The following is a 57,671-nucleotide window of genomic DNA, read 5'->3' on the forward strand; positions in this document are numbered from 1 at the left end:
GGCAATTTCCAGTGAATTAAACAAGTCATTTTGCTGATTTGATTGGCTTCATTGCTTGCACCCCTAACGTTTTGCGGCTTGGCGTAGTGGCGGATTTTACCACAAATGTTCATACGAAGAACACACTTCAAATATAGCAAAAATGTTTCTACGAAGCACGTCACCCGCCATTACGCCAAACCGCTGTGTGCGCCCCGCATGAGCGGTAGCGCACCCGCAAGCTATTCAAAAAGTTTAAAGTGCAAATTAAATTTCAGAAAAGCAAACGGTGGGTGAAAAGTTCCAGAGGATGAAAGTTCCTTAATTGCGGAAGTAACGTTCGAAAATTTAGCAAGTCGCAAGGTGGTTGAGAGTGATCTCAGCACTGAAGGAAGCGAGCCTGCAAAAGTTGGTACTGAAGAACATGAAGTACATAAGAGGCTAATTAAATGGATGAGCAAGCACACCATTGTGAAGTCCAAAGAACACAAGAAATTTTAATTAGTAGATGTAACAGGAATCGACGGAAGGAACACGCTCTTACCGGGGGAGGTCTTCAATGCTACGAGTTAGCGATGAAGAAGTCAGCAGAGGTCATAGTACTTTAAGCAACGAGCTGTGCGAAAAATTGGAAAAACACAGATGGTCTCACAAAAGAAGGAAGGACTGAACGTAAATAGGTTTTCAATTTTGAATGGACTGAAATTTATTTCATAGCCACCGAAAACGAAAGCAGGAAAAGAACAAAATAAACCAAGAATGATTGCACAAGTTGTACATCCTTACAATCTTCAAAAGCACTACAACAAATAGTGAAAAATGGAGGAAGTGCTGGCATGGATAAAATCCCGACAGAAAAGCTGACGGATAAATTCCGTGAGCAAAAACTTTCTTTACTTGAAGAATTGAAAAAGGAGCGTACAAATCAAAACCCATTCTTGGGGTTGAGATTCCAAAGTCAAACGGAAAACACGTTTGTTAGGAATACCAACCACCACAGAGAGACTGCTCCAGCAAGCGGTTTCAAAGTGATAATGCCTTTGTTTGAGAAAGATTTTCACAAAGACAGTTATGGATTTCGTCCAAATAAAAATGCACGTAATGCAGTAGGCAAAGCGTGGCAAAATATCCACGACGGATTTCAGTATATTGTTGATGTAGATTTGAAAAATTTCTTTGATGAAGTTGATCACTGCCTTTACTAAATTTAATTTACCAAAAAGTAAAATGCAGAAGTACACTTGCATTAATCCGCAAGTGGTTAAGAGCGCCTATACAAATCAAGGGCAAACTTTACAAACGCAGAAAAGGAGTTCCACAGGGAAGTCCGCTGAGTCCACTTTTGTCAAACATTTTGCTCCACGAGTTGGACAAAGAACTAAACAAAAGGATTAAAATTTGTAAGATACGCCGACGACTTTAGCATCTTTACCAAAACCGCAACACAAGCAAAATCAGTGAAGAAGGAAGTAGCTCAGTTTTAAAAACAAAACTCCGCCTCACTATCAATGAAGAAAAAGCGGCATCAAAAAACCCGTTCAATTTTCAATGCTTGGATTTCGTTTTGTACCAACTTACATCAAAGGCGACAAAGGTAAATATCAATTGACGGTAGATGAAAAAGCATGGATCCAGACTTAAACAAAACTAAAATCAATCACCCGAAAAACTTCACCACTCACATTTGCAGAACGCATTTCAAAATAAATGAAGTACAACGAGGATGGCTCAATTATTTTCGAGGTACCAGTATTCATGGAAAATTGCGTGACGCTGATTCGTGGTTAAGAAATCGTCTTCGCTATTGCATTTGGCACGATTGGAAAAAACCAGAGCGAAAGAGAAAGAATTTTATTCGTTTAGGAATTGACCACGATCACGCTTACGCGTGGAGCAGAACGAGAAAAGGTGGTTGGGCAGTTGCACAAAGCCCTATCTTGATCACTACAATTACGCTGAAACGCTTAAAACAAAAAGGCTACGATTCTTTGTTGGATGTTTATTTTAATCTAAACCCATCTCTTTACGAACCGCCGTATGCGAGACCCGCTTGTACGGTGGTGTGAGAGCCTAACCCTATTCCCATTTGGGAGTAGGGCGGGCTACTCGATTACCAGCTGGCGTTCTGTCTTCAGTGTCTTGGAAATAAGGTCTGATAAGTGTTTTGCTGGCCGTTTACTGCTTTTGTGTCGGCTGAGGGTTGGCGGGTTTAAAAATTTTAAAAGGGAAGGAAATTTTAAAAAATAATTTTTCGGTCGGGAAAGGTGGAAGCTCTTTTGCAATTTTTGGATTGAGCATTGGCTTGTGTGAATTGCAAATGTGCTTACAACTGTGGGTTGGCTTCTTTGTTGTCATTCCAATAATAGCTGTCTGGATAAGGTCGTCTGCCAAATATTGCAGTTCCAACACGAATAATCGTTGAGCCTTCTTCAATGGCTGTTTCTAAATCGTTACTCATTCCCATTGATAAATCGTAAACAGGTAAGTCTTTTTCTAACATTCGTATCTGAATGTTCTTTAGTAATTGAAAGCACTTGCGAACTTTTCTGTTTCCGCAGAAAAAGTCCGATGGTCATTAAACCTTTAATATTTAGTCTGTCAAGTTGTTTAACTTGTTGAGCAAAAGTCAAAGTATTTTCGGGTGAAACACCAAACTTACTTGCTTCATAAGAGGTGTTAACTTGGATAAAAACATCCAAGGTTCTATTTTCAAATTCCAATCTCTTTTGCAATTTTTCAGCTAATTCAATTCTGTCAATCGATTGTATGCAGTCAGCATATTTTATAACTTCCTTGATTTTGTTGGTTTGAAGATGTCCTATGAAATGGGTTTGGTGTGGAGTATTTTTCAGTTCTTCATATTTATCTTTTAGCTCTTGTATTTTATTCTCTCCAATTAAGGTTTCTCCTGTTTCAATTGCTGTAATAATATTTTGAGCCGAAACAGTTTTAGTTGCTAATAGAAGTTTAATATCATTGAAGTTTCTGCCTGAAAATTCGGCTGCATTTTTTATTCGTAGTTTAATATTGGCTAAATTTTCAACAATTAAACTCATAGCTGCAATTTGTGTTCCGGACAATCTATTCTCAATTCGTTTTCGGCAAGTTGACTTTTCAAAAGTTTGCAGTAGTGAACACCTTTTTCAAGTTGATAGTTAGAGCAAGTAAAACACATTCTTTGAATAGTGATGATGCCTGATTTGTTTAGGTCATAAATCAATTTCAGCAATCCATTAAGCATTATTGTTTTTTGTTCCTGTGTCAGTTTTTCAATGGGTTGTTCTATTGATGAAGCAAATAATGATGCCTTCTTTGCTATTTTTTTTCCTTCGTTTGTGAGTGATAGCGAAAAACTCCTAGTATCAATGGGGTCAGTCTCCTTGGTTACTAATTCTTTTGAAAGCAAAATTTTTACGCTATCGCTTATTGTAGCTTTTGTCATATTGAACTCATCAGCCAAATATCCTACTTTACACTTTTCCAGCGAGTGGAAGTATATGAAAATTAAAATTTGAATTTGTATCGGACTTAATGAGTTTTCTTTGCTTTCATTCCAAAGTAATACTCTGAATGCTTCAGAAATTCGTTCCAAAGCCACAACAATGCGACTTTCAATTTTTTGGTTTTGCTCCGTTAAGTGAAAAGATGATTTCTTCATAATGTCCATTCGGTTTGTGATGACTTTCTTCATTTACAGTTTTCCATTTCAATAATGAAATACCCTTTTTGTTTGATTTCAGCTTCCCATAGGGGTCGCACTGTTTCGATGTGGCAGAATCTACATTCTTTTGATGTTAAGGGTTGACCTTCTTGTCCTTTGGTTTTTAAATATTCTCTACCATAACCGTAAATTATGGTAGTATCTTTAATTTCTTCGGGTGCAATAATGTCGAAAGTGCATTATGCTACCATCTTTTTGTTACATAGGTGTCCCAAACTGCTACTTTCATTTTTATTTCTGTTTTGATGTTTGATTGTGCCATTGTTGTTATTCCTAGTAACAGGACAATGGCAATCAATATGTTTATTTGTTTCATTTTGTTGAGAATAAAAACCTTGTAAAGATAGGATTCCTAACTTTACAAGGCAAAATTAGTTGGCTTATTTTACTAAAGGTTCGAATCCCCAGTGCTTAAAAATTGAATACCCCTTTTGCCTTATATCATTTTCAATCGCTTTAGTAGCTACTTCTATATGACAAAAAGCACATTCATCAGCACTTATGAGGTTAGTGGCACTAATATTTTCAGCTTTTAAAAAGGAATTACCGAACTCGTAAATTTTCTCTAAGTCAGTAAAACTTGATGGAACAAGTATGTCAAATTTAAGTAGCGTTCCATCTTCTTTTTTAAAGACCGTATCGTAAACTGAAATTTCCATTTTCTTGTGTTATTTTACTTTGTATGGTAAGGATAAATTACCACTAGCTACCGAATACACTTTGTAAACGCCAAGCATTGGTTTGTCTCCGCCACCGTGTCCACCATCACCGCCTGTATTTACTTGCATAAAGGCTGCAACACCGTCAAAGGAAAAATCCGTTTTGTTGTTTATTCGATAATCGGGAACAACTACTCTTATTGTATTTCCTTTTGTGATAACCTGAAAGCCGGGGGAATCCATATACATTGGCATTCCAGGGTTAGTTGGAGGTGAAACGACTGTTGTGTCTTTTGGGTCGAATTGTTTTACAGCTAAGCCACCTTCAACTCGCTTGTCTTCTGTTAAGATTACCCAATGCGGATGCCAAACAATTCCGTCATTGGCAAAATTGCGGTCTGAGTTTTCGTCCCAAAGAGGTGTGTCGTCAAAGTCAGGATGTGATGTAAGGGCTAAAGCCACGATTCCGTCAGTATCGCCAAAGCCAACATCAGTTGGCTTCGAGGAAGTTGGGAAAACGTGCCCCAAAACAGGTGCTCCATTGAGTTGACCTACTGGTGTTGGCGTGGTTTTTCCTGCCGTTCCTTTTACGGTAATTTCCCAAATGGTTGCACCAATTTCAGGTGAGTGTTTTACGCTTACTTTTTTGATTTGGAAATCATCATTGTTGTAGTTACCGCATTTGTCGCAAGCAAAGCTTTGAACTGCGAAAAGAGAAAGTCCGAGAAGAAGAAATATTTGTTTCATTTTTTTAAAATTTAATTGTTTGAAATAAAGTCAGAAGCCCCAAATAAAATTAGGACTCCTAACTTGTTGGGTGAAATTTTTTAACCTTTTACATCGGTCATAGATGCACCAAAGTTGATGTGTAACACATTACCGTTTGGTGTTAGCAATGCTGGAACAGATTTTACACCTGCTTTTTCCGCTTCTGCAATTCGGTTACGGTCTTCGCCAATGTGAACGATTTCTACATTAGTTGCTCCAATTAGGTTAACGATGTCGTGCTCTGCACTCACACATACAGGACATCCTGCGTGATAGAAAATTGATTTTGCCATTTTTTATGTATTTTATTGTTGTTTGGCATTATTGCCGCCGCAAATATAGTAAGGAATCCTAACTATACAAATTATTTCTAAGATTTTTTACAGAATATTTTACATCATTGATATTCAACGAGATAAAAATCTTATAAGGGTGGGGGATTGGCTCTTTTGCAAAACTTGGGTTGTGTGTCGGCTTGTGCGGTTTTGCAAATGTGCCGATGTGCGGCTGGCTAAAATTATTTTTTAAAATGTGCGGTGGCAAAAATTTTTAAAACCATTTGGGTCGGGCCAGGAGTGTCGGGAAAAAGGGGGGGGGTTGGGTCAAAGGAGAAGGAAGAATGTCTTCCGTTTTTGGGTCTGTTGGTGGGGAGGGGGTGGTCTTTGGTCTACGCTTCTGGGGGGAACACTTTTGTAAAGGTATTGAATTTATGTCTTTATTGTCTAATGTGTAATAGGAATTTAATGTATTAATTCTTTGTAGTAATATCTTAGATGTTTGGCTTGTTAGCAATGATTCTACCATAAATAGGTTTTAAGCTCCTTAAAATTAGTCTTACTTGAATTACTCCTTATAATGGCATTCTTAGCTGTTATACAATGCTTTTTATGTCTAGTGAATTACAAATTCTATTTTTTTTCCAAGTCCAAATTCAAGCAAGCGGTACAACGTAGACAACTGAATGTCCGACTTACCATTTTCGATTCTTGAAATGAAACTTTTTTTCGCGCCTACTTTTTCTGCAAGTTGTTCCTGTGTCATTTTCGCAAGTCTGCGCTCTTCTTTGATCACCTCACCAATTAAAAAAGCTTTTGCTCTAATTTCAAATTCAGTCCGTTTTTTGGAGCCTCTTTTTCCCCGATACTTCTCTAAGTGTTCTTCAAAAGTCGTTATGTTTTTATTTTTCACCTTTTTCATAGTCCTTTGTCTTTTCGTTAAAGTATGCTTGCATTAATGTAAGAGCTGCGTCAATTTCCTGTTTCGGGTTTTTTTTGGTTTTCTTTTGAAAATTATTGAAAAGCACAACTTATTTTCCCTCATCAAAACAGCAAAATATTCTAAAAATGTTCCCACCTAATTCAATTCGTACTTCATAGAGTCCCTTTGTTCCTTCCATGTGTTTTAGATATTTTTCGGGAATTCTTTCTGTATGCGTTAACACAAACAAAACATAATCAATTTTGTCTCTTATTTTTGATGTCTGTGCATCGAAGAAAGTATGAAAATGATGTTTATAGAAAACGAGCTCTCGAATTTGTTCCATAAATCACTATAACAAAGTTAACTTAAAATGGAACTTGAAACAAATATTGACCAAAGAAATTTTAATGGAAATATGTTGCATAAAGGTTTTGAATGTCATGACACTAATTTTTTTTGGAATTAAAAATCCAGCGGACTCTTAATCTGCTGCACATTGACAAGGGTTACCTGTGTGTAAACCTCCGTTGTTTTGGTACTTGCATGACCTAATAGTGTTTGAATGTAGCGTATATCTGTGCCTGCTTCAAGCAGGTGAGTGGCAAAACTGTGACGCAGCATATGTGGTGTAACGGTTTTCCATATTTTTGCCCTTTTTGCCGCACCAACAATAATTGATCTCACACTACTGGCTGTATATTTTTCACCGCTTATGCCTTCAAATAAGTATTCTTTCGGTCGCCATTCTTTGAAATATGCGCGTAAGTCGTCAAGTAGCGTTGTACTTAAAACCGTGTACCGATCTTTTTTTCCCTTGCCCTGATTTACTCTAATCATCATCCTGGCTGAATCAATGTCTGTAATTTTCATATCGAGCAATTCTTGCCTGCGCAAACCTGCCGAGTAGAGCAGAGATACAATGCATTTATGTTTGATGTTTGCCGTGTGCGCAATAATCTTCTGTACTTCTGATTTGCTGAGTACTTTGGGAAGTTTTTCTACTTTCTCAGGCCGGTCTATCATATAAAAACGGTTAGGCATGCCCATCACATTTTCATAATAGAACTTTATGCTATTGATCATTTGATTGATATAAGTAGATGATTTTCCGCTGCGCACCAACTGATTCATGTAACTCAGTATATCTTCTTCAGAAATTTCCATGAGCGGAATATTCTTAAACTGCTGCATAAAAATACTGAAACAGCAGAGGTATGTTTTTGCTGTATTAAATGAATACATTTTATTCTCTAATTTCTCAACATATTCAATTGGAACCAGCGATGAAATTTCTTCCGACTCATATTTTTTTCGGATTTTTGACATGTCTGCAACTTCAGCTTGTTTGCCGCTAGATTTTTTGGTAAAAAAACCGGAGCCGTTTATCCACGCCTTACCTTTCAGAGATTTGAAAACAAGACCAATGGTTTCTTTACCTGCGGGCAGGTAGAACATCTGAAAAGTATTACTGTAACTGACATTGGGTATAGATTCTAGTACCGGAATGAGTTGTGCTGAACCGTTGAATTTTAATCCTATTTTAGCTTCTCCGTCAACTAAAATATTTTTGAGTGATATGTGTCCGTATGGTGTTGGCTTCATGAGGCAAACGTGCGTTAAAAAAAGACAGAAACAAAAAATAGCCGTATATTTATCCGTATAATGCAACGGGTAGTGGTTGCTACAAAACAAAAAAAGCAGCTAGCTTTAAATCATGTCTTCAACAATGCAAAAAAGAAAATGTATTCAATGTAAAGATTCTTTTGAAGGAAGAATAGATAAAATATTTTGTAGTGATTATTGCAAATCTGCTTTTCATTATGAAAAAAATAAAGCAAAAGAAAAATCACGCTTTAAAATTGTGGATGATCATTTAAAAACCAACAGAAGAATTTTATCAAAATTCAATAAAGCAGGCAAAGCCGTTGTCAGAAAAGAAGATTTAGAAAAGGAAGGATTCAATCCAAATTTTTTCACCAACTACTGGAAAAACCAAAAAGGTGATGTTTACTTATTCTGTTTTGAATTTGGATATTTGAAAAAAACCGAACAAGGTAAATCCAAATACGTGCTTGTAAAATGGCAAGATTATATGAAGAAATAAATCACCGGCAACCGTTCATGTTGATGCAAAAATTCTGACCGCATTTCATCACACAACATCACCCTATGGAAAAGTGAAAAAGTCAGTATCTCACCCACACTTTCTGTGCACCGCTAACCAAGGAGCATCTACCCACAACTGTTGAGCCCTGCGAAACTAGCCTTCATAACAACGTGTGAGCACAGCTCACCAAAGAGTATTCCACACACACCAAGTGAGCACCGCTCACAAAAGTGCCAATTGCAACTTTTGAGCACAGCTCAAAAAAGCCCCCACTCTATGGCATCCCTCTCCTTTGGAGAGGGACCGAGGGTGAGGAAGGAGACATGCATGTTTTACCCACACAAACATAAACCAACGTCACCTCTCCACACTTACCCTCAAGCAAGGGCAAATTTTCTTTCTCACCACCAAGCAGAATTTTATTAGGTACATACCGCTCATTCAGTTCAAGCGTATAGCCCTCATACCCGGGACCGGTAATGGCAATTTGATAATAGGGATATGAAAAATGCATAGCAAGTATTCCCCAGTTTGAGTAGGCTGATCCGTAGGTTTCCATGCCATCATAAACATTCAGTAACATTTGTTTTGCGCGTTGAATATAGGTGTCATTATCAAGTAAGGTACCCAACGCAAAAAGTACACGTGCCATGGTTGAATTGCTTGAAGGAATTACGTTGTCTGACAATTCCATTTTGCGGGCAAACAAATCTTTTGTTTTGTCTGAAGTATAAAAATACATGCCCCCGGTGCTGTCAAAAAAATGTGCGTCAGCATAATGCACTAGGGTCTGTGCATGTTCAATCCAGCGTATATCATACGTACATTCATACAGCTTAATAAATGCTTGTGCGGCAAATGCATAATCATCTAAAAAGCCTTCTATTTTTGTTTCTCCTTTTTGATAGGTGTGAAAAAGCTGACCATCTTTTTTCATTTGTTTTTTTACAATCCAGTTTCCGGTTTCAATAGCCATGTTCAAAAATGTTTTTTCACCAAAACTTTGGTACGCATCAGAAAAGCCAATAACGGCAAGTGCGTTCCAACTGGTAATGCATTTATCATCAAGTCCCGGGCGTACACGTTTATTGCGCGCTTCAAGCAGGCTATTATTTATTGACTGTATTTTATGAGACAATTCTGTTACCGTAATATTTTCTTTTTCTGCAAAGACGCTATCATTTTCTTTGCGGACAAGAATGTAATGACCTTCCCATTTTTCACTTGGCTGCACGGCATAATATCTTGCAGCCAAATCAAAATCATCACCTAAAACAAGTTTCATTTCTTCTTCAGTCCACACGTAATATTTTCCTTCTTCACCTTCACTGTCAGCATCAAGGGCAGCGTAATAGGCGCCGCTTGCATCTTTCATTTCACGCTGCAGCCACTGTATGGTTTGATAAACTACATGTTCATATAAAAGATTTTTTGAACGTTGGTAAGCTTTGGCGTAGAGAGAAATTAATTGTGCATTGTCATACAACATTTTCTCAAAATGCGGCACTTTCCAAAAACTGTCTACTGAGTATCGCGCAAAGCCTCCGCCAATCTGATCATAAATGCCGCCCAAGGCCATTTTTTGCAAAGTCAAATCAACCTGTTGCATCACGGTGTCATCCTCGGTATGCCAGGCATATTGCATTAAAAACTCGTAATTATTTGGCATGGGAAATTTGGGTGCAAAATTGGCACCACCGCGCAGGGTATCAAAGCTGCGTTTCCAGTTTATGATCATTTCATCTGTCTTTTCAGTTGAAATTTCAATGCCGGTTTTTTTCACGCTAATTAATTCTGAAGATATTATTCCTTCAGCAAGATTTTCTGCATACTCAATCATTCTTTTTTTGTCTTGCTGCCAGGTAAAATGAAGATTTTGCAACACTTGTATCCACTGTTCTTTTTGAAAATAGGTACCACCATAAACAGGCCGGCCATCAGGCAAAGTAAAACAGTTCAAAGGCCAACCTCCGCTGCGTGTCATCAATTGTACTGCCGTCATGTACACTTGGTCAACGTCAGGGCGTTCTTCACGGTCAACTTTAATGCATACAAAATATTCATTCATGAGCGAAGCAACCGCAGTATCTTCAAAACTTTCATGCTCCATTACATGACACCAGTGGCATGATGAATAACCAATGCTTACCAGTATCAGTTTATTTTCTGTTTTGGCTTTCTCAAATGCCGCATCACCCCAAGGCAGCCAGTTAACCGGGTTGTGCGCGTGTTGTAAAAGATAGGGACTGGTTTCATGAATCAGGGCGTTGGTGTAGCTGTGTTTTGTGGTGTCGTGCATGATTAATTTTTCTTGTTGGGTTATTATACAAGATGTAAAACAAAGCACAGGCAATAATGTTGTAAGCAAGTTCAAATACTTTGTCATCTCTATTTTCCGTCAGTGTAAGGGTTTGCTTTTTTCTGAGTAAATATAATTAACTTGCCGCTGATTTATTGTTGACTTGTAAATTATAACAGCATAAAAAACCCATATCACATGATAAAAAACACCGCATTAGCATTTCTCTTTTCTACTGCAACGCTTGCTGCATCTGCACAAAATTATTTTCAGCAAGAGGTGAATTATACTATTACCGTTGCGCTGAATGATCAAAACCATACCTTATCTGGTTTTGAAAAATTTGAGTACACAAACAATTCTGGTTTGGCTCTTGATTTTTTATACATTCATATTTGGCCCAATGCCTATCGTGATAATAAAACAGCCTTGGCAAAACAGTTGTACAACATGAATGACATGGGGCTTGAATTTGCAAGTGATGATGACAAAGGATACATTGATTCACTAAACTTTCAGGTTAATGGTGAAGATGTGAAATGGGAGTATGACGCTGAGCATCCTGACATTTGTAAAGTGAATTTAAACGCCGTATTAAAACCGGGTGAAACCATTGTGGTAACAACACCCTTCAAAGTGAAAATTCCTTCAGGTGATATTTCAAGATTGGGACACGTGGGAGAATCATATCAAATTACGCAATGGTATCCTAAACCGGCGGTGTTTGATCAGAATGGTTGGCATCAAATGCCCTATCTTACCCAAGGTGAATTTTACAGTGAGTATGGTAGTTTTGACGTGAGCATTACGGTGCCTGAAAATTATGTGGTGGGTGCAACCGGTGATTTGCGAACTGAATCTGAAATCCGCTTTCTTGACTCATTAGCAAAACGCACGGAAGAAAAATATAAAAACGGAGAATTTAAAGACAGAAAAACTATGACAGGTGGATCAACTGATTTTCCTGAATCATCTGAAAAAATGAAAACCATACGCTTCACGCAAAAAAATGTGCATGATTTTGCCTGGTTTGCTGACAAACGTTTTGAAGTATTAAAAGGTGAAGTAGAATTGCCACACAGCCATCGTAAAGTTACCACGTGGGCCATGTTTGTTACGCATCATCACGCGCTTTGGAAAGACGCGCTGGAGTATTTACATGACGGCACGTATTATTATTCTCTTTGGAATGGTGATTACCCTTACAACAATGTCACTGCTGTTGACGGCACCATTAGCGCGGGCGGGGGAATGGAATATCCAAACATAACCGTGATTGGCAACGCCGGTTCAAAAGAAGAACTTGAAATTGTTATTGTGCATGAAGTTGGTCACAACTGGTTTTATGGCCAGTTAGGTTCTAATGAACGTGACCACGGCTGGATGGATGAAGGATTAAATACCCTCAATGAAATCAGATACATTGAAACTAAATATCCTAAAAATCAACGCTTGTCTGATATGATGATGGGTATGGCTGATAAAGTGCACCTTGAACATTTATCTCATCATGATCTCAATGACATCACGTATTCTATGTCTGCCTGTTATGGCCTTGATCAGCCAATTGAACTTCCTTCGGCTGATTATTCTATGATAAATTATGGCGCCATTGTGTATTCAAAAACCGGTTTGGTATTTACTTATTTGCGTGATTATTTAGGTGATGCAATGTTTGATAGTTGCATGCAGGCTTACTACGCTGAGTGGGAATTTAAACACCCCCAACCTCAAGATTTGAAAAATGCATTTGAAAAAACTTCAGGTAAAGATTTGTCTTGGTTATTCAGTGATATCATACCTACTACCGGACAAATTGATTTTGAGCTGAAAAAAGTAAAAATGGAAAACGGCAATACCGTTGTTACAGTTAAAAATACCGGACAAGTTGACGGACCTGTGCGTGTAGATGCTATCTCAGGCGGAAAAATCAGATCTACCCTGTGGGCTGAACCCGGCTCAAAAAAATCTACCATCACTTTTGAAGGCACCAATTATGATAAAATTTCTATAGACAGTGAACAGCGCATGCCTGAACTGAATCGCAACAATAATACATGGAAAAAGGACGGGCTTTTTCACAAAGTTGAGCCGGTGAAAATGGAATTTTTGGGTGGTGATAATGAGCCTCAGTATTCCATGGCATGGTACACGCCAATTATGGGAGCTAACGTGTATGACAAGTTTATGATTGGTGTTTTATTTCACAATCAAACCTTGCCAAAAAATAAATTTGAATACACTGTTGCACCCATGTTTTCAATAGGTAGAAAAAATTTATCGGGCTTTGCAAATTTCAACTATTCATGGGTGCCTGCAAATAATTTCAAAATGATTACCCTGGGCGTGAACACAAAAACATTTGGTAATGGTTTAGGTGTGCAGCAAGATTCTTTGGCTGATAAAAACTATATGTACTTTACGGTTCAACCGTATCTTGATATGCGCATTGGAAAATCAGCCAAACGTGTTTTTTACAAACAGCGGTTAAAAATTCATGGAACTTATATTAACGAGCAAGGTGATCTTTATCAAAACCAAACCATCAACGGCAGTGTCAACTATTTATTCAGTTATGCAAAACGCATACATAATGTACAGGTAGGTTTGCGTGGTGATTTTTTCAATAACACAACCTCGTATGGCGGTGCTGATTCGTTGAGTTCTATTCTCAATGCGCACGTAGAATTAAAATACAATATCACCTATTGGAAAAAGAAAAAAGAGAAAATTGAAATACGGGTTTATCTTGGAAAAAACCTAATGTACACCGGCGGCTACAATACGCGTTACGGTTTTGCCCTTGGCGGTCAATCAGGCACCATGGATGCAGCCTATGAGTATTATATGATGGGACGAAATGAAGCCAGCGGACTTTGGTCACAACAGCGCATAGACAATCAAGGTGGATTCAGAACAGTATCATGGTTGGGCACAACCAATCAAATGATGTTTACTACCAATATTTTTATTGATCTGCCTTACATTCCGCTTGCCGGTATTTTTGCAGATTTTGGAGTATTTGAAGACAATGCCGGCAACATGGATGAGGTATATGATGTTGGCGTAGGTTTTAGAATGGCTGACCGCTTTGGTATTTATTTCCCAATTTACGAATCAGATAATTTAAAAAACTCTTTTGCTACTGATATAAAATACTATCAGAAAATTCGCTTTGTTTTAAATCTGAATGGCATTAACTCAAGTGAAATTATTCAGTCAGTTTTTTAACCTTGTAGTGAGTTACTGTATTGCCTGAATCTTCAGCCTGATGTGTAAAGTCAGGCTTGGTATGATAATTTCTTGAACTGACATGTGAATAGTGAAAAGTATAATCAAATACCGGAAATGGATCATGCTGCTATTGGCTCTGGTTTACATTTCCATTGAGGCAAATCAACAGGGTGACTTTTCAATTTTCTGGCAAGCTTCACGTGATTATTTTGACGGCAAAAATATTTATACACTTACATATCATGAATGGTATCACTACTATTATTCACAGTTGTTTGCCATACTGCTTTTCCCCTTGGCAATGCTGCCGCTCTACGCAGCTACTTGGATTTGGCTGGCGCTGAATCTTTTTTTTCTATGGCGTATTTTTGCTATTACGCTGCGGCAGTTGCAGGTTGAAAAATGGAATTCAAGATCACGATTTATTTTTCTGAGTTTGATTTTCATATTTAATCTCCGGTTTATTCGTGATAATTTTCATCTTGGGCAAATGACAGTTTTTATGGCATACTGCATGCTTGAATCTTTATCACTCATCTATTATCAGAGACACGTCAAAGGTGCAGCACTGCTTGCCTTAGGCATTAATATCAAACTATTGCCTTTAGTATTTATTCCCTATTTAATTTTCAGAGGATATTTTTTAGCGGCATGTTACACGTGCGTGGCTGTGCTTGCCTATTTTTTAATTCCGCTCACGGCGGTTGAGTACCATCAATATGTGCTTTTGATGCACGACTGGTGGCAACTCATTAACCCAACGCAAACAAAACATACTATTGATACAGATGAGCGCAGCTTTCATGGCTTAAGCACGCTGATACCAACTTTATGCATGGAAACGGTACCTGATACACATGCGCTGCCTTTGCGCAGAAATATGTTTAATCTATCTTCTGAAAAAGTATTTTGGGTGCTTAACCTCATTCGGTTAGCCTTGGTGCTTTCCACCATAGCCGTTACGCGCTTAAAATTTTTCAAACCTGAGAATAATAAATTGAAACGATGGAAAGAGGCTGCCTATATCATGTTGATAATTCCGCTAATTTTTCCGCATCAGCAACACTATGCTTTTTTATTATCCATGCCGGCATTTAGTTACATTCTTTATCTCATCATGATTGAAGGAATAAAAAAATATCGCTGGCAGTTTTGCCTTTTAATCATGGTGTATTTATGCTTCAATCTTAATTTGCTGGTGGGGTCATTTGGAATGTATTACGATCATTATAAAATTGTTACCTACGGAGCCTTGTTGTTGGTGGTTATACTGTTGTTCACAAAGCAACCCTTGGGTAATGCAATTAAATCTCACCGCTTGGTTGAGTGAATAATTTTCATGCGGCACAATCCTTGTTTGGTAAACAGAAATTTGTAACTTTAGAATCTTCCAAAAAAAAAAATCTTATGAAAAAAATATTTACTCTGGTTGCGGTTTCGCTAGCATTGAGTTCTAACGCACAAGTACAAGTTGATGAGCGCAGCGTAAACATTGACGGCTCAAAAAATGGTTTTCTGATCACCATTCCTTACGCAAATGAAAAGCAAGTTGAAAATTCTCTCAAAGAAGAGTTAAAAGACTGGAAAGGAAAATACAGCACCAAAGGATACATTTTTGTTGATGATTGTTCAATCAAAGACATGGGCCCAAATTCATTTGATGTATACGCAATGATTGAAGCAAACGCTGAAGGTGGATGCAATGTGTCTATTGCCATTGATTTGGGAGGTGCTTTTATGAGTTCAGGTGAACACGGACAACAATTCAGTTACATGAAAGACAGGCTGACTAAATTTGGGGTAAAAGCCGCAAAAGCCGCCGTGGATGATGAAATCAAAGCGGCTGAAGAAGTGCTTAAACAAAAACAAAAAGAACTGGCTGACCTGGAATCAGATCAGGCGAAAAAAGAAAAAGAGATTGAAGATTACAAAGCGAAAATTGCTGAAAATGAAAAACTGATTGAAGAGTCAAAGAAAAATCAGGAATCTAAAAAAGCAGAGATCAAAGAGCAAGAAGGGGTAGTTAGCGGAATTCAAGCTAAAAAAGAAGCGATTAAATAGTACTTCGTTTTCAAAATGATACTTTTGTGGCCGGTTGTCAATTGATGACCGGCTTTTTTTATTCAGTCAACATTAAAATATCAGGTTTTCCTTCACTTCATTGTTCTCATTTGGGGTTTTACCGGCATATTGGGCAGTTTGATCAATTTAAACGCCAATGAAATTACTTTTTTCAGAACGGGCATAGCATTTCTTTCTATGCTCATTATGGGATTAATAGTGCGTGAGAAAAAATTTGTTAGCCCAAAGCAAGCCCTGTGGTTATTAGGTACCGGTGTGATTGTGGGATTACATTGGGTCACTTTTTTTCTTGCAATAAAAATCAGTACGGTATCCATTGCCGTGGTGTGTATGTCTGCCGCTACCTTGTTTACCTCTTTTCTTGAACCACTCATTTTTAAGCGGCGTTATTTTTTCAGTGAATTCATTTTAAGTATTGCCGTGTCAGCAGGTGTTATGGTGATTTTTGGTTTTGAAACCTCTTATACACTGGGCATTCTCATTGGTTTATTGTCAGCCTTTTTCTCAGCACTTTTTAATGTGCTTAACGGCCTATATGTAAAAACCATGTCATCACGCATTATTACGCAATATGAAATGCTGGGTGGTTTTTTAACCGCCACCGTTTTCCTGCTTTATAACGGAGAACTCACAAAAGAAACTTTTGCTGTAGCAGGTATTGATTGGGTTTATCTCATTATTCTGGCAACTATTTGTACCACGTTTGCTTTTATGGCAAGTATCTGGGTTATGAAATTTGTAACCCCATTTACCGTGAGTATCAGCGTAAACCTTGAGCCGGTGTATACCATTATTATTGCCTTGATACTAGACTATGTAAACCAAACCAACAAAGAAAAAATGAGTGATGGTTTCTACCTTGGAGGGGCAATTATCATACTGGCTATACTGGTTCACGCATGGATTAAAACAAAAAAAAGCCGCAATAATCTCTTAGCCTAAATTAATTATCAGTATCTTAATGCCCCAATTGCGTAAAAGCAATAGATTTGCAAAAAATTAAAACCAGAAAAACCAATTCCCTTATGACAAAGAAAAAGCTACTTGTACCTTATGATTTTTCTGAGGTTGCCGACAGTGCTTTTGAGCATGCACTGGTAACCGCAAAAGCAGTTGATGCTGAGGTTCACATTCTTCATGTTGTTGCTAAAAAAGAAGCAGTGCGTGAAGTAAAAGAAAAATTGGATAAAGCCATCCAAAAAGCAAAAAGCGTTTCACGTGTTCAAGGCATTGAGGTGGTGGATCATGTGCGTGTTGGAAACATTTTTGATGATATTTCTGACTTCGCTTTAGAGATTGGAGCTGAACTTATTTTTATGGGCACACACGGTGCTCATGGTTGGCAACACATCACCGGAAGCCATGCGTTGAAAGTGGTAACCAATTCGCCTACACCGTTTGTAATTGTTCAAGAAAGTAAAATTGATGTGAAAGGATACAACGATATCGTAGTACCTCTTGATCTTGAAAAAGAAACAAAACAAAAACTCACGCTGGTAGCTAACATGGCTAAATATTTCAACTCGCGCGTGCATGTTATCATTCCTGATGAAACAGATGAGTACTTGAAACACACCATTCGTGCAAACATTGTTTTTGCAAATAAGTATTTTGGTGACCGCGGCATTGAGTGTACTACTACGCTTGCCCCTGCCAGCGGATTTGAAAAAGAAGTGGTAAAACATGCCGTAAAAGTAGGAGGTGATTTAATTGCTATCATGAATACTCAAAAAAACCAACTATTTGGTGCGCTTGGTGCAAATCATGAGCAATATATTATCACCAATGAAGCGTTGATTCCAACATTGATTTTGAATCCAATCAATGCTTCTAATGCATATCAAGCAATCTTTACCTAGTCATTAAACAATTTCAAAAAATTTCTGACGAAGAAATGATATAGAATCCGGCTCAAAACGCCGGATTTTTTTTATTTCAGAAGAGTGAAGTACAAATTAATTTTCATCATGAAAGCAATTTATTTAAAACAACATGCCGGTGCCAAACAGGCTTTTGAATACCGTGAAGCGCCAATGCCAACTTGCGCTGATGATGAGGTGCTGATTGAGGTATCATGCTTTGGACTTAACTATGCTGAAATAATGGCCCGCAATGGTTTGTATGGTGATGCACCGGCCTTGCCTTTTATTCCCGGTTATGAAGTGGCAGGTAAAATTTGTGCTGTCGGCAATGAAATGAATCAACATTTAGTGGGTAAAAATGTAATTGCTTTTACTCGTTTTGGTGGTTATGCACAATACACGCTTACCAAAGCAAACGCTTGCTTAGAAACAGGGACTCATGATGCGGCTGAGTTGTGTTGTTTAGCGGTTCAATATGCCACGGCTTGGTATATGGCCGATTATACTACTCAACTGCGAAAGGGAGATAAAGTATTGATTCACGCCGGGGCAGGCGGGGTTGGCACAGCCCTGATACAACTATGTAAGTTAGCAGGGGCAACAATTTATGCTATTGGCGGCAATCATGAAAAAGAGGAATACATGCGCAATCAGGGGGCTGATTTTGTATTGAATCATCAAACGGCAAACTATGCTGAGGTGTGGAAAGATGAATTGTTTGATGTCATTTTTAATCCCGTGGGCGGAAGCACATTTAAACAAGATAAAAAATTATTGCGCGCCGGCGGACGCTTGATTATGTATGGCGCATCAGAACGTAAAGCCGGTTTCAAATTCTGGAACGGTATAAAATTTTTGCGCAAGATGGGATTTTTATTGCCCATTCTTTTGGTGAGAGACTCTGTTTCATTAATGGGGGTCAACATGATTCGTATTGCAGATCAAAAGCCTGAAGTATTGGCAACTTGTCTTCATGAAGTGTACAAATTATATGAGGCGGGTAAAATTAAACCTCATGTTGGCGCACGCTTTGCATTCACTGAAATTGCTGAGGCGCATACATTCCTTGAAAGCCGAAAATCAATTGGCAAGGTTGTTGTAATGGTGCAGAAGTGAAAAAAATTAAATTATCTTTATTCAGTTAAAATGAAATAGTGTATCGTGCATTTGACACAAAGTCAATTTCTCAATAAATCTCCGAGATAATATTTGTGTAAGATGCTGAAAAAATAATAAAATGATCTCCATGAAAAGAACCTTACTTTTGTTAGCTGCCGGAATTACGTCAACCGTAATGGCACAAAATATCAATGACAACAAAGTGTCATTCACGTACATTCAATTACCAACTAACCCAATTGCATCTCAATACACGCAGTTTGAAATTTCAGTGATCAAATCATTTGAGAAAAGCAATGAAGATAGCTTAATGGCCTACCAGATGAAACTGGACAATGCCAATACCCAATATGACAGTCAACTCAATGTGTGGAAAGAGCAGAAAAAAAATCTTGATCGCAACTATTTGATGCAAATGGCAAATTGGGAGAAGAGTACGAATGCGGGTACGGTAAGTGCTGCGCCTGCTGCGCCTGTATATCCGGCTCAGCCGGTGAAGTTAGATGTTGTTCAACCAAATTTACATGAAGATTTGCCGGTTGATCAGGTAAACAATATGATTACTATTGATGGTTTTAGCAAAGGCAGCGGTGGCGCAAAAGTTACGCTTGACTTTAAAGGTATAGGCGGAATTAAAATTGTAGAAACTAAAAGCGGTAGTGGTACTTCAACCAAATATTCTTACCGCGCTGAATACACCATGCCGGTTGAATTGAAAGTAGAAACCCCTTCTCAGGGAGTTATTCTAAACACGATTATTTTGAATGAAGTACGATCATATCCACTGAAAGATTACGCCAGCAAATATGAATTCCAGTTGTGGTATCTTGACAGTCAAACACAATTTTGGAGTGAATTACAAAAGCACGCACGCAGCGTTGCCTTAGCTGAAATTACTGCCTATCTCAATAATGCTTGCGGATATCCAACCCGTACCTGGAATACTGAAGTGTACTCTGTAAAAAGTCATAAAGATTTCAATTATGATGACCTTACTAATGGATATACCATTGCAAAACAAGGGTACGATTTAATTTATCAAACACGTGATCGCAAGAATGCTCACGGCAAATTAAATGAGGCAATTGGTATTTGGAAACAGGCCTTAACTGAAAGCAACATGAATGATAACAAAGCGCGCATCAATGATAAAATTACTGCCATGTTGTATTACAATATTGCTGAGGCATACATGTGGATGAGCAATTATGATGAAGCTGAGGTAAACATCAACAAGTGCATTGCCACCAATGAAATGAAATTTAAAGGTGAAGCAAAAGAACTTCAAGGACAACTTAACGATCATAAATTGCGTTGGAAAGCCAATTTTTAAGTTAGTTCTTCACCAAGTTCAAGGGGCAGACTGTGACAAAGAGTGCACCTAATTTTCAGGTTAGATTGATCATGCCATGAAAAGATTTTCGTTTTGGTTAGCCTGTGTGGGATGGGTTGTCTTATTTATTTCCTGACTTGTCCCTTTTAGTGCGGTAGATTTAATTTTGCAATAAGCTCCGTCATTTTCTGAGATGGGTTTGCCTTTATAGTTACAGTTTTTTGCGTGATCAGATTCAATATTTCTCCATCAACGATTTTTTTTGACTCGTCTATAAATTTTCTTATTGAGATACCTGTTTTTAGTTCTATGTGTTTTGATATCACTAATGCAATAAAACAAATGAGCATATGAAGTTTGATGGGATCTTCCTTAAAATGAAAAATTGGTCTTGTTTGTAGGTCGTTTTTTGATATTCTGAAGGCTTGTTCAATTTTATAAAGTTCATGGTAGCGCTCTATTATTGTTTTGTCGTCAGCCGTTGATTCTTCAATGTTCGTATAATATCCTTTTATCCCTAGAAGTTTGCGAGTTTTCTCAATTAGAATTTCATTGAGTTCAATTTGCTGATTTTTTGTTTGGGTGAATTTTAATTTTTTAGTTTTTGACGGCTTTGCAATAACTTGTTTTGCTTTGTCTATTTGTTTTTCCATTTCATGCTTATCCTTACGGTATCTGACATCTGAATAACTGCAAATCAAATATCCATTATCGGTTTTAATGCGTATGCTTTTTCCGTTTTCTCTGTTGATATTTTTGTCAATGGTGTCGAGCATAGTTGCGGAGACGTTTGCGAGTCTTGCCCCACGATGTAGTTGATGTTGTTCTGGATTAATTGTTGTACATTTTCTGAACTGATCATTGCAGCATCTGCTACAACGGTGAAGTTTTGTACACCATTTCTTTTAATAAAATCATTAATAACCGGGATGATTGTGTGACCTTCAAAAGTATTACCCGAAAACACTTCATACGACACGGGAAAACCCTCTTTACTCACCATCAGCGCAATGAGTATCTGAGGCTGTTGAGATTTGTTGTCTTTTGAAAAGCCATTCATTCGCAACTCATCTTCTTTAAATGTCTCAAAATAAAGTGTGGTTACATCATAAAACAGAATGTCATAGTTGAATGAGTAATACCTTCTAGCGAAGTCAACAACTTTTTTTTCTACTTTTTTCTTCAAGTTGATGCACTCTGGGGCAATCTTGTAATATGTCTTGCGACTATGGCTGATACCAAAGAACAGTTTGATCAACTCTAAGGAACGAAGTTTGGATGCCGGTTCAAATATTCTAATGGTAACCAAATCATTTAACAACGAGGGAAAATCATTTAGTTTAAGAGTGTCTTGTATCGCTCTAATTTGTTTGTAAAAAAAATGGTATTTGATGCCAACAAAAGTGCTGTGATTAAGATGCAACAATTTGTTGGGATTTTCATCCGGAAAAATTGAAGTTTGCATCGTGGAATTTTTTATCCACTCCTCTGCCATTTTCATTAACTCAACAAATTCATCCGCTGTATGTGCAGAACCCATGTGTTGTATTACTTTCCTCTTGTTATTCTCGTAACGAACTACTTGAACAGCCCTTGCCATAGAGGCCGTTTTTACAACCCTTATTTTCATTCAAAAATCAGCATTAGTGCGGTAAATTTAGCCTTTTTTAAAACACCTCGTTTGATTATGAGGGAGTTAGCTCCGCACTAAATTTGGTGGGGACAAGTCAGGAGTGCACCTAATTTTCAGGTTAGATTGATCATGCCATGAAAAGATTTTCGTTTTGGTTAGCCTGTGTGGGATGGGTTGTCTTATTTATTTCACATGTACTTTCGTTGCTGAAATTTGATGTAACAGCTCATTTTTCATATATCTGGATTTTTGTTTTGCTTTTATTTGTGGTGTGGTGGCCAACCGTAATGGAATTAAAAAGCAGGAGAAAATTCCAACAACATAAAGGATCTTCAACAAGTCTCGGTAACTATTATCATAACCTATTTGATCAAACACCGCGCTGGTTGAGAGTTGTTGCAATTGGTGGATTTTTCTACGCATTTATAAATTTTTTTCTGGCAGGCTACATGCTGCAAGGTTCACCTGAAATCAAAGATGGTTTATTTGTATTGACAGATCATGGAAAGATTATCAGAAATATTTCTGTGCAAGAATTTCATTACTTCAAATCGTATGCAAATCGTATGCAAACAGGACACTTTTTGGTTTTTTATGGAATGGCTGTTGCTATTTTGTATCCCTACCGCATGAGATCTAGATGATACCCTTAATATTCTGTAGGCGCAGGTCGAGACCTGCGCCTACAGAACGATCACTTATTGCAACGCGCCTAGTTTTATTCAATTGCTCATTTTGCGATGATTGCGGAGACTAATTTTTATACAGAGTGTTGTTTTGATGTTCATCATTTTAAGTAGGCCAACGCAGACGATCAAAAATTGTTAAACAGCATCATGAAATTTTATTGGCGCTTGACACATAGGATTTTTTGCAATACATTCACTTGAAAATCTAATCCAAAAGTTTATGAAAAAGATATTTTTTATCACTCTTTGTATTCCTTTTATCGGGTGTACAAATAATCAAATTCATGTTGAGCAAGATCCGGTTGACTCCTTAGAACAAGAAATTACTGAATCAGAATCAGAAGAGATTCATGATAATTTACCCGATGGCTGGTTCAAGTCAGGTGATGAACCCAACAATTTTGAAATGGGTGTAGATTCTGCAGTGTTTAAGTCAGGGAATAATTCAGCCTACATTGAATCAAAGAGAGATATTATTTTAAGTTTTTCTACCATGATGCAAACAAGCTCAGCAAAAAAATATGTGGGTAAACGCATAAAAATGTCAGGATATTTAAAAACAGAAAATGTGAAAAGCTGGGCAGGTATGTGGTTGCGCATTGATCCTGAAGACGGAGGCAAAGCGCTTGGATTTGACAACATGGAAAATCGTTCATTAAAGGGTGATACGGATTGGAGCTTGTGTGAAATTGTTCTTGATGTTCCTGAAAAAAGTTATACACTGAATTATGGTGTTCTGTTAAACGGCAAAGGCAAAGTATGGTTTGATGATCTGAAATTTGAGGAAGTTGATCAAAGTGTTCCAACAACTGAAATAACTTATCTCACTTCAAAAAATGTATTGGATGATGCGCAAAACATGAATTTTGAAGAGTGATTAAAATTGTTCAGGTCATAAAAAAACATTTCATTAATAGCTAGTTCACAACCTGAAATTGAAGCCGAATTTTTCAAGACATGGATGGGTGATCACGAACAGGTTGATGATGTATTGGTAATTGGTGTTCGGGTGTAATTATTTAATTGCTGTCTGATCATTTACCTTGAGATTTGATTTCTTAAATCTCTTTTGAAAAATTAAAAAGTAGATGATGAAATAAATGGAAAATACGACTAAATAAATCATCAGAGCTTTGGTATTGAAAGGTATTCCTCTGTTTAAAAAAGCACCGTAACATAAAAACATTAACCAGATGGCAGCCAAAATACTAAGCGCTGTGTTGAAAGAATGCTTTGCTTTAAGAAAATAAAGACCAGACCATAAGTAGGCTGAGAAGCCGCCTGTTCCAAATATTAAAAGAATATTGCCACCACTCCAGTGCAGCGCTTTAAAAATAAAGTAAAGTACAACCGGAATAAACCAGAGAATGACTACGCGAACTTTAAAATAATTTCGTTCTACTTGTAATTTTGAAGATGTGTCAAGAATTTCCATACTGAGTTAAAAAAGCAAATCACCTCACCAATGAAAAATGTCCGCGAATTTCATACGGCAATCCATCTAACTGGTCAATGTATTTGATGTAATAGGTGTATACACCAATGGGTGCAGGTTTTCCGCTAATAAAACCATCCCATGACGCTGTTTCAGAAGTTGAGTTTAAAACTAATTGCCCCAGCGATCATACACCCAAATTTCATACGCTTCAGTATCATAAACAACCGGTTGCCAACTATCATTTTTTCCGTCACCGTTGGGTGAAAAAGCGTTCGGAACAAATACTGATGTAAACGGAATAATATATATTGTTTGCCAGCTGGTATCAGGACAACCATATTCATTCAGCACAACTTGGTAGGGATAGTGATAACCTGATTCAACATACGAATGCCAAACAGGAGATTCAGTGGATGTATATCCATCTGTAAAATAAAATGTTTGACTCACGCCGTTGGATGATAAATCAGTAAAATAGAAATTGGGATAAAACACAGTTGCTTCAGTTGGGCTCACGCTGAATAATGAAGTTGGACTTGGAAATACTTGTAAATAATCATCCATAAAAATGGACAAGGTATCAACACAACCTGAGGTGGTCCAAATGGTAAGGGTGATGTCATACACACCGGGTTCACTATACAAATGTTCAGGTTCAGCAAGATTTGAAATTGCACTTCCATCACCAAAATCCCATTCGTAATAAATAGTTGTCAATGCAAATGATGTGTCATCAAATTGTGCAAGATATGGTGCGCAGTGTAAACCGGGCGGCAACTGAAAACCAATTTCAGGTTCTGCATAAACCAGCACAGAATCAGTTATGGACTCTTCACACGTTTCATAATAAATAGTAAAACTTACTTGCTGATATCCGTAATCATCATACACCACGTTGAGTACATCTTCAGTTGCTGCGCTAGTAGGTGTAGCGCCTGATCCAAAATCCCATTGAAAGGTTGTGCCTATTGCGGGGTATTGTCCTTGTCCAAAAAAATCAAAACTATTGCCTGTGATGCATTGTGGAGATGGCACTGAAAATTCAGGATAAATATCTTCATACACCGTGAACGATTGTATGGTGGTATCAGAACACGGCGCACCACTTGGATTAACAACCAGCATCACATCATACGTACCAGCTGACGGAAATGTATAAGTTGGTTCAAATTGTGTACTTACATCGGTGGCAATACCGGGTACACCAAAATCCCAAACATAATCAGTGCCGTTAAAACTTGCGTTGTCAAAAGTTATAGTCAGTCCGTCACAAAATGAAGTGAAGCCGGGCATGCTTGTTTGAGGGGTAATATTTGCCTGCAATAAAAAATTACAATTCAATACCTGAAATATAAAATCGCGAATATTGGTGCTGAGTAAAACACCATCACGATATTCTTGCACGCAAACCCCTACAGCAAAAAAACCGGGTACAGGTGGAGTGGCAGTGAGTAAACCGGTTTGAGAATTTATATTAATTGAGCCGCCTCCAAATGGATTCGTTGGATTGATACCGGGCACCCAGGCAATAGGGGTATAAGGTGGAGCCGTTGCCGGAACGGGGCTTGGGCATGTGGCACAATTGGCCGGAAAAAGTGTTGTGCCTCCACCTTGATACGGTGTGCATAGTGAATAGACCAAACTATCCCCGTCCGGGTCAGTTGCTGAATGATCAAATACCAATTCTTCATTTGCGCATAAAAGCAAAGGCGGATAATTATTGAAGCGCGGTGAACTGTTGCATGTAGCTGTTGCAGGTGGCGGTATGTCAATTGTCAGTGTGATTCCTTGTGTGTCCGGATTTGTCAAATTTTGTGTGCCTGCCGTTCTGCAACATTTCTGATAGGATATGGTGTACCCTGATGCTGATGGCGGCAATGTTACCGTTTTGGTATAAATGGCTTGCTCAACGCAAATGCCGGGCGGAATTGAAACGCAGGGATTATTAAAAACTACATCCAACAAAACCGGGGTAGGCATGGGTATAGTGTACTCATATAAGATTGCACCTACTCCGTTGAATACCGTCACGGGTAGGTCTGTATCATAAGGTGTGGTTGAATTGCAATCTCTATAAATTTTAAACGTAATGGTGTAGGTAGTGCCGCCCAAGCAATCATAATAAACTTCACCCCCTACAATATGTGATGCTCTCACATGGTGTAAGTTTAGCAGCAAACATAATATGACAAGCCATTTATTCAGATAGCTCAAATTTAATAAATCCATTAAGAGCAACGCGTACTCTCCTTGATCATAACGTCATGAAGCCTGCAATGGTGGGCTGTTCTGTTGTCAAATCTTTTGAATATGGTGTACTTATCTAATATTATTTTAATGATAATTCTTGATTCAAATCATTTTTATTTCTTACCTTCAACAATAGCTTTGCACCCCTGCAAATTGCAGATAATCAATTCAAAGTAGCTGTGAGTAAGTCTAATTCATATCAAACAGTCAGTAAGCAAGGATTGCAAAAAATGGATATTACACCTGAAGAAAAGATTGTTTTACTAGAAAAAAGAATTGCTGAATTAGAAAAAAATCATGCGCTTGATGAAGAGGACAGCATGAAATATCGTTCTCTTTTTGAAATGTCAGATGATGCTCTTTTGGTAATTGAAAATAACACCTTTGTTGATTGTAATGAGGCTGTTGTGAAAATGCTTGGCTATAAAACCAGAGAAGAATTGTTGAACACTCACCCTTCAGAACTTTCGCCTGAAAAACAACCTGACGGCAGATTCTCGTATGAAAAAGCGCAGGAAATGATTGATTTAGCAATAAAAAACGGCAGTCATCATTTTGAGTGGATACATACCAGAGCCAATGGTGAAAATTTTCCGGTTGAAGTTTGGTTGTCAAAAGTTGAATACAAAGACAAAGTACTCATCAATACCATTTGGCGAGATTTAACTCAGAAGAAAAAAGCGGAGCAAACCATTTTGAAAAATATTGAAGAGAAGGAAATTCTGCTTAAAGAAATACATCACCGGGTAAAAAACAATTTGCAAATCATTATCTCTTTACTCAATTTGCAAGCAAACAGTACGAATGACAGCAAGGTGCGCACGCTTCTTTATCAAAGTAAATCACGCATTGAAGCTATGTGTAAAGTACACCAGATGTTGTATGGTTCAAGTAATTTATCAAGCATCAATTACGCAGATTATCTGAAAGAATTGCTGCGCGAATTATTTATCAATACCGTGCATGATACCAAATCAATTTCTTTAGAAATTAAATCTGAAAATCTTTTTCTAAATATCAATACAGCCATTCCGCTTGGTTTGATGATCAATGAATTTGTTACCAATTCGCTCAAATACGCTTTTCCTGATCAGAAGGGAAAAATTGTCATTGAATTTTCTCCATTGGCAAGCAAACGATATTTGCTCAATTATGCAGATAACGGAGTGGGGTATCCAGCTGAAAAAAATTTCGACAATACATCAACCTTGGGCTTTCAATTAATATCAAGTCTTACTGAACAACTCAACGGAAAACTGGAAAGAGATTTAACCGTTAAAGGAACCCGTTATAGCCTTGAGTTTGATTTACTCTAAATTAGAAATATTTCGTTCCTGAAGTGCATGGCACTTATCTCACCAAACTAAAATGACCTCGTATTTCATCAGGTAATCCGGTGTCGTGATCAACGTATTTGATGTAATAGGTATACACACCTACAGGTGATGCTTTTCCATTCATGGTGCCATCCCAGCTTGCGTTTTCATCAGTGCTGTTTAAAATGAGTTGTCCCCACCGATCATAGACCCAAATTTCATAAAACTCAGTATCATAAATCACCGGTTGCCATACATCATTTCGTCCGTCACCATTTGGCGTAAATGCGTTTGGAACAAAGATGGTAGTGAATGGTATCACGTATAAACTCTGCCAACTGGTATCAGGACAACCATACTGATTAATGACAACCTGATAAGGATAATGCCAACCTGATTCTACAAATGAATGCCAGACAAAACGTTCTGATGTCATTTCACCATCGGTAAAATAATAATAGTGTTGTTGGCTGTCTTGTGATTGATCTGAAAAATAAAAATGCGGATTAAACACGGTGGCTTCGGTTGGGCTAACCGTAAATTGTGAAACCGGACTTGGAAAAACTTCTATTAAACCGGGCTGAAAAAGTGTGAGTGTATCAATGCATCCCGCATCTGTCCATATAGTAAGCGTCACGTCATAAACACCGGGTGTAGGATACAAATGCGTAGGATTTTGAAGTGGAGATAAATCTGATCCATCGCCAAAATTCCACTGATAATAAATTTGCGTATGAGCGAATGATGTGTCAATAAATTCAGCAAGATAAGGCGCACACATCAACTCATCTTCAATATAAAATCCAATCTCAGGTTCAGCGTAAACAAATACAGAATCAGTGTAAGAAATTTCGCACACATCATAAAAAACAGTGTACGTAACAGGGCGATATCCATACTCTGTAAAAATCACGTTGCTGACATCTTCAGTGAATGCCGAATCAGGATTTGTAGTTAATCCAAATTCCCATAAAAAACTAGTACCAGCAGCCGGATACAAGCCTTGCCCGTTGAAATTAAAATTATTGGTAGTAATGCATTGTGGAGAAGGCGGTACAAAGGAGGCCGTGATTTCTTCATTAATAATAAATGTTTCTACACTGGTGTCAGTGCATGGCCATCCTGGATTTACAACAAGCATCACGTTGTATGTTCCCGGTCCGGGAAAGGTATAACTTGGTTCAAATGCTGTACTGATATCCGTTGTAATACCGGGTACACCAAAATTCCATGAATAGTTTGTTCCTCCATAACTATTGTTTTCAAAATCAATGGTGAGACCTTGGCAGTACGACACAAATGTTGACATATCTACTTGCGGCACTACTTCAGCTTCCATGCTGATATCACAGTTCATTACTTTGAAAAGAAAATCGCGCACGGTGGTTGAGAGCAATACACCATTCCGATATTCTTTTGCCGCTACGCCAACCACGTATAAGCCCGGTACGGTTGGGGTGGCAACAAGTAATCCGGTAATAGGATTAAGCGAAATAGGCGCAGCGCCAAATGGTGCGGTTTGAGAATAACCTCCCGCCCATTGTACCGGCGTATACGGAGGCGCAGATGCAGGATTTGGTGCAGGCGCCAAACTGGTGCCTCCTTGCCATGGTTGAATTAATTCATACGCAATGGAATCACCATCAGGATCAGTTGCTGAATGATCAAATACTAATTCCTGATCAGCACAAAAAAGTAAGGGAGGATAATTATTGAAACGTGGTGAACTATTACAAATAGCATCAGCCGGTGGAGGGATTCGGATAGTTAGCGTGAGGCCTTGATCTTCGGGTGTTAAAAGATTAGTTACCGCCGGCCCGCGGCAACAACGTTGATAAGATAACACGTATCCATTAGAAGAAGGAGGCAATGTAACGACCGTTGTATAAATTGCTTCTTCAACACAAATACCTGAAGGAATATTTACGCAAGGGTTGCTAAAAACAACCGGTAAAACTGAACTGCCCGGAAAATTAATGTTGAATTGTGTGAGTTGTGTTGCGCTTCCGTTAAAAACGGTAACAGGTAGTGGGTCATCATACGCTGCGCCGGTTGAAGCACAATCACGATAAATCTTAAGCGTGACGCGGTATTGTGTGCCTCCAAGACAGTCGTAATACATTTCTCCACCTACAATGTGTGAAGCTTCAGCATAAATGGCAAATGCTGCTAAGAATATGAGTAAGAGGTTTTTCAACACCGCAGTAAAAGTAACGATTTTATAGCCGCTTTGTTTTCAAAGACGTGTTAAACGGTTGTTTTGTTGATTGAACTGCAAAAACTTTGCCGAAATCAACCGGTGTGTGCAGTTCAATTTATACTCTAAAACCAAATACTGAAATATCATCCAGTTGTTCCAGGTCTCCTTTCCATTGATCAAGATATTCAAGCAGCTTGTTTTCTTGTTCTACAATATCAAGCATTGACACGGAAAGCAGCATCTCTTTCAATACTTTTGATTTTAATTTTTTGCCCTTTGGTCCGCCAAATTGATCAGCATATCCATCGGTAAAAAGATAGATGACATCCGTTTTTTGCAATTCAAGTTTTTTCAAACTAAAGGGTTTTGCATCTTTATAATTTCCTACCGGTTGCTTGTCTGGCTCTAGTTCAATCAACTTACCGCCACGAACAATGCAAACGGCGTTGTTTGCACCGGCATAGTGCAAGGTAGTATTTGTTTCAGATCGCTTTATGGCAATCAGTGAAATGTCCATTCCGTCATTAACTTGTGAACTGTTCTGCTGAAAAGTTTCCAAAACAATTTCACGTGTTTTATCTAGAATTTTTTCGGGTGATGAAAGGGAGAATTCTCTCACCGCGCGATTCAATGCATTGTAGCAAACTACGCTCACCATGGCACCTGGCACACCATGTCCGGTACAGTCAGCTGATGCAAAGAATATCATTTTGTCTACCTCATGAATCCAATAAAAGTCTCCGGCTACTACATCTTTTGGTTTATAGAGAATGAAATTGTCAGGCAGTAATTTATCAATGGTTGATTTTGGAGGCAGAATAGCTTCTTGAATGCGTTTGGCGTAGTTGATGCTGTCGCGAATTTCTTTATGCGTTTCTTCAAGCAGTATATGTTGCTTTTCAATTTTTTCTTTTCGCATTTCTGCCTCAATTCTCTGCTCTTCAATGATGGTATTTTGCAATTGTAGTTCTTGATTTTTTTCATCAAGCTCTGCTGTGCGCTCCTTCACTTTTTGTTCTAATAATGCTTGCTTTTTTAGAAGTTGTTTAGTTCTTGTTTGAATAATAAATCTAAACACAACAAGCAGTATTAGCAGCATAATCAATCTTGCCCACCAAGTATGATACCATGGAGGCAAAATTTCAAATTCATATTTCAAAATATCACTTTCAGTGTTTGATTCTCCAATGGTTTTAACTTCAAAAGTGTATTTTCCATAAGATAGATTCCTATATTCTGCCCAATTCTCTTCTGAAGGGTTTGACCATGTTTCGTCTAGCCCAACCAAACGATAGGCAAATTGAGTTTTATCTGTATACCACCCATGGGTACTGAATATAAATGTAAGATGATTGATATCGCTTGGCAACACAAGTCTTGTTGGAATGTTTTCAAAAGCCACCGGCAGACTTATGTCTTCTCTGAAATTTGATAAACCCGGAAGCAAACTATCATAATCTACATTGTCTAAATGATTGTAGTCAATAAAATTCCCATTGAGTTTGATGGTTTCAATTCTTACGTCAGGTTTTTGTGGGGTTAAATCAAATGTTGTCAAATTTTTCATGATAACCCCTTTACCCGTTCCCAGCCAAATTCTATTATCAGAGTCTACGAGCACGCTGCGCGGAATAAAATCAGTGCTCAACAAACCATCAAAATGGTTGAAAATTTTCATTATATAATTATTAGGGTTGAAAATTTCGTCCGGTGTATTTTCTTTTTTCTGCAAGAATAAAATTCCATCTGCCGTCATAATCCAAATATTTTTATCATGATCTTCAGTCATTGATACAGCATTTATATCGGGCAATAAATTATTGTTTTGAAAAGATGAAATTGTGCGATTGTTTACCAATGAAATCCCTTTATTAGTCAACACCCAAATGGTTCCGTTGTGATCCGCATATAATGCGTTTACATGGTCAGATGCCAGGCCTTCGTTGGTTGTTAGGTGGGTAAAATATTCGCCGTCAAAAACGGTTATTCCTTCACCATCAGTAGCAATCCAAAGATTTTGTTTTTGATCAACAATGAGGTCGGTGATAATAAAATTCATGAGTCCGCTTGCTGCATTATAAACAGTGAACTGACCTTTGTTATTCATTTTTGAAAGGCCAACATTCCAAGCGCCAAACCACATTTCACCTGACTCTAGTTGTGCAATAGCCGTAATGTTGTGATCATGCATTCCCTGATGATTTGCAATATGTTTGAGGGAGTCACCTTTCAACCTGTACACGGCACCATTTAATTGAGAAAACCACAGGGCAGAATCATTGGTTTCTATAATTTCATAGATAGTTCCGCCAAAAGGCAATACAGCATCGTTGACAAAAAGTCTGTTCACTGAGGTGTCATTAAAAAACACAACCCCGCTTTCACTAGCCATGGCAATTAAACCAGAATTGGTTTCAATCATGGCGTGTACAACATTATCAGGTAATCCGGCAGATTTATCAAAGTATTGAAATGAGTTAGGATTATAGCGAGCAATGCCACCACCTGCTGTGCCAATCCAAATATTGCCGGCGGGGTCTTCATGAATTGAAGTAGCACTTTTTGAAGGTAATCCATCATCTTCATTCATCATGCGAATGGCGGTGCCATTCCACATGGCAATTCCTGAACCTGAGGCAAACCAAATATTTTTCATGCTGTCTTCATAGATGTTTCCTGTTGGTATACCGGGCGCGCCTCGTTCTATATTGTTCATCACGTATACTGAATCATCATCAATCCAAACAAAAGTATTCCAGTTACCCATCCACATTCGGTTTTGTGAATCACGTGTTATGCTGAGCAAGTAACCATCATTAAAACCGAATTTATTTCCATGGTGTTTGAGATATTTACCGTCAAAAATGAAAAGTCCCCAGCCGTTAGTTGCAATCCAAATATTTCCTTTTTCATCAGATTCTACATCGGTAACTCGTAATTCAGGTAGGCCATGCTCTTTGCTAAGCACGGCAAGTGAATCACCGTTTATTTTTACAACGCCTCCGCCCCAAATGGCTGCCCAAATATTTCCGCTTTTATCTTCAGTAAAACCTCCAATATAATTTGCCGGCAAACCACTTTCACGGGTATAAATTTCTAAGGTTGTACCGTTATATTTTGCCAGTCCGCCATATTGCGTTCCTATCCATAAATTTCCTTTTGAATCTTCAAATAGGGATGTCACTTTATTATCAGGTAGGCCTGAATTCGCATCATAATGCACTAGTGTAGTGCCATCATATCTAGACAAACCTCTTTCTGAACCAATCCAGAGAAATCCTTTTTTATCAAAGAGTAAACTGTATACATAACCTGAAGCCAAACCTGCTTCAGGGTTTAGATATTGCAAATCAAATCTTGCATTTTCTTTATGTCTTAATGATCCGGTATTAATACTGGCAGTATTTTTTAGGGTAACTCTATGCGGTTGAACTGCAATAAATTCAAAAGGCAGTAAAGTGTCTTCACCTGTTGCAATTACTCGCATGCTGTCAAAATATAATGGATAGACATCTACTTGAGGTGCGTAAGCCGATTCATGGCGTGGTATTTCAGCAATAGAGTAGGTGGCATCTCCAAAATGGGTCTTATCCAAATTATATAGATTGGTGTCTCTTAATCTGCCCTCAATTTTGAACGCAGTACCCGTATAAACAGTATCATCTGTTTTACTTATGAAGTAAGAAGTGTCTTCTTGGTTGTTATTCGTTGATTGATTTTCAGATATACCAACGTTATCTGAACAGCTTACAATAAACAGCGCTGCCAGCAGTATAAGAATACTACTAATGGATAGTCCTTTCATTTTGGGACTACTAAGATAAAAATCAAAATGATGCTCTAATCAAATTGATTAAAAAAGTTTGGATGAACAGAATTAAAATTGAATCGTAGAGGCTTTAAAAATGGCTTATCTTCCCATACCCACCGCAGTATAAACCGGACCGGTGCCAAGTTTTAAGATTGATTGAATCAAGGTGAAGTAGATAGTCTCTGCCTCGTCTGCAGTTTTCCATGGATAGCAACGTGCGTATGGCGTATCAAAGCCTTGAGCGCTGATTTCAAAAAGTGCGTAGAGTGATGAGAAATAATTGGCTTTTGATTCTTCTTCTTCACTGAGGTTGTCTTTTAATTTACGATAGAAAACGAGTTGCGCACGGGTTTCTTTTCCTGATGAAATTATTTTATTCATATTCTCATCTGAATCTTCAAATGCATCAGCCGGAGCATTGATATAGTTTGAAACTAGCAAATAGATAGGTTCATCATGCGTGATGTACATGGTATCAGTGCTGTATTGCATTCTCCAACCTTCAGGTAATGATGTTTGCAGTTTAAGTAATAGACTGTCTGATTTGGGGCGTGTGGTTGTTGCTGAAATCAAGATCAACGTAAATCCAACAAATAGCAGACTATATAAAGCAGTTTTCATAAAAGATGTTTTTATAAATGTACAAATTTTATTGTGGACAAGAATTTTTTTCGTTTTAAGTGAATGATCTATATGCCATCAATAGCTGGCATTGATATAAAATACCGGTTTCATTGAAATGCTTTCTTTTTTCAAATACAAAGGTTACCTTTAATAAACATTGACATATACATGTAAAAGCGTGTTGTATGACAGATCAGGAAATCATATCAGAAATCAGGCTCGGCAAACGGGAGGCAGCAATTAAAGTGCTGTATAAAGAATTTCCCAAAATCAAAGCCAACATTTGTTCAAGTGGAGGTGATGCTGAAATTGCCCGTGAAATTTTTCATGATAGTTTGGTTTTGCTGATTGAAAAAGTGGGTAAACAAGAATTTGAACTCACATCAAAATTGTCAACTTACCTGTTTGGTATCAACCGGTTTTTATGGAAAAATGAAGCGCGCCGCCGAAACAAAAATCCTGAATTAGAATGGAAAGACACCCTCATTTTATCTGCTGAAGATATTGGATATAGTGAAGAGAAAGAAGAAAAAATAAAATTGCTTGAAAAAGTGTTGACACAAATTACAGATAAATGCAGAAAGATTTTTGAACTATTTTATTTTAAAAAAGAAGACATGAATACCATTGCACGTGAATTAGATTTTACCAGCGTGAACTCTGCAAAAACACAGAAGTATAAATGCATGGAACGAGCTATTGAATTAGCAAGACAAATGACAGGAAAAGAACTTCAAACAACGGCAGTAAAATGAGAGCAGATTTAAGTACCATGGAAAATATTGATCGCTATTTGCAGGGACAAATGAGCGGATCAGAATTGCAGCAATTTGAATCTGCAATGCAGCATGACGCGGCACTCAGTCGTATGGTCACTGACCAAAAACTCTTTGTTGAAACAGTGAATCGTCGTGCGTTGCTGGCTGAAATTAATATGGTGGCCGGAGGTGGCGGCGGTGCTTGGTATACCAAACCATATTTTACTGTTGGTGGTGCTATTGTTGGCGCCGGCATTTTAACGGCGGTGCTTTATGCCTCTCTGTCAAATAACGAATCAGATACCAATTTAATCACTGATCAAAATTCTGTACAAACCACACAGCTTACACCCGAAGAGGAAGAGCTTATCAGTAAAGATGAGGCATATTTCTATTCTGATTCTATGGCTTCACTTGAAGCTGATGATATTCAAGCGCCTGAAAACAACTCATCTCACCGCAGAATGAATGCTGAAAACACTGTTTTTAATTCAGATGATAATGTTGTGTCAACAAGTTTGAATACGATTGAAACTGAGCGTGAAAATTCTTCTAATAAACTTGAAACGGATAATAGCACGGAATTAGAAGAGGGAGAATTTTATGCGCCATCAAAAATCAAACATGCGGCATTTGCAGAAGGTGATCATGCCATGCAGAATTTCATCATTGAAAATATGAGATTCCCGGGAACCGCAAAAGAGAAAAAAATAAGTGGTAATGTGAAGGTTAAATTTTTAGTTTCTGAAGGAGGTGAATGCACCAATATTGAAGCAAATTGTTTTCATCTGACTGATGAGAATGATAAGCCACTTAATATAACCCAAGTACTGTTTAATCAAAAAGTAGCTAACCTGTTTGAACGTGAAGCCGCACGCATCGTGCGCATTATGCCCGCGTGGATGCCGGCAACAGATTCTTTTGGCAACCCGGTAACTGAAGAGGTAGAACTCTATTTCAAATTTTCATTGAAGGAAGGGAATCTAGTCTACAAACCTGAGTTGGGTATAACGAGTGATTCGTTACAGTTGAAGTAATGAAACCTTTATTATGTATAGATGTGAGGAAGCTTTTTAAACTCAATGATTGAAATGAGAATGCAAATTTTTTCTGCTGGTTATACAAAAAATGAAGTATAGGAAATTAATATGTCACCTAGGCAATCTTCAACTTAGCCATTTTAGAACGACCAAAACGTGACTCAGCGTATTCAAGGGTAACACGTAAATCTTTCATGGCCTTATTTGACGGGAATTCAAACATGGCATCATTGAGAATGGCTTCACAAATAGAGCGCAGACCACGTGCACCAAGTTTGTATTCAAGTGCTTTTTGAACAATGAAATCTAATACATCAGAGTCAAATTTCAAATCAATATTATCAATTGCAAAAAGATGTACGTATTGTTTGATGAGTGCATTTTTTGGTTCGGTTAAAATGCGGCGTAAGGCTTTTTCATCTAACGGATCAAGGTATGATACCACCGGCATACGACCAATAAGTTCAGGTATTAAACCAAAATCTTTCAAGTCTGATGGTATGATATATTGTAAAAGATTTTCAGTATCAATGCGCACTTCATCTTTAGAGGCAAAACCAATTATGTTGCGGTTTACTCTGCGGGCAATTATTTTTTCAATACCATCAAATGCTCCTCCGGCAATGAAGAGAATATTAGATGTATTTACTTTAATCATTTTTTGTTCAGGATGCTTGCGTCCGCCTTGCGGTGGTACATTCACTTCACTGCCTTCAAGTAATTTCAATAAGGCTTGCTGCACCCCTTCACCTGACACATCACGTGTGATAGATGGGTTATCTGATTTGCGCGCAATTTTATCTATCTCATCAATGAAAACTATCCCACGTTCTGCCGCCTCCACATTAAAATCTGCGGCTTGTAATAATCTTGACAAAATACTTTCAACATCTTCGCCCACGTAACCGGCTTCAGTAAGCACTGTGGCATCTGCAATACAAAAAGGAACATTGAGTGACTTGGCAATTGTTTTTGCCAATAAAGTTTTACCGGTTCCGGTGCGACCAACCAAAATCACATTAGATTTTTCAATTTCAACATCCCCTTGTTTGGCTTTATATGTTACCCGTTTGTAGTGATTGTAAACAGCAACAGATAAAACACGTTTGGCATCCTCTTGCCCAATGACATATTCATCTAAATGTTCTTTGATTTGCGCAGGTTTCAATAATTTAAAATCTGCTTTTACATCTGATTTTTTTTCATGTCGCATTTGCTCAGACACAATATTATGAGCCTGATCAATACAACTCTCACAGATATGACCGGTAACGCCGGCAATCAGAATGTTGACTTCACTTTTTGGTCGTCCGCAAAACGAACATGAAATGCCTCCGCTTTTTCCCATGATTTTATTTGCTCAATACTTCATCTACCATGCCGTAGTCTTTGGCTTCTTGTGCTATCATCCAATAATCACGATCTGAATCTTTCCAAACCTGATCATAATCTTTGCCTGAATGTTTGGCAATGATTTCATACAATTCAACTTTCAGTTTTTGAATTTCACGCGCGGTAATTTCAATGTCTGATGCTTGTCCTTGCGCACCACCAAGTGGTTGGTGAATCATAACGCGAGAATGTGGAAGGGCTGATCTCTTTCCTTTTGCTCCGGCGCACAATAATACGGCACCCATGGATGCTGCCATACCTGTACAAATAGTTGCCACATCCGGTGAAATGTATTGCATGGTATCATATATACCCAACCCTGCATAAACACCGCCGCCCGGTGAGTTGAGGTAAATTTGAATATCTTTTTTAGGGTCAACTGACTCAAGAAATAATAACTGAGCCGTAATAATATTTGCTACTTGATCATCAATTCCGGTGCCCAGAAAAATGATACGATCCATCATTAAACGTGAGAAAACGTCCATTTGCGCAACGTTTAACTGACGCTCTTCTATGATGTAGGGTGTCATAGATGAGGTGATGTAATGATTGAGTGTTGTACTGCTGATTCCGTGATGTTTTACAGCGTATTTGTTGAATTCTTCTTTGCCAAACATGTTTTGTGGTTCTTTTAGTTTAGGTGATAAAGGTAATAATAAATGAGGGAAATATACCAGACTGACTTTGTATGGTCTGTTTATTAAGTATTCCGGCTTTTTCTGTGTAATTTCATTATGTATGTCAGGTTATAGAACGAATGAGATGGAAAAAAATTTTAATCCCCCTCTTCTCCTTTTTTATCTGAAGCATGCTTGCCCTCAATCACAATCACAAATTCTCCTTTTATTGGATGCGAGGTAAAATGCGCAATTAATTCTGTTGATGTGCCTCTGACAATTTCTTCAAATTTTTTTGATAGTTCACGGCACACGGCAATTTGTCTGGTAGAGGCAAAGAATAGTTTAAATTGTTCCAGGGCTTTAATCAATCGATGAGGCGATTCATATAAAACAACGGTGCGGTTTTCTTCGGCAATTTTTTTTATGCGTGTTTCGCGTCCTTTTTTTTGTGGTAAAAATCCTTCATACACAAATTTTTCACACGGAAAACCTGACGAAACCAATGCGGGCACAAAGGCGGTTGGACCCGGTAAACACTCCACTAAAATTTCATGTTGAATGCATGCGCGAATGAGTAAAAATCCCGGATCAGAAATACCGGGTGTGCCGGCATCTGAAATCAGCGCATAATGTTTACCGTTTTGAATTTCTTCTACTATTCGCTCAACAATTTTGTGCTCATTGTTCAAATGATAAGCAATGAGTTTGTTTGATATTTCATAGCGTTGAAATAATACCGAGCTTGTTCTGGTATCTTCAGCCAAAACCGCATCCGCCTCTTTCAAAATTCGAATTGCTCTGAAGGTCATGTCCTCCAAATTTCCAATTGGCGTTGGAACTACCGTAAGTTTACCCTGTGCTTGATTTGTCATGCCGCAGCTAAGGTAAGCAGATTTATTTCGTCAGGTTACAGTGTGGTAATTGAGAAGAAACTTTTATTTGATATAATCTCTTTTGTTGCGCATCGCTGTTTACGTTTATTCAGCCTCTGACCGCTGCGGCTTGAGTTTCATATTTACATGCCTTATCAATTAAAAATCATTTCATTACATTTATGGTATGACATGGAAAGGACTTTGGGATAAGATTACTTTCATAGGTATTGATGACAGAGATGAATTCAAATACCGTGAAGTGGTATTGATGAATAAACTCATTTTTATTTCAACGATTTTAATGACCGGTATGATTCCGGTTGAAGTTATCATTAATGGGTGGGACTTGGTTTGGCTTGAAGGCGTAATCATTTTGTTATGTCTGTCTGCGCTTTATTTCAATTATAGAAAGATGTTCACCTTTGCCAAGTTCTACTTTTTTATTGTTGCATCTTCTGTTATTTTTATGCTCGGACTTGCCATTGGTAAAGGCTCATCTAACGAACTCTTTTTTATTCCTACATTTATTTTTCCCGCAATGCTTTTTCATGACAGACGAATTATTATAGCGATGTCTGTTGTTGCGTTTACTTTGTTTGTGCTTGAGATCTATCTCCTTGACATTGTTCCGCCGGCCTTTATTGTAAAGGATGAGGTAAAAAATACAATTCGCTATATTTTTATTGGAATTGTGTTCACAATCATCTTTTTTGAAGTATACTATTTTAAAAAAATCAATTACAAATACCAAGGTATACTTGCTGAAAAAAATGCAGAAATTGAACATAAGAAAAAAGAAATTATTGATTCAATTACGTATGCAAAACGTATTCAGGAAGCTATTTTATTACCGCCTGATTTGGTTAAAAATCACCTGTCAGATTCTTTTATTCTATTCAAACCAAAAGATATTGTGGCGGGAGATTTTTATTGGGTAACAGAATTGATGAGTGAAAAAAAATCAGAACAAAAAAAGTCAGAAAAAATAATCATTGCCGCTGTTGCTGATTGCACGGGTCACGGTGTGCCCGGAGCCATGGTGAGCGTAGTTTGCCATAACGCACTCAATGCGGCAGTGGGTGAATATCATCTTACAGAACCCGCCGCTATTTTAGATAAAACCAGAGAACTTGTAACTGCACAGTTTTCAAAAAGCAGCACAGATGTAAAAGATGGAATGGATATATCGCTAATCACAATAAAAAACATTGATGAGAAAATTTTTGTTCAATATGCCGGGGCTAATAATCCGCTTTGGTATATTCCAAAAAAATCACGAATATTAGAAGAGATCAAATCGGACAAACAACCGGTTGGAAAATCTGCAGTGAGCAAACCGTTTACATCACATTCACTTACACTTGAAAAAGGTGACCTCATCTACATCTTCTCAGATGGATTTGCAGATCAGTTTGGTGGAGTGCGTGGCAAAAAATATAAATATCAGCCGTTGAAAGAATTGCTTGAGAAAAATCAATCTCTGGCCATGGCGGCACAACAACAAAGCATTGAGATAGAGTTTGAAAACTGGAAAAGAGATCTTGAACAAGTGGATGATGTTTGTATTCTAGGTATTCGCCTCTAATTTATTTGCGGATCAAACTTTTTTAATTCACTTGTTTGTACCATGGCATATTTATTATCTTTAACCAAATAGAAAATTTATGGAAGTAACATACGAGCAACTGAAACCCCTCATTGTAAGTCAAGAATTTGAAGGGCAAATGGTGAAGTTAAAATTTAAAGCGCCAAATCAAGAGCAGCCAATTGAATCAATGGCTTACGTATCATTAAGTCAAGAGGAGATGATGAAGGAGATGAATAAGCAAATAGCAAAATCAATGGCTACCGGCATGGCTGTTAACACGGCCACTGGTCTGTTAGGAAGCGCACTTGGAGGTGTAGGGGGAATGGTAGTGAATGAAGCGGGTTCAATTGCTTCAAGTCAGGCATCATCAGCAGCATTCAATACAGATAAACTCATGAAAGCTGAAATGACAGACGAACGCGTACAAACTGCCATTGTGCAAGCTTTCAATGCGCTAAAACCGTATTATAAATTTGAAAACGGCGTGTGGGAATTTATTCCGCCAAAGGCATCTTGATTCATTAAATCAAAATTCATAACCTCTTTTCTCACGGGTATAGCTACCTTTGCATCTTTTTTATATTCTACTATGAAAATAGCAAAACACAGTGTGGTGACTATGCACTACACATTAAAAAATCAAGAAGGACAAATTCTTGACTCATCAGAAGGGCGTCAACCACTTGTTTATCTTCACGGCGTTGGCGGCTTGATTCCGGGTCTTGAATCTGAACTGAATGAAAAAACTCAGGGAGATAAAGTAAAAGCTATTATTGCCCCTGCTGATGCTTACGGTGAAGTGCGTAACGAATTGTATTACGTAGTTTCAAAAAGCGGTTTTCAAGGTGATGAAGATTTGTTTGAAGGCATGCAAGTACAATTAGATACTGAACAAGGTCCAGCTATTGGTATTGTAGAAAAAATTGCAGGCGAAGAAGTAACACTAAACCTGAATCACCCACTTGCCGGTGTAACACTTTATTTTGATGTTGAGGTAATGGGTGTGCGTGAAGCCAGCCAAGAAGAAATTTCACACGGCCATGTTCATGGTGAAGGTGGGCATCATCATTAATAGTTTTAAAAAAAGTCTTTGGTTGAGGTGATGGCTGTGATAATTATGTAAGTGGTGTCAGAGTCTACCAGTGTTTTCAAATCCCAATTTGTGGTGTGGTGGTGGTGGTAGTGGTGTCGCGATTAATCGCGACACCACAGTTTTCCCTGTAGGCCACCACAGTTTCCTCAATAGGCCACCACAGTTTTCCTCAATAGGAAAGCCACCACAGTTTCCTCAATAGGCCACCACAGTTTCCTCAATAGGACAGACACCACAGTTTTCCCAATAGGAAAGACACCACAGTTTCCTCAATAGGAAAGCCACCACAGTTTCCTCAATAGGACAGACACCACAGTTTCCTCAATAGGAAAGACAACACAGCAACAACACAAAGTTTTGCCACTAAAAATTGTACTGAGATTTTCAACTTCTAAAATTTTTTCAAAAATTGGATAGATATAATTTTTGGCACGGTATTTTCACTTAGCCTATTTGAATTAGACTAATTGATTCATGGATTTTGGGTAAAAGCCGCTCTGAAACGTCAGGGCGGCTTTTTAAATTAGCCCCCATGAAGTATGGCATTACCTGCACTATTGTGTCAGCAGATTTTTCATGCGTGAAATTGGCATTACCATTTTAATCACGAAGAACTAACGATGTCAATCAAATAAATTCCAATTGGTTTAGCACAGTTTTTTAAAAAATACTTAACGTGTAGTGCAAGATGTTGCAACAGAAAATTTCTTTTTTTAATCACCTCATAAACAAGGGTAATTTCTATCAAAAGTCAGTTGACTTCAAATCAAAAATCATTTGCAATTGCCCATAAATACCGAGAAGCAAATGCCGAGGCCAAAAACCTGTTTCACATCATATTTCAATCTTCCAATAAACTATTCACTGCTTGTTTACTGTCATTCTGCACCGTTTGACATGCAGATACCTTTGACACAAATAAACAAATAAACCGAAGCTGTTGTGTGTGAGAGAATCAAGTTTTTTGACAGACAACCAGCCGGGAACTTAAAAACAAAAGCAATGAAAAGTAGAAGTAAATGGCTGATCCCAATTATGGGAATGCTGGTACTCACCGCATGCGGGGGGTCCGAAAACAAAAAAGAAGGAGAACAAAAAGAAGAAGCAGTTGAAGAAAAAATTTATACTGATTCAACAGGAAAAATTAAACTTACCCAGTCAGAGATGGATGAAGCGTCTGAAATCTTTTTCCAAACCTGTGCTGGTTGTCATGGCACTCAGCGGATGGGTGCTACTGGTCCGGCTTTGTTGCCTGGAAACAGAACAAGCCAGTTAGGAACAGAAGGATTGAAAAGTTTTATTACCTATGGTACTCCGGGTGGTATGCCTGATTGGGGAAAACAAGGTATATTATCTGAAGAACAAATTGATTTGCTTGCAAGATTCCTTCAAATTGAGCCGCCGCCAATTCCTGAATTTACTATGGAAGACATGAAGGCAAACTGGAAAGTACACGTGCCGGTTGATCAACGTCCAACTGAACCTCAGCACGAAAGAAACTGGCAAAATTTCTTTGGTGTAATTCTGCGTGATGCCGGTCAGGTTGCAATTATTGATGGTGATACGAAAGAGAAAATTTCTATTATTGAAACTGGCTACGCTGTACACATTCTTAGATCATCTGCTTCAGGAAGATATTTCTACTCTATTGGTCGTGACGGTAAAGTAACCTTGATTGATACTTGGACAGAAGTTCCAACCATGGTAGCTGAAGGCAAGGTGGCGTATGATGCTCGTTCAATTGAAGTATCAAAGTACAAAGGTGAAAAAGGTGATTTCATTGACAAATATGTTGTAGTTGGTGGTTATACCCCTTCACATTATGTTGTGATGGATGCCTTAACTCTTGAGCCTTTAAAAATTGTTTCAACTCAGGGTCCTGCATGTGATGGTGATAAAGAATTTGTTGAAGAAGCGCGTGTTGCTGCAATTGTTGCTTCTCACCATGATCCTATTTGGGTTATCAACGTGAAAGAAACCGGTATGGTTATGTTGGTTGACTATTCTGACTTGAACAACATTGAAAAAAATACTATTACAATTCCTACTGCAAGATTTTTGCATGATGGCGGATGGGATCATACTCAACGCTATTTCCTTGTTGCCGCAAATGCAAGTAATAAAATTGTTTGTATTGATGTAAATGAGAAAAAACTGGCTGCAATAATTGATGTTGGAACTAAGCCTCACCCTGGTCGTGGTGCAAACATTAAAAACAGTAAATACGGCAACATGTGGGTGTCGGGTCATATTGGTGAAAACAGAATTTCTTTTATTGCTACTGATCCAGGTCCAAATCAATTCAAAGAAGTTCATCACATGGAGTTGCCGGGTAGTGGCGGCGGAAACCTTTTTGTGAAGACTCACCCTAAGTCTAAACACCTTTGGGCTGACCGCGCCATGAGTAATGATGAAGGATTACAGAAAGAAATTTTTGTAATTGATGTCAATACGCTTGAGGTTATTAAAACAATCACTATTCCTGATGAATATAAAGGCCGTGCTGTTCACTTTGAATATGATAAGGCGGGTAAAGAAGTATGGGTTTCAGTTTGGGGCGCAATGGATAAACCAGAAGAAAACGCTATTCTGATTTATGATGACAAAACCATGGAATTAAAACAAGCTATCACAGGTGACTGGGTAGTTACTCCAACAGGTAAATTCAACGTATACAACACAACGTATGATGTCTATTAATTAGCACAAAATCCGGGGTGTATTAGCTACACTCCGGATTATTTTTTTTCTTTGAAACATGCCCAATAATCTTACATCCTGAACAAAAAAATTCAATTATATGGGAACTCTAAAAAACATCGTGGCTTCAATGTTTATTTTCATTGGTGCTACAGTATATGGCAACCCTGATTCTATATCAATGGATGCCCTTTACAGCAAACAAGTATTTTATCAATTTGAAAACGGCGTTGTTTTAAATGCAGACAACGAGAACTGGAACATTGCGTTTTCAGTAAAAAATACAGGCGCAGCCGGAAGTGCAATTTTGCTCAATGAAGCTAACTCACGTCTTTGGGCTGTGCCTCATGACACAAGTTTTTGGACAAGTTTTGATACAACCGGATATTCATCCTGGGATGAATTGCTTAACTCTGACACATCATGGACCAATGGTGCTTTCAATACCTACCGAGGCGCTGATGGTATGTTTGATATGGGTTGGGGAATTTTGGATCCATTGAACAATTATTGGACATTTGGTGATTCACTTTATTTGATAAAACTAGGTAGCGGATCATTTAAAAAATTATGGATAGAAAGTTTAAAAACCGGCGTGTGGAAATTCAAATACGCCAATTTGGATGGTTCTGCTGAAACTGAATTAGAAATCACAAAGGCTGATTATCCAAACAGAAATTTTATTTATTGCAGTTTAGAAACCGGTACCATTGTAGATCGTGAACCTGATGCATCAACGTGGGATATCACATTTATTAAACATCGTGATGAAGTGAGTACCGGAGTTTTTACAAGCGTCACAAGCGTTTTCAGCAATGTCGGTTTATGGACATCAAAAAGTCATGAACTGGATTATTCTGCAGCAATCAGCGCATACAATCCTGAACCATATAGTCAAAATGTAATCAACATTGGCAGAGAATGGAAGTATTACAGTGGAGGCGTATGGACAGTTTATGACAGCATTGCATATTATGCTTGGTCATTGGATTCATCCGCATTGTACAGAATTGTTTTCACACATTTTGAAGGTATGTCAACGGGCAAGGTGAAGTTTGAAATTACAAAAATTGGTACGGCAGGCTATGATGTTGTGAGCACTCCAATCAACTTTTCGGTTTATCCAAATCCTGCATCGGCAAGTATAAATATTCTTCTACCTGATGGGGGTGAATATGATTTTTATCTGTACAACCTTGCCGGTGTCTTGGTGCAAAATGGAAAACTGGTTGATCAATTAACAAGATGGGATCTTGAGTTTTTGCCCAACGGAATTTATTTGTTGAAACTTGAAAATAACGTTGGCTCAGCAACCATAAAAATACTAGTTGATAATTAAGCCATGCGCTTACTCTTGTGCATATTGACTTTTTTTTCTTGCTCTTTCCTCTTTGAATTTAATTCATCAGGTCAGCAAACCAATATGCGCATTTTTGTTTCATCTGAAGACAAACAACCCATACCGGGCGCTAGAGTTTTATTGATAAACCCAATCTTGCAGGATACTACCAGAACACTAACAGATATAAACGGATCAGCTGGAGTTGACATAAGGGTTGATTCGCTTTTTTGTTGCATCACTGCATATGCTTTTGCTGATACATGTTTCTGGTTAAATGATCTTGACTCAATGCTTGTTACGCTCTATTATCTTGATCAAGAATTGTCAACCGTGGTAGTCAGTGCTCAATATGAACCGGGTGCCAAAACTAATTCAATGCACTCAATAGCCGTGGTAAGTCATGAGCAATTACAATCACAATCATTGCTTAACGCACAAGATGTTTTAAATAGTCAGGTTAATTTTCAAACTAATAATGGACACACCAATGAAACTGCTCTTACAATAAATGGTTTATCAGGCGCACATGTGAAAATCATGTTAGATGGTGTACCACTAGAGGGAAGGATTAACGGAAATATTGACTTGTCTCAAATTAACCTGGCAGATGTTGAACGAGTTGAAATAATTGAAGGTCCGGTTTCTGTTGTGTATGGCTCAAATGCATTGGGTGGTATTGTAAATATCATTAGCCGCAAATCAACGTCAAAACCAGTAGAGGGATTTGCGCAAGGGTATTACGAATCTGCCGGAAAATATAATTTCAACGGAGGCTTATCTGTCAGTAAAAAAAATTCTGTCTATCGGGTTTCATTGGGTAGAAATTTTTTTGATGGGTATGCTGAAAATGATTCTCTGAGAAGTTTTTTGTGGCAACCGCGTGAACAATACTTTGCTAGATTTACTTACAGGCAAAGGCTGAATAATTTTAATTTGTCTTTTTCAGCTGATGGTTTTCATGAATTGATGGTAAGCAAAGGAGACCTCAGACCTCCATATTATACAACAGCAATTGATACCTATTACAAAACCAACCGAATTGCAACAAGTGTGCTCTTCAATGGAAAACCAACAAGCAATACTTGGTTGGATATTACGTTGGGGCATTCGTATTTTAACCGCTGCCGGAATATTTATTTCAAAGATTTAACCACATTGGATAAATGGCTAACTGATGGTGAAAGTGATCAGGATACCACGACACATCAAACGTATATGATGCGATCATTCTTCAGTCACCGGTTGAAAAATGAAAAACTATCATGGCTGGCGGGCACTGAGTGGGTGTACAACACCATTCATTCTGTCAGAATTTTGAACCGAATTCAATGGTCGGCTGATTTTGCAATTTTTGCTAGTTTGAAATATTCTCCTTTCAAAACTTTTACTTTGCAACCCGGTGTTAGATACTCATACAATGCATGCTACAAAACTCCGGTTTTACCTTCGTTAATAGCAAAAATTTCGTTTAAAAAGTTTTCAATTACTGCAAGTTATGCAAGAGGATTCAGAACGCCAGATTTGAAAGAGAGGTTTCTAGAATTTCATTACAATTCAAGCATAAATATTTATGGTAACAATGAATTGGTGCCTGAAAATTCACATCACTTCTTGCTTGAACTGTCACAAAAATTCAGTCAAAAAAGTGCCAACCAAAAAATCAGACTTACTTTATTTCACAACACAGTGATGGATATTATTGATGTGGTTCAGTTGAATGCAGATGAGTGGAAATATGACAACGCGGGTTTGTTTGTTGCTCGCGGTAGCACCATAAATTTTTCAGGTAACGTGCAGTCCTTTTTGTTTGACGCTGGATATACTTTGCTGGCATCTAGATTTGGAAATGCCTATACTGAAGGACACTACGCGCCTTTTGCATTATCACAAAATTGCCTGATAACGCTTGGATATGAAATCAAAAAAATGCAATTTGCTGCACATGTTTCATGGAAGTATACGGGTCGTGTTTCCAGTAATTATTATGATGAGAATATGCAAATTCAGCAATCATTTATTGGCGATTACCAACTATTGAATTTAACATTGACGAAAAAATTCTTGGGTCAAAAAATTCTGGTAAGTGCCGGATGTAAAAACATCACCAATACCACAACAGCTGATGTGAAAGGCAGCGTTTTTGGTTATTCGGTTTCTGAAGAGTCAGGCAATGTTGCAGTGATGTGGGGAAGATCATATTTTGTTTCAATATTGTTGAAATTATGAAAGCACCAGTTCCAGTGATTATACTATGTTATCTTTTTTTACATGCCTGTATGAAAGAAGATAAACCTATTCCTTCACCACAACCGGGCAATATAGAATCAGTGATGATTGAAATTGGATATCCGTATTTAAATCAGGTATATTTTAGTTGTGAGAATAATGAAATTGTTTCTACTAATACAAAGTTTGATTGGGACCTAGGTTTTGAGTGTGGACCCAATGGGTTCCATATTATTGTGAATACTGCCAGAGGAACTTTGGTTGCAAATGCCGGCGAACTTGCTTTTGAAGATGTACAGTCTTCAGCCGGACTTGAATGGACGTGGGACCGCTCTTCAGGTGATATGGATTCAACCGCATTTGGTGAATGGCTCAATAGTGGTGGTGATTCACGCAAAGAAATTTTTATTGTTGACAGGCAATCAGATAGTGAAGGGAATAATTTGCCGATGAAAAAAATTAGGATTGATTCAGTAAGCCAATCGAGTTATTATATCACGTATGCAAATCTTGACAACAGTCAACTATTTTCAAAAGAGATTCCAAAAGATAATAGCAGAAATTTTATTTCATTCTCTTTTGATAATGAAGGTGAAGTCAAAACAATTGAACCCCCTTCAACCGATTGGGATTTGTGTTTTACTAATTACCAACATTATTTTTCAAACCTTCCGCTTCCCTTTGTAATTACGGGTGTCTTGTCTAATAGAAAATCCGGCATTGTGTGCGCTGACATTCCGTTTAATGGGTTTGAGCAAGCTGTGTTAGCAGACACTGCACTGTATGTATTTACAAATCGGGCTGATGAAATTGGGTATGATTGGAAAATTAGAAACGACCTGGATAATTCATACACCATTGACGAAAACAAATTTTTTATGCTCAAAAACCAGCAAGGAGTTTTTTACAAAATCAGGTTTACTGATTTTTATGATCAGCAAGGGAATAAAGGGTACCCAACTTTCTTGATTCAAAAAATGTGAATATTCACAGGCTGCTATATTATTCTCCCGGCTGCATGCGCATAAAAGATTTCTGTCATATAGCCTCATGACAAATTCACGTATAATTTTAATTGACCCGAAATAATTTTGTTTTTGTGGATCAGTTGAATAAAATATTTTCTGTAGAAAAAACGAAAGCAGGTGTAGTGCTGAACATCGCTAATCGTGAAGGTGAAATAATTTCATTACCTGTAGGCAATCAAATTGAACGGTTTTTGCCCGGACAATTTATTTTTCATGAACAAAATACTGCAGACGGTTTGTATTTTATTTTAGAAGGATATGTAAAAGTTTTTAAAAACGACACATACAAAGATCAGATAGTACGCTTGTCTAAATCTGGTGACATTTTGGGGCATCGGGGAATTGGTAAGAAAAAATTTCCGGTTTCGGCAATGGCGTTAACTGAAACTACTGTAGTTTTTATTGAGATGAAATCTTTCTTTGATTTGCTTTATAGTCAAGCGGCATTTGCGGTGTCACTGCTCTCATGGTTTGCTGAAGAGTTAGATTTTGAAGAGAATAAACTCCGTGATTTTTCAAATTATTCGGTGTTTGAAAAAGGCAAAAAGGCTTTGTTACTGGTTGCCCATTATTTTGGTTTGGATGAGCATAATCACATTCGTCACATTGATAAATTGACTAGAAAAGACCTTGGAGATTTGGTAGGCTTAACGGCAAATCAAATATCAAAAGTGCTTAAAGGATTATCAATTGACAACATTATTCATTTAGAAGACGGAAAAGTGAAGGTGTTGAAAGCGGATAAATTGCAGCTATGATTTATTTCTTTAATACGGTTGGTATTTTAAAATAATCTGAGTCATGTACCGCCGCATTTTTCAAGGCTTCTTGTTGTGTTATAGTAACAACATCTGCATCTTCACGCAAAACATTTTCAGTTTCAGTCATGAAAATTAGCGGTTCAACTCCACCGGTTTCAACTTGTGATAGTTGATCAACAAAGGCAATTATTTTGGTCAGATCTTGTTTGATGCGATCTTTCTGTGTGCCGTTAAATTCCAAGCGGGCAAGGTGTGCAAGATGATCAATGAGGGTGTCTGTTATTTCCATTGTCAATGATTTTTATATGCCTGCCGGTTATACTTGAGCAGGGGAGTGTTGATTGTTTCAAATGTACGATGACGCAAATTTACTAAATCTTTTTTGGTCATTCCTTTGGTATCTATTTCATCATGTATAATTACACGTGCAAAACCCGGACGTGCTAACCCTGTCAACACGGGGTCAGTATAAAATAGTTTCCAATTATCTATAATGGTAATGGGTAAAATAGGCACTTGGGCATCAATGGCTAATTTGAATGAGCCACTTTTGAAATGATCAAGTTTTGGCGCATCAACCGGAATTTTACCTTCAGGAAAAATGACTATTGACCAGCCTTTATTCAGTTCTTGACGCGCACGCAAAATTGATTTCATGGCTGAAAATCTTTTCTCACGATTTACTGCAATATCTACTTTTCTGAAGAATATACTTAAGATAGGCCAACGCAGTAATTCTGATTTGCCCATAAAAAGAAAACGAGTGTGCGGCAAAATACGGTACATTAAAATGATATCAAGATAAGAACTGTGATTAGGACAGATGACGTACGGCCCCTTTAGTTTTGGTTTGGTAAGCCGCCGGATATAAATAAAATCTAAAAATAAAATAATGGCTGATACAAGGGTTTTAAGTTTGAACACACGTCCATTATTTTTTTCATTCAATAATAAAATCCAGAAGACAGGATAAAATAATGTGAGCACCACAAAAAATACCGTGGCAAAATAAATTCTGTACGCAACGATAAATGGGGTTAGCAGTATTCTCATCAGGTCAAAATTAACGAAAAAACACGCGCTCTAACTTTCATGGCTCATGTTTGCTTAATTTTGGTGCCAACAAGAAAATCATTATGGCACGTATTTTAACAGGCGTACAAAGCACCGGAGTTCCGCACCTGGGCAATATTCTAGGCGCAATTAAGCCGGCAATTGCCATGTCACAGAATGCCGGCAGTGAGTCGTTTTTATTCATTGCAGATTTGCATTCTCTTACTCAAATTAAGTCAGCTGACACCTTGCGTGAAAACACCTATGCAACGGCTGCGGCGTGGTTAGCATGTGGCTTAGAAACCAATAAAACTATTTTTTACAGACAAAGTGATGTGCCTGAAACGGCTGAGCTTGCTTGGTATTTATGCTGTTTCTTTCCGTTTACACGGTTAGAGCTGGCGCATTCATTCAAAGATAAAGCTGATCGTTTGCAAGATGTGAATGGTGGTTTGTTTACCTACCCCATGTTAATGGCGGCCGATATTTTATTGTATGATGCAGAATTTGTACCGGTTGGTAAAGATCAGTTGCAACATCTGGAAATGACCCGTGATGTGGCTGCAAGATTTAATCATGTAATGGGTGAAACATTTGTATTACCTAAAGAGCAGCTTCAATCTGAAACTATGCTGATTCCGGGCACTGACGGTGAAAAAATGTCTAAGTCAAAGGGCAACATCCTTGATATATTTTTACCAGAAAAGGAATTGAAAAAACAAGTGAATTCAATTGTGACTGATAGTCTTGAATTGGCTGATCCAAAAAACCCAGATACATGCAACGCGTTTAAAATTTACAGTCTTTTTGCAAGTAAGGATGAGGTTGAACAAATGCGTAAAAATTACTCTGCCGGCGGCTGGGGTTATGGCCATACTAAAAAAGCCATCTTGGATAAAATTCTGAATGATTTTGCTGATGAGCGAAAAAAGTTTGAGTACTACATGAATCACCGCAGCGAACTTGATCAGGTATTGGCGTCTGGTGCTAACAAAGCAAGAAATGTTGCAAAACAAGTGCTGAATCGCGTGAGAGAAAAGTTAGGTTATTTGCCTAATCATGCATAATGAAACAATATTTTTGAGAGAATTTTTGAGGCAGAATTTTTATAATCAAGAAAATTCACCCTGCTTCAACTTGTTTATAAGCACCATCATTTATTTCTGAAATCAAAAAAAATTAGCTAAACAAACGATTTACGATTTGAGAATGACGCCTTGTGCAAAACTAATTTTGAGCGTGTTAGTCTTTTTAGTACCTTTGTCCCAAATCCCTCAAAATCAATCCCTATGAACAAGTCTATCTATTCTATTGCCTTACTCTATGTTGTGATTTCTTGCGGCGGCTCTGGTGAAGAAAATATCACGCCACCAACTGATACAACCAAAACAACACAAGATGTGGTGGATGAACCTGAAATTGTAAATTCATTTGTACTTGAAACCGGTACGGTAGGCATTTTTCATATTGGAGCACCTATATCTGAATTGCCTGAAGTATTGAATAGCCGTGTTGGAAAAGTTAATACCTCAGTTAACGGAAAGGCAGTGGAACATGATGCATTCATTATTTTTAACAGCATGGAAGATGTTGCCGAACTTATTTTAATTGACGACTCCACCAAAACAGACGAAGAACGAAACATAGTTGAAATGAAAGTAATTGCTGACTATTATGAAACTGCTGAAGGAATAAAAGTTGGAAGTTTAGTGACAGAATTTGGTGAAAAATATACGGATGCCGGATACAGGTATTCATCAACATCGGGTGAAATTATTGCAGAAACAACAGCTTTGGCGGGTGTTGAATTCATCATTGATCCTGCCGGATGCACAAAAAAAATTGGAAAAACTGATCTCACGCTGACAGCATCAAATTTTAATGAAACAGCTTCTATCAAATATATTCGTGTTAAGTAAAAAATATCATGCTATGATTGAGTGTCCGGTTAGTAGCCGGACATTTTTTTTTGTGCTGTAACTTATTTATGCAGCAGCCCGTCACACAGTCAGAAACCAATCAACGGTTGTTCAAGCACGCAAATGTTAATGCGCATTTCAGCAACCGAGGTATAAAAATCTGACCTATGAAAACTAAACTATTGATTATCTTTTTTTCACTCTCCTTAATTTGTGAAAACAACGCAAAGGCAAATCATTTACCTCATCATGTATCACGCGCCATTCACACCTGGATATCTGAAAATGTGCAGTATCCGCAGCAAGCCATAAATACGCAAGATGAAGGCACGGTTTATGTTGCTTTTGAAATTGATCAACATGGTGCACTTGTAAATGTACATATTGAAGAAGGTGTTTCGGTTGCACTCAATGAGGCTGCCATGAAATTGGTATTAACTCTACCGCTGCATGAATTGGTACCGGGTGAAACAAATTGTGCCGGAAGCTATGTGATTCCTATTAAATTTGAAATTATTTAAAATTATTTTGTGGCGCCTGTAACTATTTATTCAGGAGGGGCGTCACACAAACGAAATGACTGCAAAAGAATATAACAGCGCTGTTGATCAATATGCCGATAATATATATCGGTTTGTGTTGAAGCACATCAAAAATTCAGATGTAGCAAAAGACATAGTGCAGGAAACTTTTGCAAAAGTTTGGATAAAACGTGATGATATCAGTTTTGAAAAAATCAAATCATACCTTTTTACCACAGCACATCACACCTTAATTGATGTCTTGCGAAAGGAAAAATATCAAACCGGAGTTGAAGCAATTGATAAAATTGAATCCTCTTCTCCGCACCGGAATAGTGATTTGCAAACCATATTGCACAGCGCACTTGATCAGTTGCCTGAAATTCAGCGCACGGTCATTCTGCTAAGGGATTATGAAGGATATGATTATGCTGAAATTGGTGAAATAACTAATTTAAATGAAAGTCAGGTGAAGGTCTATATTTTCAGAGCCCGCACCAAGTTAAAAGAAATATTAGTGAGTGTAGAAACTGTTTTGGAGTAGAGGTAAACTAATAAGTGAGATTAAACAAATGGAAAAAATAAACCGACATAATTACGAAGCCTATCTGCTAGATTATCTTGAAGGAAATCTAGGAACTGAAGAGCAACATGACCTGTTGGTTTTCCTCGCTGAAAATCCTGATTTGAAAGAAGCAATTGATTTTGATTTACCCAGTATCACCCTTTCACCTGATAAAGATGTTTTTGAAAACAAGGCGGATTTAAAAATGCATGATGAAAGTACTCTCTCACTAAACACAGTGGAGTATTGGATGATTGACGCAGTTGAAGGAAATCTTAGTACGGATAAGCAACAAGAATTGGATGAGTTTATTCGCAAACATCAATTGGAAAAAACTTTTACAACATATCAGGCAACTTTACTGAAGGCTGATTTGAATGTTGTATTTGCAGATAAAAAAAGTTTGAAGGTTGCTACCGGTATTATTATTCCGCTCTATGCCAGAATTGCGTCTGTTGCGGCTATAGGCTTAGTTTTGCTTACGCTGGGTTACAATCTTTTGTCTGATGATACAACGGGAAATTCTGTTAATCCGGGTGGAGAAATGTCTGCAAAATCTTTTCAGAATAATAAGCTGAATTTTACGGAAAATGAAATAGAAAAACGAACTAATCTGACACAGCAATCTACTGAAAAATCCAACCAGACTAAAAGAAGAAAAAACAAAACACCGGATATTAATAATCAAATTGTTGAACAGAATATTGAACAATCAGACACCGGTAATACTAAACTGAATATAGAAACCAATCACCCAGAAAACAATTTTGCTAATCAAGATAATCAGCAAGATGAAAAAGAAAATCCAGAGGAAAAATTAGATATCATTGATGTTGCGCAGGCAGGTACCGTAACTAATAAGTATGTGATTGAAGAGCCATTTAAAGTAGTTACCAATGCGGCAAGCAATTTCACCAACCGTGATATCAACTTTACCCGTGAGAAAAATACTGAAACAAATGAATACGTTTCTTATGGTGTAAAAATTGGAAATTTTGAATTTGAAAGAAAAAAAACAAAGTAGCTGTAACTTTTGAATAAGACAGTCGTCACACAAACAAGAAGCGATAACAATGCAATAACCCGGTAGCTAACGGGTACACCAAGGCCAGGTGATTTTGCAAAGCAAGCGCAACTTAAAACACACAAAAAGTTTAAAAACAAAACTCAATTAAAAGAGAAAACTAGTAATACAGGTGCTAGTCACCAACAGAAAAAAAATAAGAATATGAAAAAGATACTTAGCATAGTTGCAATTATAGTCGGACTGACTTCAGTTGCGCAAACCGCCGGAGATACAACTCGATTTAAAGTGGGCACCATGGAATTTATCATCATTGATAATGACACCATTCCTGTTGAAGATTATGAATACGGTTCTGAAGAATGGAAAGAGATGGACGAAGATGACAAACCGGATCTCACCTATTGGTCAGGTTTTGATTTAGGTGTAAATGTGTTGATGAACGATAATTTTAAATCTGATTTCAGTGCTGAACATTTGAATTGTGATCCTGCTCAATCATTCTCATATAGTTTTAATTTTTTAGAGCAGCGCATTCGTATTGTGAAAGATTATTTTGGAATTGTAACCGGTATAGGGTTTACAAATAGCCGATATGGTTTTGACAATGATCATCTGCGACTTGCCTCTAATGCTGATTCAACCTGGGGCATGTATGATTCAACCCTCACAACAGGATTCACCAAAAACCAATTGCGTGTGAATTATTTCAACGTGCCGGTTTTGTTTCAAATCAATACCTCAAAATTTGAAGACAAGAATTTTCATATTGCATTTGGTGCCATTGGAGGTATTCGCATGAGCTCAAAAGTGAAATATGTGTATGATGTTTTTGGCGGCGAAAATGATCACAAAGAAAAAGGAAGATACAACTTGAACCCTTTCCAGTTGTGTGCTACAGCGCGCTTAGGTTTCCGTGATTTTGGATTGTTTGTGAACTACAACTTACTCTCGCTATACGAAAATGGAAAATCACCCAATGCCTATCCACTGACATTTGGAGCATCACTCCATTTTTAAATAATACTGAGTTGAAAAACTCACATCGCGCTACTTTTTACCGACACTGGATTTAGTAAATTTTCATAGCATGAGTAAGCCAAAAAAAATCCGGCCTGTCAAAATACAATAGCAAAAAAGTAGATTTTTCATGGAGCGACATTCCCCCGGTTCAAACGTGAATTAGGGGGAATGTTTTTTTGTACAATCGTAAAAAAAACGGTCAACGTATTTCAGGTATCATCTTAGGTTTTAGGGATTAGGACATAGGTGTTAGGGAGAAAGTACGAATTAAGTATTATCACTATTTCCAACCCCTAAGTCCTAACCCCTAACCCCTAAAACCTAAGTCCTACTCACACCCTTCTGTTAGCCAACAAAGGCGGCGGTTCACCGTTGAAGGGATTCCAGCGACCTATTGTTTTAGCTTCCATACCGGCAGCTTTCATGATGGCGCGGTCACCGTATTTAATTCTGATTTTATCCATGGCCTGATACAGGTTGATAATTTCTGTGTCTTCAAATAAATTAATTTGATGTCCGCCTTCAACCAAATGACTGAACCGAACACCTATCAACCTAACAAGCAAACGACGATTGTATAATTTGCGGAATAATTCCAGCGCAACCGGTATGATATGATGATCTGATGCGCTGTACGGAATTTGTTTCTGCAGTGTGTATGTCTGAAAATCTGAATAACGTAATTTAATGGTTACGCAAGCCGTTAGTTTGTTGCCGCGGCGCAATTGAAAAACCAGGTTCTCAGCCATAGCGGTGATGATGCTTTCCAGTTTGCGCACATCAATGGTGTCTTTGTCAAAGGTACGCTCAGTTGAAATTGATTTGCGTTCATGATATTGCACTACGGGCGTGTTGTCAATTCCGTTTGCTTTTTTCCACATCAGAATGCCGTTTTTACCAAACACTTTTTCCATCACTTCTACCGGCATTTCCTGAATGGTGATAATTTTTTTTACGCCCAGATTACACAATGCACGGTAAGTCACATCGCCAATCATTGGAATTTTTTTGACCGATAAAGGAGCCAGAAAATTTTTTTCAGAACCCGCACCTACAAAAATTTTGTTGTTGGGTTTGGCTTCACCCGTGGCAATTTTTGAAACAGTTTTATTGACTGATAATCCAAATGAAATAGGCAAACCGGTTTCACGTATAATGCGCTCACGCAGTTCAGCAGAATATTTATACGTTCCAAAAAATTTATCCATGCCGGTGAGATCAGCATAAAATTCATCTACTGAAGATTTTTCATACACCGGTACCGCTTCTTTGATAATATCCGTAACCATGTTTGAATATTTGCTGTACACGCCTGAATTTCCCCGCAGCACAATAGCCTCAGGACAAAGCTGTCTGGCCATACGCATGGGCATGGCAGAATGAATACCAAACTTACGTGCCTCATAACTGCATGATGCCACCACACCGCGGTCTGATGTGCCGCCAATCAACACCGGTTTTCCATTGAGCCTGCTGTCAATCAACCGCTCGCATGAAACAAAAAAGGTGTCTAAGTCAAGATGAATAATGGTTCTCATTAGGGTTTAGGGTAAAAGATGCGTAGGTGTCTACTGTAAATTGTCAGCATAATGTGGACTTATTTAGTTAAAATATGAGATTCTTTTCACGGATATGTAATTTTAAACAGCACGAAATCAAATTGTTTTCTTAGTACTTAATAATTTCAAAAACCAACGGTTTAATCATAATCAACGTACTAGGTATATGCGGTTTTTCTTTGTCTTCATTCTTTTGTTCACTCTGTTGGCCAAATTAAATGCACAGGAAGATAAATTAAGAAGAAATGTTCTTTCTA

Annotated in this window: 49 protein-coding genes and 4 pseudogenes (1 of these 53 running past the window's edge); 30 read left to right on the plus strand and 23 right to left on the minus strand. The window is 37.8% G+C overall.

Annotated features, from left to right (window positions below; genetic code table 11):
• Nucleotides 1-342 precede the first annotated feature (342 nt).
• Together IPH66_11345 and ltrA are read left to right on the plus strand one after the other, a co-directional pair.
• Nucleotides 343-480 (plus strand): hypothetical protein, encoded by a 138-nt coding sequence (locus tag IPH66_11345; protein ID MBK7129945.1) that lies wholly within the window; start codon nucleotides 343-345, stop codon nucleotides 478-480.
• 335 nt (nucleotides 481-815) lie between these two features.
• Nucleotides 816-2,045 (plus strand): annotated as a pseudogene (ltrA, locus tag IPH66_11350) (group II intron reverse transcriptase/maturase).
• A 257-nt stretch (nucleotides 2,046-2,302) separates the two neighbouring features.
• Here ltrA and IPH66_11355 read toward each other — a convergent pair.
• The 9 genes and pseudogenes from IPH66_11355 to IPH66_11395 form a co-directional block, all read right to left on the minus strand.
• Nucleotides 2,303-3,035: pseudogene (locus tag IPH66_11355) on the minus strand (YggS family pyridoxal phosphate-dependent enzyme).
• Complete coding sequence (locus IPH66_11360) at nucleotides 3,032-3,637, minus strand: winged helix-turn-helix transcriptional regulator (protein ID MBK7129946.1); 606 nt, start codon at nucleotides 3,635-3,637, stop codon at nucleotides 3,032-3,034. Before IPH66_11360 ends, IPH66_11355 begins: the two are co-directional and overlap by 4 nt.
• Before the next feature lie 29 nt (nucleotides 3,638-3,666).
• Nucleotides 3,667-3,929: pseudogene (locus tag IPH66_11365) on the minus strand (DUF2024 family protein).
• A 151-nt stretch (nucleotides 3,930-4,080) separates the two neighbouring features.
• Nucleotides 4,081-4,359: a DUF2024 family protein gene (locus IPH66_11370; protein ID MBK7129947.1), complete on the minus strand. Its 279-nt coding sequence runs from the start codon at nucleotides 4,357-4,359 to the stop codon at nucleotides 4,081-4,083.
• Between the two features lie 9 nt (nucleotides 4,360-4,368).
• The gene (locus IPH66_11375) at nucleotides 4,369-5,106 is read right to left on the minus strand and encodes a hypothetical protein (GenBank protein ID MBK7129948.1); all 738 of its coding nucleotides are present in this window, start codon (nucleotides 5,104-5,106) and stop codon (nucleotides 4,369-4,371) included.
• An 80-nt stretch (nucleotides 5,107-5,186) separates the two neighbouring features.
• A complete protein-coding gene (locus IPH66_11380) occupies nucleotides 5,187-5,420 on the minus strand; it encodes a thioredoxin family protein (GenBank protein ID MBK7129949.1) in 234 nt (77 codons plus the stop codon).
• Nucleotides 5,421-6,018: 598 nt separating this feature from the next.
• Nucleotides 6,019-6,324: a helix-turn-helix transcriptional regulator gene (locus IPH66_11385; protein MBK7129950.1), complete on the minus strand. Its 306-nt coding sequence runs from the start codon at nucleotides 6,322-6,324 to the stop codon at nucleotides 6,019-6,021.
• A pseudogene (locus IPH66_11390) lies at nucleotides 6,305-6,670 on the minus strand (type II toxin-antitoxin system RelE/ParE family toxin). Before IPH66_11390 ends, IPH66_11385 begins: the two are co-directional and overlap by 20 nt.
• Nucleotides 6,671-6,789: 119 nt before the next feature.
• Complete coding sequence (locus IPH66_11395) at nucleotides 6,790-7,929, minus strand: tyrosine-type recombinase/integrase (protein MBK7129951.1); 1,140 nt, start codon at nucleotides 7,927-7,929, stop codon at nucleotides 6,790-6,792.
• Nucleotides 7,930-8,041: 112 nt separating this feature from the next.
• On the opposite strand from IPH66_11395, the gene IPH66_11400 reads away from it, so the two are divergent.
• Nucleotides 8,042-8,431, plus strand: coding sequence for a hypothetical protein (locus tag IPH66_11400; GenBank protein MBK7129952.1), 390 nt, complete (start codon nucleotides 8,042-8,044; stop codon nucleotides 8,429-8,431).
• A gap of 277 nt (nucleotides 8,432-8,708) precedes the next feature.
• Here the strand turns inward: IPH66_11400 and IPH66_11405 are convergent, their stop codons facing one another.
• On the minus strand, nucleotides 8,709-10,733 hold the full coding sequence (locus IPH66_11405; protein ID MBK7129953.1) for a thioredoxin domain-containing protein: 2,025 nt from the start codon (nucleotides 10,731-10,733) through the stop codon (nucleotides 8,709-8,711).
• 198 nt (nucleotides 10,734-10,931) lie between these two features.
• On the opposite strand from IPH66_11405, the gene IPH66_11410 reads away from it, so the two are divergent.
• From IPH66_11410 to IPH66_11440, 7 genes are all read left to right on the plus strand, one after another.
• Entirely contained in the window at nucleotides 10,932-13,964 is a 3,033-nt protein-coding gene (locus tag IPH66_11410) for a M1 family metallopeptidase (protein MBK7129954.1), read from the plus strand.
• 124 nt (nucleotides 13,965-14,088) lie between these two features.
• Nucleotides 14,089-15,297, plus strand: coding sequence for a DUF2029 domain-containing protein (locus tag IPH66_11415; GenBank protein MBK7129955.1), 1,209 nt, complete (start codon nucleotides 14,089-14,091; stop codon nucleotides 15,295-15,297).
• A gap of 77 nt (nucleotides 15,298-15,374) precedes the next feature.
• Nucleotides 15,375-16,028: a hypothetical protein gene (locus IPH66_11420; protein MBK7129956.1), complete on the plus strand. Its 654-nt coding sequence runs from the start codon at nucleotides 15,375-15,377 to the stop codon at nucleotides 16,026-16,028.
• A 129-nt stretch (nucleotides 16,029-16,157) separates the two neighbouring features.
• Nucleotides 16,158-16,991, plus strand: a complete 834-nt coding sequence (locus IPH66_11425) for a DMT family transporter (protein ID MBK7129957.1) — start codon at nucleotides 16,158-16,160, stop codon at nucleotides 16,989-16,991.
• Between the two features lie 83 nt (nucleotides 16,992-17,074).
• Entirely contained in the window at nucleotides 17,075-17,908 is an 834-nt protein-coding gene (locus tag IPH66_11430) for a universal stress protein (protein MBK7129958.1), read from the plus strand.
• A gap of 108 nt (nucleotides 17,909-18,016) precedes the next feature.
• On the plus strand, nucleotides 18,017-19,027 hold the full coding sequence (locus IPH66_11435; protein MBK7129959.1) for a zinc-binding dehydrogenase: 1,011 nt from the start codon (nucleotides 18,017-18,019) through the stop codon (nucleotides 19,025-19,027).
• Between the two features lie 130 nt (nucleotides 19,028-19,157).
• The gene (locus tag IPH66_11440) at nucleotides 19,158-20,363 is read left to right on the plus strand and encodes a tetratricopeptide repeat protein (protein MBK7129960.1); all 1,206 of its coding nucleotides are present in this window, start codon (nucleotides 19,158-19,160) and stop codon (nucleotides 20,361-20,363) included.
• Nucleotides 20,364-20,509: 146 nt separating this feature from the next.
• Here IPH66_11440 and IPH66_11445 read toward each other — a convergent pair whose 3' ends face one another.
• Together IPH66_11445 and IPH66_11450 are read right to left on the minus strand one after the other, a co-directional pair.
• Nucleotides 20,510-21,139 carry a transposase gene (locus IPH66_11445; protein ID MBK7129961.1) on the minus strand — a complete coding sequence of 210 codons (630 nt, stop codon included), beginning with the start codon at nucleotides 21,137-21,139 and terminating at the stop codon, nucleotides 20,510-20,512.
• Complete coding sequence (locus tag IPH66_11450; protein MBK7129962.1) at nucleotides 21,061-21,963, minus strand: IS1634 family transposase; 903 nt, start codon at nucleotides 21,961-21,963, stop codon at nucleotides 21,061-21,063. Before IPH66_11450 ends, IPH66_11445 begins: the two co-directional genes overlap by 79 nt.
• A gap of 167 nt (nucleotides 21,964-22,130) precedes the next feature.
• Between IPH66_11450 and IPH66_11455 the strand changes: the two genes are divergently transcribed.
• Complete coding sequence (locus tag IPH66_11455) at nucleotides 22,131-22,640, plus strand: hypothetical protein (protein MBK7129963.1); 510 nt, start codon at nucleotides 22,131-22,133, stop codon at nucleotides 22,638-22,640.
• A gap of 265 nt (nucleotides 22,641-22,905) precedes the next feature.
• On the plus strand, nucleotides 22,906-23,562 hold the full coding sequence (locus IPH66_11460; GenBank protein MBK7129964.1) for a hypothetical protein: 657 nt from the start codon (nucleotides 22,906-22,908) through the stop codon (nucleotides 23,560-23,562).
• Nucleotides 23,563-23,700: 138 nt separating this feature from the next.
• Here IPH66_11460 and IPH66_11465 read toward each other — a convergent pair whose 3' ends face one another.
• Together IPH66_11465 and IPH66_11470 are read right to left on the minus strand one after the other, a co-directional pair.
• Nucleotides 23,701-24,120, minus strand: coding sequence for a hypothetical protein (locus IPH66_11465; protein ID MBK7129965.1), 420 nt, complete (start codon nucleotides 24,118-24,120; stop codon nucleotides 23,701-23,703).
• A gap of 171 nt (nucleotides 24,121-24,291) precedes the next feature.
• Nucleotides 24,292-26,280 carry a PKD domain-containing protein gene (locus tag IPH66_11470; GenBank protein MBK7129966.1) on the minus strand — a complete coding sequence of 663 codons (1,989 nt, stop codon included), beginning with the start codon at nucleotides 26,278-26,280 and terminating at the stop codon, nucleotides 24,292-24,294.
• 272 nt (nucleotides 26,281-26,552) lie between these two features.
• Here IPH66_11470 and IPH66_11475 point away from each other — a divergent pair, with 272 nt between their 5' ends.
• On the plus strand, nucleotides 26,553-27,689 hold the full coding sequence (locus tag IPH66_11475) for a PAS domain S-box protein (protein ID MBK7129967.1): 1,137 nt from the start codon (nucleotides 26,553-26,555) through the stop codon (nucleotides 27,687-27,689).
• A 34-nt stretch (nucleotides 27,690-27,723) separates the two neighbouring features.
• Here IPH66_11475 and IPH66_11480 read toward each other — a convergent pair whose 3' ends face one another.
• The 3 genes from IPH66_11480 to IPH66_11490 all read right to left on the minus strand — a co-directional run bounded on the left by IPH66_11480 (nucleotide 27,724) and on the right by IPH66_11490 (nucleotide 34,321).
• Nucleotides 27,724-29,889, minus strand: a complete 2,166-nt coding sequence (locus IPH66_11480) for a gliding motility-associated C-terminal domain-containing protein (GenBank protein ID MBK7129968.1) — start codon at nucleotides 29,887-29,889, stop codon at nucleotides 27,724-27,726.
• Nucleotides 29,890-30,004: 115 nt separating this feature from the next.
• Nucleotides 30,005-33,694: a SpoIIE family protein phosphatase gene (locus IPH66_11485; GenBank protein MBK7129969.1), complete on the minus strand. Its 3,690-nt coding sequence runs from the start codon at nucleotides 33,692-33,694 to the stop codon at nucleotides 30,005-30,007.
• Nucleotides 33,695-33,799: 105 nt separating this feature from the next.
• Entirely contained in the window at nucleotides 33,800-34,321 is a 522-nt protein-coding gene (locus IPH66_11490) for a hypothetical protein (GenBank protein MBK7129970.1), read from the minus strand.
• A gap of 188 nt (nucleotides 34,322-34,509) precedes the next feature.
• Here IPH66_11490 and IPH66_11495 point away from each other — a divergent pair, with 188 nt between their 5' ends.
• Both IPH66_11495 and IPH66_11500 read left to right on the plus strand, forming a co-directional pair.
• A complete protein-coding gene (locus tag IPH66_11495; GenBank protein MBK7129971.1) occupies nucleotides 34,510-35,079 on the plus strand; it encodes a sigma-70 family RNA polymerase sigma factor in 570 nt (189 codons plus the stop codon).
• Nucleotides 35,076-36,119 (plus strand): hypothetical protein, encoded by a 1,044-nt coding sequence (locus IPH66_11500; protein MBK7129972.1) that lies wholly within the window; start codon nucleotides 35,076-35,078, stop codon nucleotides 36,117-36,119. The genes IPH66_11495 and IPH66_11500 overlap by 4 nt, the downstream gene beginning before the upstream one ends.
• Before the next feature lie 118 nt (nucleotides 36,120-36,237).
• Here the strand turns inward: IPH66_11500 and clpX are convergent, their stop codons facing one another.
• The 3 genes from clpX to rsmI form a co-directional block, all read right to left on the minus strand.
• Nucleotides 36,238-37,470, minus strand: a complete 1,233-nt coding sequence (gene clpX / locus IPH66_11505; GenBank protein MBK7129973.1) for an ATP-dependent Clp protease ATP-binding subunit ClpX — start codon at nucleotides 37,468-37,470, stop codon at nucleotides 36,238-36,240.
• Nucleotides 37,471-37,474: 4 nt separating this feature from the next.
• Nucleotides 37,475-38,134, minus strand: a complete 660-nt coding sequence (gene clpP, locus IPH66_11510; GenBank protein MBK7129974.1) for an ATP-dependent Clp endopeptidase proteolytic subunit ClpP — start codon at nucleotides 38,132-38,134, stop codon at nucleotides 37,475-37,477.
• A gap of 158 nt (nucleotides 38,135-38,292) precedes the next feature.
• A complete protein-coding gene (gene rsmI, locus IPH66_11515; GenBank protein MBK7129975.1) occupies nucleotides 38,293-39,009 on the minus strand; it encodes a 16S rRNA (cytidine(1402)-2'-O)-methyltransferase in 717 nt (238 codons plus the stop codon).
• Between the two features lie 187 nt (nucleotides 39,010-39,196).
• Here rsmI and IPH66_11520 point away from each other — a divergent pair, with 187 nt between their 5' ends.
• The 8 genes from IPH66_11520 (at nucleotide 39,197) to IPH66_11555 (ending at nucleotide 49,747) form a co-directional block, all read left to right on the plus strand.
• The gene (locus IPH66_11520; protein MBK7129976.1) at nucleotides 39,197-40,597 is read left to right on the plus strand and encodes a SpoIIE family protein phosphatase; all 1,401 of its coding nucleotides are present in this window, start codon (nucleotides 39,197-39,199) and stop codon (nucleotides 40,595-40,597) included.
• Nucleotides 40,598-40,676: 79 nt separating this feature from the next.
• Complete coding sequence (locus IPH66_11525) at nucleotides 40,677-41,117, plus strand: hypothetical protein (protein ID MBK7129977.1); 441 nt, start codon at nucleotides 40,677-40,679, stop codon at nucleotides 41,115-41,117.
• A gap of 72 nt (nucleotides 41,118-41,189) precedes the next feature.
• Nucleotides 41,190-41,672 carry a peptidylprolyl isomerase gene (locus IPH66_11530; GenBank protein ID MBK7129978.1) on the plus strand — a complete coding sequence of 161 codons (483 nt, stop codon included), beginning with the start codon at nucleotides 41,190-41,192 and terminating at the stop codon, nucleotides 41,670-41,672.
• Nucleotides 41,673-42,695: 1,023 nt separating this feature from the next.
• A complete protein-coding gene (locus IPH66_11535; GenBank protein ID MBK7129979.1) occupies nucleotides 42,696-44,393 on the plus strand; it encodes a c-type cytochrome in 1,698 nt (565 codons plus the stop codon).
• Nucleotides 44,394-44,493: 100 nt separating this feature from the next.
• Nucleotides 44,494-45,732 carry a T9SS type A sorting domain-containing protein gene (locus tag IPH66_11540; GenBank protein MBK7129980.1) on the plus strand — a complete coding sequence of 413 codons (1,239 nt, stop codon included), beginning with the start codon at nucleotides 44,494-44,496 and terminating at the stop codon, nucleotides 45,730-45,732.
• An 84-nt stretch (nucleotides 45,733-45,816) separates the two neighbouring features.
• The gene (locus IPH66_11545; GenBank protein ID MBK7129981.1) at nucleotides 45,817-47,961 is read left to right on the plus strand and encodes a TonB-dependent receptor; all 2,145 of its coding nucleotides are present in this window, start codon (nucleotides 45,817-45,819) and stop codon (nucleotides 47,959-47,961) included.
• Nucleotides 47,958-48,944: an HmuY family protein gene (locus IPH66_11550; protein MBK7129982.1), complete on the plus strand. Its 987-nt coding sequence runs from the start codon at nucleotides 47,958-47,960 to the stop codon at nucleotides 48,942-48,944. The genes IPH66_11545 and IPH66_11550 overlap by 4 nt, the downstream gene beginning before the upstream one ends.
• Nucleotides 48,945-49,060: 116 nt before the next feature.
• Nucleotides 49,061-49,747 (plus strand): Crp/Fnr family transcriptional regulator, encoded by a 687-nt coding sequence (locus tag IPH66_11555; protein ID MBK7129983.1) that lies wholly within the window; start codon nucleotides 49,061-49,063, stop codon nucleotides 49,745-49,747.
• 1 nt (nucleotide 49,748) lies between these two features.
• Here IPH66_11555 and gatC read toward each other — a convergent pair whose 3' ends face one another.
• Together gatC and IPH66_11565 are read right to left on the minus strand one after the other, a co-directional pair.
• Nucleotides 49,749-50,039, minus strand: coding sequence for an Asp-tRNA(Asn)/Glu-tRNA(Gln) amidotransferase subunit GatC (gene gatC, locus IPH66_11560; protein MBK7129984.1), 291 nt, complete (start codon nucleotides 50,037-50,039; stop codon nucleotides 49,749-49,751).
• Between the two features lie 2 nt (nucleotides 50,040-50,041).
• Nucleotides 50,042-50,803: a 1-acyl-sn-glycerol-3-phosphate acyltransferase gene (locus IPH66_11565; protein ID MBK7129985.1), complete on the minus strand. Its 762-nt coding sequence runs from the start codon at nucleotides 50,801-50,803 to the stop codon at nucleotides 50,042-50,044.
• Nucleotides 50,804-50,886: 83 nt separating this feature from the next.
• Between IPH66_11565 and trpS the strand changes: the two genes are divergently transcribed.
• From trpS to IPH66_11595, 6 genes are all read left to right on the plus strand, one after another.
• Entirely contained in the window at nucleotides 50,887-51,870 is a 984-nt protein-coding gene (trpS, locus tag IPH66_11570; GenBank protein ID MBK7129986.1) for a tryptophan--tRNA ligase, read from the plus strand.
• Between the two features lie 222 nt (nucleotides 51,871-52,092).
• The gene (locus IPH66_11575) at nucleotides 52,093-52,722 is read left to right on the plus strand and encodes a hypothetical protein (GenBank protein MBK7129987.1); all 630 of its coding nucleotides are present in this window, start codon (nucleotides 52,093-52,095) and stop codon (nucleotides 52,720-52,722) included.
• A 167-nt stretch (nucleotides 52,723-52,889) separates the two neighbouring features.
• Nucleotides 52,890-53,243, plus strand: coding sequence for a TonB family protein (locus tag IPH66_11580; GenBank protein ID MBK7129988.1), 354 nt, complete (start codon nucleotides 52,890-52,892; stop codon nucleotides 53,241-53,243).
• Between the two features lie 55 nt (nucleotides 53,244-53,298).
• Nucleotides 53,299-53,787, plus strand: a complete 489-nt coding sequence (locus IPH66_11585) for an RNA polymerase sigma factor (GenBank protein ID MBK7129989.1) — start codon at nucleotides 53,299-53,301, stop codon at nucleotides 53,785-53,787.
• 28 nt (nucleotides 53,788-53,815) lie between these two features.
• Nucleotides 53,816-54,832: a hypothetical protein gene (locus tag IPH66_11590; GenBank protein ID MBK7129990.1), complete on the plus strand. Its 1,017-nt coding sequence runs from the start codon at nucleotides 53,816-53,818 to the stop codon at nucleotides 54,830-54,832.
• 204 nt (nucleotides 54,833-55,036) lie between these two features.
• Complete coding sequence (locus IPH66_11595; protein ID MBK7129991.1) at nucleotides 55,037-55,852, plus strand: outer membrane beta-barrel protein; 816 nt, start codon at nucleotides 55,037-55,039, stop codon at nucleotides 55,850-55,852.
• A gap of 335 nt (nucleotides 55,853-56,187) precedes the next feature.
• Here IPH66_11595 and dinB read toward each other — a convergent pair whose 3' ends face one another.
• On the minus strand, nucleotides 56,188-57,393 hold the full coding sequence (dinB, locus tag IPH66_11600) for a DNA polymerase IV (protein ID MBK7129992.1): 1,206 nt from the start codon (nucleotides 57,391-57,393) through the stop codon (nucleotides 56,188-56,190).
• Between the two features lie 187 nt (nucleotides 57,394-57,580).
• Here dinB and IPH66_11605 point away from each other — a divergent pair, with 187 nt between their 5' ends.
• Nucleotides 57,581-57,671: the start of a hypothetical protein gene (locus IPH66_11605; protein MBK7129993.1), read on the plus strand. 398 nt of this gene lie beyond the right edge of the window; the window shows 91 of its 489 coding nt (coding positions 1-91); it begins with the start codon at nucleotides 57,581-57,583; its stop codon lies off the right edge, out of view.

It is taken from the genome of Crocinitomicaceae bacterium, assembly GCA_016708105.1.
Classification (GTDB): domain Bacteria; phylum Bacteroidota; class Bacteroidia; order Flavobacteriales_D; family Crocinitomicaceae; genus JADJGJ01.

Coding starts and splice junctions, on each gene's coding strand:
- IPH66_11360 (MBK7129946.1), bottom strand. CDS start 3,637: ATGAAGAAATCATCTTTTCACTTAACGGAGCAAAACCAAAAAATTGAA.
- IPH66_11370 (MBK7129947.1), bottom strand. CDS start 4,359: ATGGAAATTTCAGTTTACGATACGGTCTTTAAAAAAGAAGATGGAACG.
- IPH66_11375 (MBK7129948.1), bottom strand. CDS start 5,106: ATGAAACAAATATTTCTTCTTCTCGGACTTTCTCTTTTCGCAGTTCAA.
- IPH66_11380 (MBK7129949.1), bottom strand. CDS start 5,420: ATGGCAAAATCAATTTTCTATCACGCAGGATGTCCTGTATGTGTGAGT.
- IPH66_11385 (MBK7129950.1), bottom strand. CDS start 6,324: ATGAAAAAGGTGAAAAATAAAAACATAACGACTTTTGAAGAACACTTA.
- IPH66_11395 (MBK7129951.1), bottom strand. CDS start 7,929: ATGAAGCCAACACCATACGGACACATATCACTCAAAAATATTTTAGTT.
- IPH66_11400 (MBK7129952.1), top strand. CDS start 8,042: ATGTCTTCAACAATGCAAAAAAGAAAATGTATTCAATGTAAAGATTCT.
- IPH66_11405 (MBK7129953.1), bottom strand. CDS start 10,733: ATGCACGACACCACAAAACACAGCTACACCAACGCCCTGATTCATGAA.
- IPH66_11410 (MBK7129954.1), top strand. CDS start 10,932: ATGATAAAAAACACCGCATTAGCATTTCTCTTTTCTACTGCAACGCTT.
- IPH66_11415 (MBK7129955.1), top strand. CDS start 14,089: ATGCTGCTATTGGCTCTGGTTTACATTTCCATTGAGGCAAATCAACAG.
- IPH66_11420 (MBK7129956.1), top strand. CDS start 15,375: ATGAAAAAAATATTTACTCTGGTTGCGGTTTCGCTAGCATTGAGTTCT.
- IPH66_11430 (MBK7129958.1), top strand. CDS start 17,075: ATGACAAAGAAAAAGCTACTTGTACCTTATGATTTTTCTGAGGTTGCC.
- IPH66_11435 (MBK7129959.1), top strand. CDS start 18,017: ATGAAAGCAATTTATTTAAAACAACATGCCGGTGCCAAACAGGCTTTT.
- IPH66_11440 (MBK7129960.1), top strand. CDS start 19,158: ATGAAAAGAACCTTACTTTTGTTAGCTGCCGGAATTACGTCAACCGTA.
- IPH66_11445 (MBK7129961.1), bottom strand. CDS start 21,139: ATGCTCGACACCATTGACAAAAATATCAACAGAGAAAACGGAAAAAGC.
- IPH66_11450 (MBK7129962.1), bottom strand. CDS start 21,963: ATGGCAAGGGCTGTTCAAGTAGTTCGTTACGAGAATAACAAGAGGAAA.
- IPH66_11455 (MBK7129963.1), top strand. CDS start 22,131: ATGAAAAGATTTTCGTTTTGGTTAGCCTGTGTGGGATGGGTTGTCTTA.
- IPH66_11460 (MBK7129964.1), top strand. CDS start 22,906: ATGAAAAAGATATTTTTTATCACTCTTTGTATTCCTTTTATCGGGTGT.
- IPH66_11465 (MBK7129965.1), bottom strand. CDS start 24,120: ATGGAAATTCTTGACACATCTTCAAAATTACAAGTAGAACGAAATTAT.
- IPH66_11485 (MBK7129969.1), bottom strand. CDS start 33,694: ATGAAAGGACTATCCATTAGTAGTATTCTTATACTGCTGGCAGCGCTG.
- IPH66_11490 (MBK7129970.1), bottom strand. CDS start 34,321: ATGAAAACTGCTTTATATAGTCTGCTATTTGTTGGATTTACGTTGATC.
- IPH66_11495 (MBK7129971.1), top strand. CDS start 34,510: ATGACAGATCAGGAAATCATATCAGAAATCAGGCTCGGCAAACGGGAG.
- IPH66_11500 (MBK7129972.1), top strand. CDS start 35,076: ATGAGAGCAGATTTAAGTACCATGGAAAATATTGATCGCTATTTGCAG.
- clpX (MBK7129973.1), bottom strand. CDS start 37,470: ATGGGAAAAAGCGGAGGCATTTCATGTTCGTTTTGCGGACGACCAAAA.
- clpP (MBK7129974.1), bottom strand. CDS start 38,134: ATGTTTGGCAAAGAAGAATTCAACAAATACGCTGTAAAACATCACGGA.
- rsmI (MBK7129975.1), bottom strand. CDS start 39,009: ATGACAAATCAAGCACAGGGTAAACTTACGGTAGTTCCAACGCCAATT.
- IPH66_11520 (MBK7129976.1), top strand. CDS start 39,197: ATGACATGGAAAGGACTTTGGGATAAGATTACTTTCATAGGTATTGAT.
- IPH66_11525 (MBK7129977.1), top strand. CDS start 40,677: ATGGAAGTAACATACGAGCAACTGAAACCCCTCATTGTAAGTCAAGAA.
- IPH66_11530 (MBK7129978.1), top strand. CDS start 41,190: ATGAAAATAGCAAAACACAGTGTGGTGACTATGCACTACACATTAAAA.
- IPH66_11535 (MBK7129979.1), top strand. CDS start 42,696: ATGAAAAGTAGAAGTAAATGGCTGATCCCAATTATGGGAATGCTGGTA.
- IPH66_11540 (MBK7129980.1), top strand. CDS start 44,494: ATGGGAACTCTAAAAAACATCGTGGCTTCAATGTTTATTTTCATTGGT.
- IPH66_11545 (MBK7129981.1), top strand. CDS start 45,817: ATGCGCATTTTTGTTTCATCTGAAGACAAACAACCCATACCGGGCGCT.
- IPH66_11550 (MBK7129982.1), top strand. CDS start 47,958: ATGAAAGCACCAGTTCCAGTGATTATACTATGTTATCTTTTTTTACAT.
- gatC (MBK7129984.1), bottom strand. CDS start 50,039: ATGGAAATAACAGACACCCTCATTGATCATCTTGCACACCTTGCCCGC.
- IPH66_11565 (MBK7129985.1), bottom strand. CDS start 50,803: ATGAGAATACTGCTAACCCCATTTATCGTTGCGTACAGAATTTATTTT.
- trpS (MBK7129986.1), top strand. CDS start 50,887: ATGGCACGTATTTTAACAGGCGTACAAAGCACCGGAGTTCCGCACCTG.
- IPH66_11575 (MBK7129987.1), top strand. CDS start 52,093: ATGAACAAGTCTATCTATTCTATTGCCTTACTCTATGTTGTGATTTCT.
- IPH66_11580 (MBK7129988.1), top strand. CDS start 52,890: ATGAAAACTAAACTATTGATTATCTTTTTTTCACTCTCCTTAATTTGT.
- IPH66_11585 (MBK7129989.1), top strand. CDS start 53,299: ATGACTGCAAAAGAATATAACAGCGCTGTTGATCAATATGCCGATAAT.
- IPH66_11590 (MBK7129990.1), top strand. CDS start 53,816: ATGGAAAAAATAAACCGACATAATTACGAAGCCTATCTGCTAGATTAT.
- IPH66_11595 (MBK7129991.1), top strand. CDS start 55,037: ATGAAAAAGATACTTAGCATAGTTGCAATTATAGTCGGACTGACTTCA.
- dinB (MBK7129992.1), bottom strand. CDS start 57,393: ATGAGAACCATTATTCATCTTGACTTAGACACCTTTTTTGTTTCATGC.